At 60.9% G+C, this 44034-nt stretch carries 42 protein-coding genes; 26 read left to right on the top strand and 16 right to left on the bottom strand.

Features of this window, described 5'->3' with window-relative positions; translation table 11 throughout:
* Window positions 1-26 precede the first annotated feature (26 nt).
* The 3 genes from ACP7B3_RS05750 to ACP7B3_RS05760 all read right to left on the bottom strand — a co-directional run bounded on the left by ACP7B3_RS05750 (window position 27) and on the right by ACP7B3_RS05760 (window position 3052).
* Window positions 27-557, bottom strand: coding sequence for a hypothetical protein (locus ACP7B3_RS05750; RefSeq protein ID WP_426178387.1), 531 nt, complete (start codon window positions 555-557; stop codon window positions 27-29).
* Between the two features lie 41 nt (window positions 558-598).
* On the bottom strand, window positions 599-1114 hold the full coding sequence (locus ACP7B3_RS05755) for an ankyrin repeat domain-containing protein (protein WP_124418126.1): 516 nt from the start codon (window positions 1112-1114) through the stop codon (window positions 599-601).
* Window positions 1115-1225: 111 nt separating this feature from the next.
* Entirely contained in the window at window positions 1226-3052 is a 1827-nt protein-coding gene (locus ACP7B3_RS05760) for a long-chain-acyl-CoA synthetase (RefSeq protein ID WP_426178390.1), read from the bottom strand.
* A gap of 393 nt (window positions 3053-3445) precedes the next feature.
* On the opposite strand from ACP7B3_RS05760, the gene ACP7B3_RS05765 reads away from it, so the two are divergent.
* Complete coding sequence (locus tag ACP7B3_RS05765) at window positions 3446-3724, top strand: DUF3509 domain-containing protein (protein WP_016970113.1); 279 nt, start codon at window positions 3446-3448, stop codon at window positions 3722-3724.
* Between the two features lie 56 nt (window positions 3725-3780).
* Here the strand turns inward: ACP7B3_RS05765 and ACP7B3_RS05770 are convergent, their stop codons facing one another.
* The 4 genes from ACP7B3_RS05770 to aroC form a co-directional block, all read right to left on the bottom strand.
* The gene (locus ACP7B3_RS05770; RefSeq protein ID WP_262207943.1) at window positions 3781-4047 is read right to left on the bottom strand and encodes a response regulator transcription factor; all 267 of its coding nucleotides are present in this window, start codon (window positions 4045-4047) and stop codon (window positions 3781-3783) included.
* A 206-nt stretch (window positions 4048-4253) separates the two neighbouring features.
* Complete coding sequence (locus ACP7B3_RS05775) at window positions 4254-4784, bottom strand: acireductone dioxygenase (protein ID WP_426178392.1); 531 nt, start codon at window positions 4782-4784, stop codon at window positions 4254-4256.
* Window positions 4781-5947 (bottom strand): MFS transporter, encoded by a 1167-nt coding sequence (locus tag ACP7B3_RS05780; protein ID WP_426178394.1) that lies wholly within the window; start codon window positions 5945-5947, stop codon window positions 4781-4783. Before ACP7B3_RS05780 ends, ACP7B3_RS05775 begins: the two co-directional genes overlap by 4 nt.
* A 52-nt stretch (window positions 5948-5999) precedes the next feature.
* Window positions 6000-7091, bottom strand: coding sequence for a chorismate synthase (aroC, locus tag ACP7B3_RS05785; RefSeq protein WP_145158765.1), 1092 nt, complete (start codon window positions 7089-7091; stop codon window positions 6000-6002).
* 143 nt (window positions 7092-7234) lie between these two features.
* Between aroC and ACP7B3_RS05790 the strand changes: the two genes are divergently transcribed.
* Together ACP7B3_RS05790 and ACP7B3_RS05795 are read left to right on the top strand one after the other, a co-directional pair.
* Entirely contained in the window at window positions 7235-8197 is a 963-nt protein-coding gene (locus ACP7B3_RS05790; protein ID WP_426178396.1) for an alpha/beta hydrolase, read from the top strand.
* Window positions 8198-8296: 99 nt separating this feature from the next.
* Window positions 8297-9103, top strand: a complete 807-nt coding sequence (locus tag ACP7B3_RS05795) for a hypothetical protein (protein WP_242195510.1) — start codon at window positions 8297-8299, stop codon at window positions 9101-9103.
* A gap of 139 nt (window positions 9104-9242) precedes the next feature.
* On the opposite strand, the gene prmB is transcribed toward ACP7B3_RS05795, so the two are convergent.
* Window positions 9243-10151 (bottom strand): 50S ribosomal protein L3 N(5)-glutamine methyltransferase, encoded by a 909-nt coding sequence (prmB, locus tag ACP7B3_RS05800; RefSeq protein ID WP_106576533.1) that lies wholly within the window; start codon window positions 10149-10151, stop codon window positions 9243-9245.
* A 239-nt stretch (window positions 10152-10390) separates the two neighbouring features.
* Between prmB and ACP7B3_RS05805 the strand changes: the two genes are divergently transcribed.
* The 5 genes from ACP7B3_RS05805 (at window position 10391) to ACP7B3_RS05825 (ending at window position 13174) form a co-directional block, all read left to right on the top strand.
* A complete protein-coding gene (locus ACP7B3_RS05805) occupies window positions 10391-10981 on the top strand; it encodes a cysteine hydrolase family protein (protein ID WP_106576532.1) in 591 nt (196 codons plus the stop codon).
* 141 nt (window positions 10982-11122) lie between these two features.
* Complete coding sequence (locus tag ACP7B3_RS05810) at window positions 11123-11443, top strand: hypothetical protein (RefSeq protein WP_053257227.1); 321 nt, start codon at window positions 11123-11125, stop codon at window positions 11441-11443.
* 75 nt (window positions 11444-11518) lie between these two features.
* Entirely contained in the window at window positions 11519-12076 is a 558-nt protein-coding gene (locus ACP7B3_RS05815) for a Smr/MutS family protein (protein ID WP_064453382.1), read from the top strand.
* 78 nt (window positions 12077-12154) lie between these two features.
* Complete coding sequence (folE, locus tag ACP7B3_RS05820; RefSeq protein ID WP_003442011.1) at window positions 12155-12700, top strand: GTP cyclohydrolase I FolE; 546 nt, start codon at window positions 12155-12157, stop codon at window positions 12698-12700.
* Window positions 12701-12802: 102 nt separating this feature from the next.
* Window positions 12803-13174, top strand: a complete 372-nt coding sequence (locus tag ACP7B3_RS05825; protein ID WP_200625014.1) for a glutathione S-transferase N-terminal domain-containing protein — start codon at window positions 12803-12805, stop codon at window positions 13172-13174.
* 115 nt (window positions 13175-13289) lie between these two features.
* On the opposite strand, the gene ACP7B3_RS05830 is transcribed toward ACP7B3_RS05825, so the two are convergent.
* Together ACP7B3_RS05830 and ACP7B3_RS05835 are read right to left on the bottom strand one after the other, a co-directional pair.
* Window positions 13290-13892, bottom strand: a complete 603-nt coding sequence (locus tag ACP7B3_RS05830; RefSeq protein WP_145158772.1) for a glutathione S-transferase family protein — start codon at window positions 13890-13892, stop codon at window positions 13290-13292.
* Window positions 13893-13902: 10 nt separating this feature from the next.
* A complete protein-coding gene (locus ACP7B3_RS05835; protein ID WP_426178401.1) occupies window positions 13903-15069 on the bottom strand; it encodes a PLP-dependent aminotransferase family protein in 1167 nt (388 codons plus the stop codon).
* 81 nt (window positions 15070-15150) lie between these two features.
* Between ACP7B3_RS05835 and ACP7B3_RS05840 the strand changes: the two genes are divergently transcribed.
* The 3 genes from ACP7B3_RS05840 (at window position 15151) to ACP7B3_RS05850 (ending at window position 17829) form a co-directional block, all read left to right on the top strand.
* On the top strand, window positions 15151-15585 hold the full coding sequence (locus ACP7B3_RS05840) for a MarR family winged helix-turn-helix transcriptional regulator (protein WP_145158776.1): 435 nt from the start codon (window positions 15151-15153) through the stop codon (window positions 15583-15585).
* Between the two features lie 188 nt (window positions 15586-15773).
* Window positions 15774-17120 carry an NCS2 family permease gene (locus ACP7B3_RS05845; RefSeq protein WP_426178403.1) on the top strand — a complete coding sequence of 449 codons (1347 nt, stop codon included), beginning with the start codon at window positions 15774-15776 and terminating at the stop codon, window positions 17118-17120.
* A 67-nt stretch (window positions 17121-17187) separates the two neighbouring features.
* Window positions 17188-17829 (top strand): LysE family translocator, encoded by a 642-nt coding sequence (locus ACP7B3_RS05850; protein WP_426178405.1) that lies wholly within the window; start codon window positions 17188-17190, stop codon window positions 17827-17829.
* Here ACP7B3_RS05850 and ACP7B3_RS05855 read toward each other — a convergent pair.
* Window positions 17804-23077 (bottom strand): dermonecrotic toxin domain-containing protein, encoded by a 5274-nt coding sequence (locus ACP7B3_RS05855; protein ID WP_426178407.1) that lies wholly within the window; start codon window positions 23075-23077, stop codon window positions 17804-17806. The two genes, ACP7B3_RS05850 and ACP7B3_RS05855, sit on opposite strands and share 26 nt — an antisense overlap.
* A gap of 153 nt (window positions 23078-23230) precedes the next feature.
* Window positions 23231-23584, bottom strand: a complete 354-nt coding sequence (gene uraH, locus ACP7B3_RS05860; RefSeq protein WP_106576519.1) for a hydroxyisourate hydrolase — start codon at window positions 23582-23584, stop codon at window positions 23231-23233.
* Between the two features lie 388 nt (window positions 23585-23972).
* On the opposite strand from uraH, the gene puuE reads away from it, so the two are divergent.
* The 7 genes from puuE (at window position 23973) to ACP7B3_RS05895 (ending at window position 31235) form a co-directional block, all read left to right on the top strand.
* Window positions 23973-24899, top strand: a complete 927-nt coding sequence (gene puuE, locus ACP7B3_RS05865) for an allantoinase PuuE (protein ID WP_145158784.1) — start codon at window positions 23973-23975, stop codon at window positions 24897-24899.
* Entirely contained in the window at window positions 24896-25411 is a 516-nt protein-coding gene (gene uraD, locus ACP7B3_RS05870) for a 2-oxo-4-hydroxy-4-carboxy-5-ureidoimidazoline decarboxylase (protein WP_145158786.1), read from the top strand. Before puuE ends, uraD begins: the two co-directional genes overlap by 4 nt.
* Before the next feature lie 78 nt (window positions 25412-25489).
* Window positions 25490-26485 (top strand): allantoicase, encoded by a 996-nt coding sequence (alc, locus tag ACP7B3_RS05875; protein WP_145158788.1) that lies wholly within the window; start codon window positions 25490-25492, stop codon window positions 26483-26485.
* Between the two features lie 126 nt (window positions 26486-26611).
* Window positions 26612-27115, top strand: coding sequence for an ureidoglycolate lyase (locus tag ACP7B3_RS05880; protein WP_106576515.1), 504 nt, complete (start codon window positions 26612-26614; stop codon window positions 27113-27115).
* Between the two features lie 50 nt (window positions 27116-27165).
* The gene (locus ACP7B3_RS05885; protein WP_145158789.1) at window positions 27166-28467 is read left to right on the top strand and encodes a urate hydroxylase PuuD; all 1302 of its coding nucleotides are present in this window, start codon (window positions 27166-27168) and stop codon (window positions 28465-28467) included.
* A 194-nt stretch (window positions 28468-28661) separates the two neighbouring features.
* On the top strand, window positions 28662-30005 hold the full coding sequence (locus ACP7B3_RS05890; protein ID WP_262207080.1) for a nucleobase:cation symporter-2 family protein: 1344 nt from the start codon (window positions 28662-28664) through the stop codon (window positions 30003-30005).
* Between the two features lie 444 nt (window positions 30006-30449).
* Window positions 30450-31235 carry an outer membrane protein OmpK gene (locus tag ACP7B3_RS05895; protein WP_262207082.1) on the top strand — a complete coding sequence of 262 codons (786 nt, stop codon included), beginning with the start codon at window positions 30450-30452 and terminating at the stop codon, window positions 31233-31235.
* A 109-nt stretch (window positions 31236-31344) separates the two neighbouring features.
* Here ACP7B3_RS05895 and ACP7B3_RS05900 read toward each other — a convergent pair whose 3' ends face one another.
* Together ACP7B3_RS05900 and ACP7B3_RS05905 are read right to left on the bottom strand one after the other, a co-directional pair.
* On the bottom strand, window positions 31345-32493 hold the full coding sequence (locus ACP7B3_RS05900; RefSeq protein ID WP_426178412.1) for a patatin-like phospholipase family protein: 1149 nt from the start codon (window positions 32491-32493) through the stop codon (window positions 31345-31347).
* Between the two features lie 27 nt (window positions 32494-32520).
* Window positions 32521-33456, bottom strand: a complete 936-nt coding sequence (locus ACP7B3_RS05905) for a lipid A biosynthesis lauroyl acyltransferase (protein WP_426178414.1) — start codon at window positions 33454-33456, stop codon at window positions 32521-32523.
* Between the two features lie 117 nt (window positions 33457-33573).
* Here ACP7B3_RS05905 and minC point away from each other — a divergent pair, with 117 nt between their 5' ends.
* The 8 genes from minC (at window position 33574) to ACP7B3_RS05945 (ending at window position 41798) form a co-directional block, all read left to right on the top strand.
* Window positions 33574-34311, top strand: coding sequence for a septum site-determining protein MinC (gene minC, locus ACP7B3_RS05910; protein ID WP_106576509.1), 738 nt, complete (start codon window positions 33574-33576; stop codon window positions 34309-34311).
* A 199-nt stretch (window positions 34312-34510) separates the two neighbouring features.
* Window positions 34511-35323: a septum site-determining protein MinD gene (gene minD, locus ACP7B3_RS05915; RefSeq protein WP_003175251.1), complete on the top strand. Its 813-nt coding sequence runs from the start codon at window positions 34511-34513 to the stop codon at window positions 35321-35323.
* Between the two features lie 3 nt (window positions 35324-35326).
* Window positions 35327-35581 (top strand): cell division topological specificity factor MinE, encoded by a 255-nt coding sequence (gene minE / locus ACP7B3_RS05920; protein ID WP_003175252.1) that lies wholly within the window; start codon window positions 35327-35329, stop codon window positions 35579-35581.
* Between the two features lie 96 nt (window positions 35582-35677).
* A complete protein-coding gene (locus ACP7B3_RS05925; RefSeq protein ID WP_106576508.1) occupies window positions 35678-36313 on the top strand; it encodes an RluA family pseudouridine synthase in 636 nt (211 codons plus the stop codon).
* Between the two features lie 172 nt (window positions 36314-36485).
* Window positions 36486-37775, top strand: coding sequence for a M18 family aminopeptidase (locus ACP7B3_RS05930; protein WP_094951467.1), 1290 nt, complete (start codon window positions 36486-36488; stop codon window positions 37773-37775).
* Window positions 37776-38020: 245 nt separating this feature from the next.
* Complete coding sequence (locus tag ACP7B3_RS05935) at window positions 38021-38197, top strand: hypothetical protein (RefSeq protein WP_178119653.1); 177 nt, start codon at window positions 38021-38023, stop codon at window positions 38195-38197.
* Window positions 38198-38269: 72 nt separating this feature from the next.
* Window positions 38270-40435, top strand: coding sequence for a mechanosensitive ion channel domain-containing protein (locus ACP7B3_RS05940; protein ID WP_426178418.1), 2166 nt, complete (start codon window positions 38270-38272; stop codon window positions 40433-40435).
* 16 nt (window positions 40436-40451) lie between these two features.
* Window positions 40452-41798, top strand: a complete 1347-nt coding sequence (locus ACP7B3_RS05945; RefSeq protein WP_426178420.1) for an amidohydrolase — start codon at window positions 40452-40454, stop codon at window positions 41796-41798.
* Between the two features lie 50 nt (window positions 41799-41848).
* On the opposite strand, the gene ACP7B3_RS05950 is transcribed toward ACP7B3_RS05945, so the two are convergent.
* On the bottom strand, window positions 41849-42073 hold the full coding sequence (locus ACP7B3_RS05950) for an MbtH family protein (RefSeq protein WP_028617283.1): 225 nt from the start codon (window positions 42071-42073) through the stop codon (window positions 41849-41851).
* An 83-nt stretch (window positions 42074-42156) separates the two neighbouring features.
* Window positions 42157-43569: an aspartate aminotransferase family protein gene (locus ACP7B3_RS05955; protein WP_145158805.1), complete on the bottom strand. Its 1413-nt coding sequence runs from the start codon at window positions 43567-43569 to the stop codon at window positions 42157-42159.
* Window positions 43570-44034: the final 465 nt, after the last annotated feature.

A 44034-nucleotide genomic window follows, 5' to 3' on the forward strand; every position in this document is an offset into this window, starting at 1 on the left:
AGCCCTGGCAGGGGTTCCGTTTTATTTCAGACGTGAACGGCAACGCGCAGAGCTTCCAGGGACGGCTCGGCCTTGATGCCGACTTCAGCGCACAGTTCCAGCACGCGCGGCAGGTCGTTGCCGTAGACCAGCACCGCCTGAATCTCGTCATCCAGCAACTGACTGAAGTTGAGCAGCACATAGCCACCGTCCTCCGGGCTCAGGGCGCTCATCTGGATCTGGATGCGGTTCAGCGCCGTCAGGTCTTCGGTCTTGGCTAACTGCTTGGGCTTGAGATTAAACGCCACGCCCAGGCCGAACGACGCGACGATCTGTGCAAACAAGTCGCCATAGGTGTCGGCTTGAAACAGCACCGTGTCCGGCAAGCTACCGACCACGACCCACTCACCCAGCGGAATCGGGAAAGTGTCGTCGTAGTTGATATCCGGGTTGGCCGCCAGAAAAGCGGCAGGGTCCGCGTAGGCCTGGGCCGCTTCCTCGGCAATGCGTGCCACTTCGTCCTCGCCCATGACGCCGGCGCTGATTTTGCTGATGAGTTCGACGAGGGCGGTTTGCATGGGAAGGTCCTGTGGCGAGCTGGTTTTTGAGGGCGCGTAGCCTACACCAGTTTTTGCAACTGCGCCGCCGTATCCGCCGCGCCCATGGTGTGCGCCGCCGCCAGTGCGGTCGCACCCTGAGCATCGGTGGCCTTGGGGTTGGCACCCTGGCCGAGCAGGTAGTCGAGCATTTCGACACGGTTGAACATCGCGGCCATCATCAACGCCGTGCGGCCGTCCGAGGAGGCGCCGTCCACCGGCGCGCCGCCGTCGATCAGCGCCTTGACCACGGGCAGGTTGCCCTTGAACGCCGCACCGGCCATCGGCAGTTGGTTCTTGTCGTTGGCGATCAGCGGGTCGGCCTTGAACTCCAGCAGCACTTTCACCGCGTCGGCGTGACCGTGATAGGCCGCGAGCATGAGCAGGGTGTCGCCATTGTGATTGCGCAGGTTAGGCGGCAAGCCTTTGGCCAGCAGTGCGGCGAGCATGGCGGCATCGCCTTTGCGGGCCACGTCGAAGACCTGCTCGGCAAATTCAGCGGCTTCGTCTTCGGTCATTTGTTTAGGCTGGTCTGACATGTGGGGCTCCTTGTCTGGTTGCTTTATAGGCGCCCAGTGTCGCGATGGAGTTCCCCACTGTCATGGCTTTTTTGCCAAAAGCGCTCATAGGCAGAATCAATAGCGCTGCTTTCAATAACGGAAATGCCCGCCCTGAATCTGCGTCAACAAGTCGCCGGTGACCGGCACATAGCAATCCGAGCCCGGCAGCCAGGCATACACCGGGTCATTACCGGCCTTGCCCGGGTCGAAGGCCTCCTCCTTGAGACGCACTTTCTGATACTTGAAGGTGCCGGTGGTTTCCATCTTCACCTTGATCCGCAGGAACAACGGCACCGCGTAATGCGGCAACTGGCCGTGGGCGAATTGCAGCAATTCACGCATGTCCAGCGAGGCCAGGGATTCACTTGGGGTGATGGCGACCATGCCGGCGCGGCCATTGGTGTTTTCGATCTCGACGCCGTAAGCGACCACTTCGGCGATCTGCGGATGTTGCAGCAGCACGTTCTCCACTTCGGTGGTCGAGACGTTTTCGCCCTTCCAGCGATAGGTATCGCCCAGGCGATCGACAAATTGCGCATGACCGAAGCCGATGCTGCGCAACAAGTCGCCGGTATTGAAATAGCGGTCGCCCTTCTCGAACACGTCGGTCAACACCACCTTGCGGTTCTTTTCCGGGTCGGTGTAGCCGTCGAACGGTGACTTTTCATCGATCCTGGCCAGTAACAACCCCTGCCCGCCCGTTTGCACCTTGCGCATGAAGCCGTCGCCGCCACGCACCGGTTCACCGCTGTCGTTGCTGTAGTCCACCAGTGCCCAGTGCTGCAGGCAAAAGCCGATGGTGTTGTCAAAATTCAGCACGTTGGTGAATCCGATGTTGCCGTCACTGGCGGCATACAGTTCGCAAACATGCTCAACGCCATAACGTTGCTTGAACTGCGCCCACACGCCGGGACGCAGGCCATTGCCGACCATCTTGGTCACGCGGTTATCGAGATCCTGAGCGCTGGCGGGCTGATCGAGCAGGTAGCGGCACAACTCACCGACATAGCCCAGGGTGGTTGCGTTGAATTTGCGCGCATCGTCCCAGAACTGGCTGGCACTGAATTTACGCCGGATGGCAAAGCCCGAGGCCCCGACAATCGCCGAGCCCCAGCACACGCACAGGCCGGTGGCGTGGTACAGCGGCAAGGTGCAATAGAGGACGTCATCCGGGCCCATGTCCAGCGCGATACTGCCGAAGCTGACCGCGGTTTTGGTCCAGCGCCCGTGCTTCATGATGCCGGCCTTGGGCAAGCCCGTGGTGCCGGATGTGTAGATATAGAAGCAGGGGTCGTTGAAGAACACTTGTCCGGTACTGGCGGGGTTTTCCACCAAGCCGTCGGCACTGGCGGCCATCAGGTCGGTATAGCCTTCAGGAGGCGTGCTTGAATGCTGATCGGCGACAAACCAGGTCCTGTGCGCGGCGATTGCCACGTGCTCACGCACGGTCGTGTAGGCCGCCACCAACTCTGCGCCCACCACGATTGCCACCGGACTCACCAGATTCAGGCTGTGCACCAGCGTTGCCTGGGTTTGCGACGTATTGAGCATTGCGCAAATGCCACCCAGCTTGGCTACGGCCAACACGCTCAACAGCAGTTCAGGGCGGTTTTCGATGAACAACGCGACCACATCCCCCTTGCCGATGCCCTGCTCGTGCAGGTGATGGGCAATGCGGTTGGCACGCTGGTTGGCTTGGACGTAGCTGAGCACACTGTCGCCATATAACAGCGCCGCGCCATCAGGGTTACGAGAGGTGGCCTGTTCGAATTGCCATCCCAGGCCGCAGGGCTGGCTGGGATCGGTGACGTTCGCGGCGCGCATGCCGCGTACCACGCGTGGCAGGGCCCGAACTATCGCCGGCACCTTACGCAGTAGCTTGCCCCAGGTGATCATGTCGTCGTGCGGGTGGCTCATTGCGGAACGTCCTTTTTCTTATTCTTCGTATGATCCAGACACAGCCTCGGCCCTGTAGGAAGAGGTCGAATGCCTTGCAAGAAAATACGCCTGCCATTCTTCGGCTGTACATGTGGGATTTGAAAAGTTTTGTATCCCGTACCGCCCAGCATGAAATAGGGAATTGCGCGGCGCCGATGCGGTCATTAACTGTAACGGGGAGCGAAATGCCCGGCCCCGATAACGCAAAATGCAGGATGCACGATGGCCTTTCATGCAAATTGCACGAAAGTGAAAAACCTATAAAATTTTAACCTGTTGATTTATAACGATTTTTTAGACAACCCAATACTGGCACAATCACTGCACCTATCACTCCATGCTTGCCAACTTGAGCCAACGGAGCTGATAGACATGAGCCTGATCCAAGATAAATTCGCTTCTGTATTCTCCCAATACGACGTCACCACTCAGCCACGCCCAGACGGCGGGATCCTGTTGACCCTGCGCAACAGCGAAGGCAAACAGGTCAAGCGTTCGATTTCGTATCAACAACTGCACACTGCTGACCAGTTGACCTGGGTCATCAGCGCCATTCGCCGCGACCTGGCCGAACAAGCCAGCGAGCTGCCACAGATCTCGATGCTGCAAAGCCAGAATCGCTTTGCCCTGCCGACCTACCATTCGGCCTGAGTAATCTGAGCAAAAAAGGCCGCGACGCCGTTGAGCGTGGCGGCCTTTTTTTGCCTTCAGCAAAGCCCCTGGCGGGCCGCTGCGTTCATCGCCTGCACGCGGTTGGTGACTTGCAGCTTGAGGTAGATGTTACGCAGATGGAATTTAACCGTGGCTTGGGAGGTGGCGCGAATCTGGCTGATTTCCCAGACGGTCTTGCCTTCGGAGGCCCAGCGCAGGATTTCCAGCTCTGTCGGCGTCAGGGGTTTGCCGGCCAGGCTCAGGCGTTTTCCAACGGCGCTCGGCACGGCAAGCGCACGACACGGCTGCTCTGGGCCACTCATCACTCTCTCTCCTGTATCAGTGGATGCCATACCACCTTTCGGATTCCTGCGATTGACAGGCGGTATAAACATTGAGTCGGGAGAGTTACATAACGAATAGATTGAAAGCATAAGGCGCCGCATAAACAGCTACGTCTTACATTTATATAAGTTCTTTCCCACAACAACTTCCAACCTGCCGGGGTTGAACATTCAACTATTCGCGCTTAATCGTCCAAGCCTGGAAAACCAGCGGCACTGTGCTCGCCGGTGAACTGAGGCACACACCCTTCGGTTGTATGGAATAAACGTAGCGCCACACAGTGCGGATTTTCACCCACGTCGAGCCAATGCGGCATTCCGGCCGGAACCACCAGCACGTCATTCTTCTCACAACGCACGGCGTAGACGTACTCGCCCACGAGCAGGCAGAACAAGCCTTGGCCCGCGATGAAAAAATGCACGTTGTCTGCACTGTAGCGACGCGCCTTGAGGCCTTCAGCGCGCAATTCGGCGCGCTGCGGATGGTCGCCCGTCACGCTCAATACCTGAGCAGAGCGGTAGCCGAGGGCATCGATCTGCGACTGGTACGCCGCGATCATTTCAGCGTCACTGGCGCCCTTTTCGAGGGGGCTGGGCTGCCAGCGGTCAAAACCCACGCCGTGCTCAACCAGGGTCGAGACGATATCGTCGAAGTGGGTCAACACCTTGTTCGGGGTATCGGGTGTGGCGAGCGGATAAACAGCGACATAACTCATTGCACGGTTCCTTTATTCGGCTCTTGCAATCGAAAGCCAATGATTAGGGCGGCGGCCAGGGCCGCGACACTGGCGATGCTGAAGGTCAGGGTCGGCCCCAACAGGTTCCAGCTATAACCGGCATACAGCGCGCCCAATGCGCCGCCAGTGCCGGCCAGTGCGGCATACAGCGCCTGGCCCTGGCCTTGCTGGCGAGCGCCGAAGCTGCGTTGCACAAAGGCAATCGCCGCCGCGTGGAAACTGCCAAAGGTGGCCGCGTGCATCACTTGCGCCAGCAGCAGCACCCAGAAAAATTCGGCGAATGAGCCCAGCAACAACCAGCGCACGGCCGCCAACAGGAAACTTGCCAGCAGCACCCGTCGCACCGAAAAGCGCGTGAGGATGCGGCTCATGGCCAGAAACATCAGCACTTCGGCGACCACGCCCAAGGCCCAGAGCATGCCGATCACGCCACGGCTGTAGCCCAGATGTTCGAGGTGCAGGGTGAGAAAGGTGTAATACGGGCCGTGGCTCATTTGCATCAGCGCCACGCAGGCATAAAACGCCAGCACCCCAGGGCTGCGCAGTTGCTTGAGAAAACCGTCACCGGCCAGGCGATTGTCCTGGGTCGCGGGTTGCGCATTCGGTACCCACAGGCTGGCACCGATGATGCCGGCCATGATCACCACGACCACCACCGGGTAAATGTCCAGGCTCAGCCAGTCGAACAGGCGGCCCATGATCACCACGGTGAGGATGAAACCAATCGAGCCCCACAGGCGGATCTGGCTGTAGCGCGAGGTCTGCTTTTGCAGGTGGGCCAGGGTGATCACTTCAAACTGCGGCAACACGGCGTGCCAGAAGAACGCATGCAGGGCCATCACCAGCGCGAGCCAGGCGTAGGTCTTGCTGAAGAAAATCAATGAAAAGCTGGCCAGCGTACACACCGCGCCAAACCGGACGATGGCCAGGCGCCGCCCGGTGTAATCGCCGAGCCAGCCCCACAGGTTGGGCGCCACGCAGCGCATCAGCATGGGGATAGCCACCAACTCACCAATGCGTGCGCTGGAGAACCCAAGATGATCGAAGTACAGGGCCAGGAACGGCGCCGTCGCCCCGAGCAGGGCGAAGTAGAACAGGTAGAAGCTGGACAGGCGCCAGTACGGGAGGGTCGGGCTCACCATGCACGGGGCCGCTTCGCGGCCCTGCCTGAGCAAGCCCGCCCGCCACCGGCTGTCACAGCTGGCCCAGCACCGGCGTATTCACGTGCACATCGGCATTTTGCCCGCGGTTGCGCAGCAGGTGGTCCATCAACACGATGGCCATCATGGCTTCGGCTATCGGGGTGGCACGGATGCCGACGCACGGGTCATGGCGGCCCTTGGTGATCACATCCACCGGGTTGCCGTGCACATCAATCGAGCGGCCTGGCGTGGTGATGCTCGACGTGGCCTTGAGGGCCAGGTGCGCAACGATCGGTTGGCCCGAGGAAATACCGCCGAGGATGCCGCCCGCGTTGTTGCTGAGAAAACCCTGCGGGGTCAGCTCATCGCGGTGCTCGGTGCCGCGCTGGGACACACAGGCGAAACCGGCGCCGATTTCCACACCCTTCACCGCGTTGATGCTCATCAGCGCATGGGCCAGCTCGGCGTCGAGGCGGTCGAAGATCGGCTCGCCCAAGCCAGGTTTAACGCCTTCGGCAACCACGGTGATCTTCGCGCCGACGGAGTCCTGGTCGCGGCGCAACTGGTCCATGTAGGCTTCCAGTTCCGGCACTTTGTCCGGGTCGGGGCTGAAGAAAGCGTTGTCGTCGACGCTGTCCCAGGTCTTGAACGGGATCTCGATCGGACCCAGCTGGCTCATGTAGCCGCGGATCACAATGCCCTGAGTGGCCAGGTATTTCTTGGCGATGGCACCGGCAGCCACGCGCATCGCGGTTTCGCGCGCCGAGCTGCGGCCACCGCCACGGTAGTCGCGTTCGCCGTATTTGTGATGGTAGGTGTAGTCGGCGTGGGCCGGGCGGAACAGGTCCTTGATCGCCGAATAGTCCTTGGACTTCTGGTCGGTGTTGCGAATCAGCAGGCCGATGGCGCAACCGGTGGTGCGGCCTTCGAACACGCCGGAGAGGATTTCGACTTCGTCGGGCTCCTGGCGCTGGGTGGTGTGGCGGCTGGTGCCGGGCTTGCGGCGGTCGAGCTCGCGCTGCAGGTCGTCCAGAGACAGCTCGAGGCCTGGCGGGCAGCCATCGACAATGGCGACCAATGCCGGGCCATGGCTTTCGCCCGCGGTGGTGACAGTGAACAGCTTGCCGAAGGTATTGCCGGACATGCAGGGCGCTCCGTGAAATCAGTTGAATCAAGTCAACCGTAATAACTTAAGGCGGCCAGTATACGCAGGCTAACCGACTAGTTCATCCTCGAAACCTTACCGGTAGACGTTGGTCCAACCGGCACCTTCCTGATGATGGCGCGATGATGCTGCGAGTTCTACTTTTAACCCTCACCCTGTTTTCCAGCCTGGGCTTCGCCGCCTCCCCTGTCGTGCTGCAACGGCCGATCAGCCTGGACACCGGCAACGGCGAGCTGTTTGGCTCGTTTTTACTGCCCCAATCCGACAAACCAGTGCCGGTGGTGTTGATCATTGCCGGCTCCGGGCCTACCGACCGTAACGGCAACAGTGCCGACGGCGCACGCAACGACAGCCTCAAGCGCCTGGCCTGGGTGCTTGCCCGACACAACATTGCCAGCGTGCGCTACGACAAGCGCGGCGTGGCCGCCAGCCTGGCGGCCACCCCGGATGAACGCAACCTGACCCTGGATGCCTACGTATCCGATGCCGTGGCCTGGGGCAAGCTGCTCAAGGCCGACAGCCGCATGGGCCCGCTGATCGTCCTGGGCCACAGCGAAGGCGCATTGGTTGCCGCGCTCGCCGCACCGCAACTGAATCCGGCCGGCGTTATTTCTCTGTCTGGCAGTGCGCGGCCGGTGGATCAGGTGATCCGCCAGCAGTTGGCCGATCACCTGCCCCCTGCCCTGTTGCTGCGCAGCAATGAGATCCTCGACCACCTCAAGGCCGGCCAAGTGGATGCCGATGTGCCCGGCCCGCTGGAAGGTATTTTCCGACCCAGCGTGCAGCCTTATCTGATCAGCCTGTTTCGCGCCGACCCGTCAGCCGCGTTCGCCAAGTTGAACATGCCGGCCTTGATCATCCAGGGTACCAACGATATTCAGGTGGGCGTCGCAGATGCCCAGCAACTGAAAAACGCCAAGCCCGACGCGCACTTGACGGTGATCGAAGGCATGAACCATGTCATGCGCATTGTGCCCAAGGACGTGAAAGAGCAACTGGCCTCCTACAACGACCCGAAACTGCCGCTTGCCGCCGAGCTGGGTGAGCGCATCGTGCGCTTTATCGACGGACTTCAACCCCGATAAGCGACTATTTACCTCCAGTCCTGAGAAAAACGGCCGATAAGCCCAGGGTCGACAGTAAAAAGACTGTCGACCTGCAGGGCTTGGACAGGATCGCGCCGCATGACAACCACAGAAGCTACACCAGAACCTATTGCCGACACCGCGGCTGAAAAAACCGAGGCCGTCGAGGCAGCGGCCCTGCCGTGGGCGGACGTGCAGGCCGAACATTTCAAGATGCTGCGCCTGGCCCCCCTGGCCACCGACCGTGCCACCGGCGCGCGGCCGTTGCGGTTCGTGCAGTTCGGCTATGCCGAACGCAATGACAAACACCACAGCCTGTTGCGCATGGTCATCCAGTTGCCAGGCCAGCGAGTGCGCCGCGAGCAGAACCACTTGGATATCTGGGTCGATCACGATAAGCACCGCGTGCACTTCGGCCCGGGCAACAGCCTGGAAATCGAACCGGCCAACCGCGGGATCGGTCGCTTCCTCGTCGCTCAAGGCGCGGCGTGGGCAAAAAAGAAGTGGTCACACTACCGCGTCGATGGCGTGGACCTGGCCAATAAAGACGCGCTGAACGAAGCCACGCGCTTGCGCCGCGATCACTTCCTGCGCATCCAGGGCTTTGATGTAGCCTACGCCGATGTGCAACACCTCAAAGGCAACGTGCAGCCGGGCAAAGTCAGCGACGTGCTGGACAGCTGGAACACCGAGAAGGTGCAGTTCGTGGAAATCCTCGAAGCCGCGCAGATGCTGCAACAGGCCGAGCAGAACCTGGCCGAGCAGGAAGTGAAACTGCGCAAGGAAGAGGAAAAGGTCACCAAGTTCAAGCGTGAGGACAGCGGGCTGCGCTTTACCATCACCTGTTTAGTGGCGTTTACGGTATTTCAGGCGGGGTTGCTGATCTGGATTGCCACGCACCGCTAGCACGTTGGAAAGCAATAAAATGTGGGAGCGGGCTTGCTCGCGAAAGCGGTGTATCAGTCACTGATAAGTTGACTGTCATACCGCCTTCGCGGGCAAGCCCGCTCCCACATTCAGGGTCGGTTTCTACAGCTGGGTGGGTTTAAACCCGAGCAGCAAATACCGCTTGATGCGCGCGACACTGCTCGGCCGTCAGCATGAACACACCATGCCCGCCGCGCTGGAACTCCAGCCAGGCAAAGTCGACTTCCGGGTACAACGCCTCAACGTGTACCTGGCTGTTGCCAACCTCGACAATCAACAAGCCTTTCTCGGTGAGGTGGTCTGCGGCCTCAGCCAACATCCGGCGCACCAGGTTCAAGCCATCATCGCCGCAGGCCAGGCCCAACTCCGGCTCGTGCTGGTATTCGTCGGGCATGTCGGCGAAGTCTTCGGCATCCACGTACGGCGGGTTGGACACGATCAGATCAAACCGCTGACCCGGCAAACCGTCGAAGCCGTCACCCTGCACGGTGTAGACGCGCTCGTCGACGCCATGGCGCTCGATGTTCTGGTTGGCCACCTCCAGCGCTTCGAAGGACAGGTCGCCCAGCACCACTTCGGCGTCCTGGAACTCGTAGGCGCACGCGATACCAATGCAACCGGAGCCGGTGCACAGGTCGAGGATGCGCGCCGGTGGCTGGGCCAGCCAGGGTTCGAAGCGGTTTTCGATCAGTTCGCCAATCGGTGAACGCGGGATCAGCACACGCTCGTCGACGATAAACGACATGCCGCAGAACCAGGCTTCCTTCAACAGGTAAGCGGTGGGTACACGCTCATGGATACGGCGGTGCAGCAAGCGCTGAACGTGGGAAATTTCCTCTTCTTCCAGGTTGCAGTCCAGGTAGCTGTCGGCAATTTCCCAAGGCAGGTGCAAGGCACCGAGCACCAATTGCCGGGCTTCGTCCCAGGCATTGTCGGTACCATGGCCGAAAAACAGGTCTTCCCCATGGAAACGGCTGACAGCCCAACGGATATGGTCGCGCAGTGTGCGCAGGCGGGATGTGATCACGGGGACAAGCTCCTGGAAAAAACGACTGGCGATTCTAACAGCCTTCGCCTGTACCGACGATGTACGAAACCCCTTCGCCATCCGTCGGATTTCATCCAATTTGCCATCGCGGGCTTAAACAAGCCGCCCCCTTGACATGGCTGCACGTCAACAACGGCGTACCTTACGATGGTAGCGATTCACAGAACCGCTCAGCCAGTGGACAATGTCGCAAAAGCCCCCCTCACAGGAGCCCCAGAATGTCCGTTCCAAAGACGATGTTTCAACTCAGCGGTCGCGGTTACGCAGCAGCCAACCTGAACCATGCGACCCTCGTGATCATCGACGCCCAAAAGGAATACCTCAGCGGTCCACTCGCCCTCTCGGGCATGGACGCGGCGGTCGAAAACATCAAGCAGTTGGTTGCCGCCGCGCGCAATGCCGGGCGTCCGATCGTGCATGTACGTCACCTTGGCACCGTCGGTGGCCTGTTCGACCCACAGGGCGAGCGCGGCGAATTCATTCCCGGCCTGGAACCACTCGGTGACGAAACCATCATCGGCAAACTGCTGCCGAGCGCGTTTCACGGCACCGGGCTGGAAAAACACCTGCAAGACCTCGGCTCCCTGGACCTTATCGTCTGCGGCTTCATGAGCCATTCCAGCGTCAGCACAACCGTGCGCGCCGCCAAGAACCTGGGCTTTCGCTGCACTCTGGTGGAAGACGCCTGCGCCACGCGCGACCTGCCTTACAAAGGCGGCATCCTGAGCGCTGAACATGTGCAACAGACCGAAATGGCCATCATGGCCGACAACTTCGCGACCCTCGCGTTGACCAAAGATCTGATCTGATTGACCTTCTGATGAGCGGCGCGGCGTGTTTATTGCCCCGCTCATCCGCAAAACCTTTTCATTTTCTGCAATTGCCTCTGGTACAGGAACAACCTGTGTATCTTCCGGTCGAAGGGCCGATACCCTGGAGGAAAGGTCGGAATGAAGATATCCGATGGTTTTGACGCTCGTCGCTTGCGCCCCAAGGGCCCGAGCAATTGGCGTCTGCGCCTGGTGGCCGGCTTTGCCGCGCTGCTGGCCATTGTAGGTTTGCTGCTGGCTGGTGCCGGTGGCGCCGGTTTGTTTGGTCATTCGCCGGCACTCGGCGAACTGAATGCCAGCCCGGGCGGCTCGGCAATTTTGTTGGTGATCGGCCTGTTGGTGCTCTGGCTGGGCGTCTGGTTATGGCGTCGCAGCCGTCGGCGGATGCGCCAGCCGTTGTCGCTGAACATTGCCTCACACCTGATGAAAAAGCACGACTGATGGCGCTTGGATAGCGTTTCCTGCGCCCCGGCCGCCGCGATTTAGGTAAACTGCCCGCCCTTCGCGGAGGCTGACATGCAAGACGACGATTTTTCCCTGTTCAAAAACGAGCTGCGCGGCGTCAAGCCGATCAAGCACGACCGCGCCGACACCGGTAAACCCAAGACCGACCGGGCGCAGATCGCCAAGCTGCGCCAGGCCGCGACCGTGCGCACCGATGCCACCACCGTGGATGGCCTGTCGGACCAGTTCGTAATCGACGTAGGCCCCGAAGACGAGTTGATGTGGGCCCGCGACGGCGTGCAGGAAAGCCAGATGCGCAAGCTCAAGATCGGCCAGATCCCGTTCGAGGGCAGCCTTGACCTGCACGGCATGAACGTCGAAAAAGCCCGCGAAACCCTCTGGGCCTTCCTGGCCGAAGCGACCAAATTCGAAATCCGCTGCGTGCGCGTCACCCACGGCAAGGCCGTGCGGTTGGATGGCAAGCGGCCGATGATCAAGAGCCACGTCAACACTTGGCTGCGCCAGCATGCCCAAGTGCTCGGTTTTACCTCTTGCCAGGCCCGCCACGGCGGCGCGGGCGCGGTGTATGTGATGCTCAAGCGCACCATGATGGAGGGGCGCGACGAGTAACAAGTGCCATCGTCAGGCTTGCAGCGATGTGTCCGCCACCGTAACCTTGCGCTTTGCGAAAATCCCACAGGTAGTTTCATGTCCCTGGAACAGAATTACACCGCGATCCTCGGCCAACTCGGCGAGGACGTTTCCCGCGAGGGCCTGCTCGACACGCCAAAGCGTGCCGCCAAGGCGATGCAGTACCTTTGCCGCGGCTATGAACAGACACTCGAAGAAGTCACCAACGGTGCCTTGTTCAGCTCCGACAACAGCGAAATGGTACTGGTCAAGGACATCGAGCTGTACTCGCTGTGCGAACACCACCTGCTGCCGTTTATCGGTAAGGCTCACGTCGCGTATATCCCGAGCGGCAAAGTGCTGGGCCTGTCGAAAGTGGCGCGGATTGTCGACATGTATGCGCGCCGCCTGCAGATCCAGGAAAACCTCAGCCGCCAGATCGCCGATGCCGTGATGCAAGTCACCGGCGCGCTGGGCGTGGCCGTGGTGATCGAAGCCAAGCACATGTGCATGATGATGCGCGGTGTAGAGAAACAGAATTCTTCGATGATCACCTCGGTGATGCTGGGTGAGTTCCGCGAAAACGCGGCCACGCGCAGCGAGTTTCTCAGCCTGATCAAGTAACAGGCTGTGCAGGAAAAGACCGGCGTTCATCGCCGGTTTTTTTTCGCCTGCAAATTTCAGGTAAGCTGCGGCCCCTTCTTCATGGGCAAGAGGTTTTCAGCCATGTTCGTCAAAGCACTTCGAGTGGGCCTCGGCCACGTCATCATCGCGGGCGACTTCATTACCCGCCCACGCAAAAAGCAGCGCCCCGCCGAACAACAGGCGCAGGTGAACGCTGCAGCCAAGAACCTGACCCTGTATCAGTTCCACGCCTGCCCGTTCTGCGTGAAGACCCGTCGTACGTTGCACCGTCTGAATGTGCCGGTGGCGTTGAAGGATGCGAAGAATAATGCGCAAGATCGCCAGACCCTGCTGGAGCAAGGCGGCAAGATCAAAGTGCCGTGCCTGCGCATTGAAGAAAATGGCCAGACCACTTGGATGTATGACTCCAAGGTGATCATTGATTACCTCGACAAGCGGTTCGCCGCAGTCTGATAAACACCGCGGTCAGTGTGGGAGTGGGCGTGCTCGCGAAAGCGGTGGATCAGTCGAATCATCAGTGACTGCCCACCCTTGGCGAGCAAGCCCGCTCCCACATTTGGACCTGTGTTCAGTCCAGCATCGCCACATGTTTGGGATGGCTGGCCACACGCTTGAGCCACGCCTGCACCGCCGGGTACGGCGTCAGGTCAAAACCCCCTTCATGGGCCACGTGGGTGTAGGCATACAGCGCGATATCGGCAATCGAATATTGCTCGCCTACCAGGTAGGGCGTGGCTTGCAACTGACGCTCCATCACCCTCAAGGCCTTGTAGCCGCCCTTATGGGTGTTTTTGTATTCCTCCAGTCGGTCTTGCGGCATGTTCAGGTAAAACTGGATAAACCGCGCCACCGCGATATAGGGCTCATGGCTGTATTGCTCGAAAAACTGCCATTGCAGCACTTGGGTACGCAGGCGTGGCTCAGCCGGCAGAAACTCGCTGCCGTCCGCCAGGAAGTTCAGGATCGCGTTGGACTCCCACAGGCAGGTGCCATCTTCCAGTTCCAGCACCGGGATCTTGCCGTTGGGGTTCTTGGCCAGGAATTCGGCGGTCTGGGTGTCGCCCTTGAGAATATCGACATCGATCCATTGGTACTCGATGCCCAACAGATTGAGCATCAATTTGACCTTGTAGCAGTTGCCCGACTTGTAATCGCCATAAACCTTGTACATGGGGCTCCCCTTATGCCGCTTGCGCGTGCTGTGCTTGACGGACCACCGCGGCCAGGCGCTTGAGACCTTCGTCCAGACGGGCCGGGTCGATATGGCTGAAATTGAGGCGCAACGAGCCGAGGTGTTGATCGGGCTCGGAAAAGAACGGTTCACCGGGCATGAACGCGACGTCCTGATCCAACGCTTGCGCCAACAAGGTGCGGGTGTCGAGCGGTTGTTTCAAGGTCAGCCAGAAGAATAATCCGCCCTGAGGCGTCTGCCAGTCAGCCAGATCGCCAAAATGACGCTCCAGCGCGGCCTGAAATGCATCGCGACGCTCGCGGTAAAAGCGGCGCAGTTGCGCCAGGTGCTGCTGGTATTTCTGGGTGCCGATCCACTGCATGGCCTGCCACTGGCCGACGCGGTTGGTGTGCAGGTCCGCCGATTGCTTGAGCTTGAGCAAATGCGGGAACAGATCCGGGCTGGCGATCAGGTAGCCGACGCGCAGGCCCGGTAGCAGGGTCTTGGAGACGGTGCCGGTGTAGATCCAGCTGGCTTTTTTCAGGCGGCCGGCGATGGGCTGCGCACTGGCGCCGTCGAAGCTCAGTTCACGGTAGGGTTCGTCTTCGATCAGGGTGACGCCGAACTCATCGAGCAAAGCGGCGACGGCCGCGCGCTTGGCCTCGCTGTAGCGTACGGCCGAAGGGTTCTGGAACGTCGGGATCAGGTAGGTGAACGCCGGGCGATGGTGTTCAAGGAGGCTGCGCAAAGTGGCGAGGTTCGGACCGTCGGCCTCCAGTTGCACAGTCAGGCAATCGGCACCGAACAGTTGGAAGATCTGCAAAGCCGCCAGGTAAGTCGGGCCTTCCAGCAGAACCTTGGTGCCCTTGTCGATATACAGTTTGGCGGCCAGGTCCAGGGTTTGCTGGGACCCGCTGACCACCAGCACCTGGCTCGCCTGGCACGGTACGCCCAACGCGCGGGCCTGGGCGGCGAGCAGTTCACGCAACTGCGGTTCGCCTTCGCTCATGCCATATTGGCCGAGGGTGAGCGGCATGCCGTCCCAGTTCAGTGCCGGCAGCATGGCTTCGGCCGGCAGCCCGCCGGCGAACGACATCACTTCCGGGCGCTGGGCCGCGGCAAGGATTTCACGGATCAAGGAGCTTTTGAGGCGCGTAACACGTTCAGAGAAGGCCATAAGGTCACCGGTGGCAAAGCGCATGGAAAATACGTCAAACTGCTTGACCGAAATTACGCCGACTTGAGTAGATACGTCAATATGCTTGACCTTAAAACCCAGAGCAGCCAGCAACAAGCCATGGAAGCATTCTTTTTCGGCTACCAGGCCTTTACCGCCAAGGCCGACGAGATGCTCGAACGCCGAGGCCTGAGCCGTGTGCACCAGCGCATCGTGTTTTTTATCGCGCGCTACCCCGCCTTGAGCGTGAAGCAACTGCTGGAGTTGCTCGGCGTGAGCAAGCAAGCGTTGAACATACCGTTGCGACAGCTGCAGGAAATGCACTTGGTAAACAGCGTGGCGTCCGAGACCGACAAGCGTAAGCGCCTGCTGGAATTGAGCGACGAGGGCCAGCGCTTCGAGCAGTCCCTGCGCCGCGAACAGGTGAAGCTGTTGCAGCGCGCCTTCAGCGAAGCCGGCGAAGACGCGGTGGCGGGATGGCTGGCGGTGAATCAGGCGCTGAGTGCCGTGAATTAGCCTTTCATCTTGTTTCGAACACATAATCGAAAACATTATTTGCTTTATTTGTATACAAAAGCATAATTCGCTTCGTGCGAGTTCCTGACCTATTGGTCAACAAAAACCCGCCAGTACCTCAAAGCGCTGTTGCCCACACCTGTGACCGGCGCTGGAAATAACAATAAAACTCTTGAGGAGTACTCGCTGTGGAAAGCCGCAAATCCGAAGCCCCAACGCTGGACCTCTCCGCGCCGCAAGGCGGTTGGCTGGAACGCCTGTTCAAACTGCGTTTGCATGGCACCACAGTGAAGACCGAACTGATCGCCGGCCTCACTACGTTCATCACCATGGCCTACATCATCTTCGTCAACCCGAACATCATGGCCGACGCCGGCATCGACCACGGTGCGGCGTTTGTCGCCACGTGCATCGCCGCGGCGCTCGGTTGCCTGCTGATGGGCCTTTACGCTAATTGGCCCGTGGGCCTGGCGCCCGGCATGGGCTTGAACGCGTTTTTCACCTACACCGTGGTCGGCACCATGGGCTATCACTGGGAAACGGCGCTGGGCGCGGTGTTTGTTTCCGGGGTGTTGTTCATGGGCCTGACCCTGTCCCGCGTACGTGAATGGCTGCTCAACAGTATTCCCGTCAGCCTGCGCCACGCCATGGGCGCCGGTGTCGGCCTGTTTCTGGGGGTGATCGGCCTGAAAACCGCCGGCATCATCGTCGACAGCCCGGCCACGCTGATCAAGCTGGGGTCGCTGCACGAGCCTGCGCCCCTGCTGGCGGCGGTGTGCTTTTTGCTGATCGCGATCCTCAGCTATCACCGCGTGTTCGGCGCAATCCTCATCAGCATCATCGCCGTCACCCTGGCCGGTTGGAGCCTGGACCTGGTGCACTACAACGGCATTCTCTCCACCCCACCCAGCCTGGCGCCGACCTGGATGGCCATGGACGTGAAGGGTGTATTCAATGTCAGCATGATCAGCGTTGTATTTGCGTTTCTTTTTGTACACATGTTCGACACTGCCGGTACACTGATGGGCGTTGCGCAACGCGCCGGGCTGGTGGGCGCCGATGGCAAGATTCATAACCTGTCCCGCGCGCTGAAAGCCGACAGTGCCTCCAGCGTGTTTGGCGCCATGGTCGGTGTGCCGCCGGTGACCAGTTATGTAGAAAGTGCTGCCGGTGTCGCCGCGGGCGGTCGCACCGGGTTGACCGCCGTGACCGTGGGCGTGCTGTTTGTGGCGGCAATGTTTTTCGCGCCCTTGGCGGGCATGATTCCTGCCTATGCCACCGCCGGTGCGCTGATTTACGTAGCGATGCTGATGATGGCGAGCATGGCCCATATCAATTGGAATGAAGCCACCGACAGCATCCCGGCCATCGTGACCGCGATCATGATGCCGCTGACGTTCTCGGTTGCCGACGGTATCGCCCTGGGCTTCATCACGTATGTGGCGCTCAAGGCCGGCACCGGCAAGTACCGCGAGATTTCCATCAGCCTGTGGGTGCTGTGCGCGATTTTCATCGCGAAGTTCATCTTCCTGTAGTTCGCAGGAAACGGCCGAAAACCGCCTCACCTTCGGGTGGGGCTTTTGTACGAATGGAGGACTGTAAATGACCCTGGAAACCTGGCTGCTGTTCAGTGGCGCTGCATTGATCGTGATCCTGATCCCCGGCCCGCTGTCGCTGTTGATGATCAGCAACAGCCTGAACTACGGCCTGCGCCGTTCCTACCCGGCGTTTCTGGGCGGCGTGTTCGCCTCGATCTGCCTGTTGAGTGCCTCGGCATTGGGGCTGGGTGCATTGCTGCTGGCCTCGGAGCAGTTGTTCAGCGCCCTGAAGGTCGTCGGTGCGCTGTACCTGTTTTACCTCGCCTGGCAGAGCTGGCAGCAATCGCGCCAACCGGCCCTGGGCGCCGTGGTGCCCCAGGCCGTGGCCACACCGCGTTTTCGCGCCTTGTTCGGTCGCGCGTTTGTGCTGGGCGCCAGCAACCCCAAGGACATCCTGTTCTTTGCCGCCTTCTTGCCGCAGTTTCTCAGCAGCGAGCACGCGTTCCTGCCGCAATTGCTGATCATGATTGCCACCTGGACCGTACTCGACTTGCTGTGCAAGCTGGCCTACGGCCTGGGCGCCCATGGGGCAGCACGCTACCTGCGCAGCGGCAGTGGCCAGAGCTGGTTCAACCGCGTCAGCGCCGCACTGTTCGGCGCCGCGGGCATGGTGTCGCTGATCAAGGCGAGGACGGGCTCACTTTGACAAAGTAGACGCTCGGGCGGGCCGCCTGCGTCGTAGGCCATTGAATGCCGGCGACGATCCGAGCCAGGCGATTTTCGTTCATGGCGCTCTTGACGCCCATCAACGCAACCGACCGGGGATGGGTATTGATTGCGGCGTCAAACCACCGGTCCGTCAGCCGGGTTTCCAGCCTCACCGTGCCTCTCTCGATCCAATGGATGGACACGTAGTACAGCGTGTTTGAAGGGGAAGAAGGATGGGTCGCGATCAACTCATGCGTGGGCTTGCGCCCGTGCCTGAGCTGCAGTTCCTGCACGTTGAACCCTTGCTGCTCCAGCGCGCGCTTGACTGCGGCGCGCAGCGCGATGATCCGCTGAGGCTTGACCTCACCACCGCCGGATTGCAACGCAGGGTCTAACCCGACGGCCCGGAAGTCGACACGCGTGAAACCGGGGGCCTTGCCCTCGTAACCGATGTGCAGCGCCCTGCCCGCCCTTTGAATGGGCCGTAACATTCTCAGCAAATCATCCGTCTGACCCGGCCCGTTGGGAGTCGACGTCAGCCAGTTGTCCAGCGTCGAACGAATATTGAGCAGGTGCGTGGCCGTCGCCGAGCGCGAAGAGTCGGCCAGTTCAATCAGCCTTGCGGCTGCCAATGCCTGGCTGCGGCGGGTCATGCTGGGGAACGCCTGCCCCACGGACTGCTCCAGCGGCCGGTCAAACAACGGGGCATGCACCTGCCACTCACCGGATACGCCGCGTGATATCGCAATGGGCTGTTCAACCATCGCAGTGCTCGTCCAACGTTCAATATCAACACGGGCAAGCGAGACCAGCGGCTCATTGCGGGTGATAAACGCGATGCCATTCCAGGGCGCATTGTCGCCCTGATGAAGCACCCTGTAATAACCCGCCCCCGAAGCGGCGAGGCTGTCATACCGGGGCCCGATGTAGACGGCATCGTAGGGAAATCCCGGCGGCTCCATGTGCACATGAAACGTGCCGAACGCCGAGAGGCCGGACACCTGCCCCGTCGCATCCGGAACACGCCATTCGAACCAATAGGGGTCCGGTGCCGGTGACCGATAGATGCGGTTGTGCGTGGCTGCGCGCACCGTCGGTGGCTGCCAGTCCGGGGGCGCCTGCACTGGCGCACGCCACGGGCTGAGCAGCGTCGAACTGGTCCCCGCCATCGGCTGAGGCGCATCCGCGCCCAGTAACCACTCCCCGGGCTGGTGCACGTTCACTATCAGTTCGTCTTGCCCAGGCGCCTGCCGGTTTTTCAGGCGCAACGCGTGTTCGTTGCCGCGCCGATAAAGCGGGTAATGGTGTGAGTCATCCGCCACGAACAGCTCGCCATCTTTGACATACACGCCTTTTTCACCGACACCTTTCAACGCCACAGCCCCTTGAGGCACCCCCTTGATTTTGAAACGCTCCAGGTCCTTGAGTTGAGCCACCGGTGGCGGCGCCAGGCGGTCAAGCCCGCTGCCCCTCATGCGCAGGCGATGGATACGCCCCAGCACAGCCCGCGCGGCGGGCCGCGCCATACGAGCCGCCGCAAACGGCACCCTGGCGGGGCCGGGAATAAAGTTAAGTAACAAATCGATTGCCAGAAACGCGCTCATAAAACCCACATCGACCGCCGTGTGAGCGTCGCCAAAGCGGTGATAACGCCGCGCCATAAGCAGCAATTCATGGAATTGATTAAAAATCCCGTACATCGGGCAGAAAAACCCCACCAGCGCCCGCGTACGTGCCTCGCTTTGCTCACCAAGGCGGCGCGCGCGGTAGGCCTGCAGCGCCTTGCCAGAATGGCTGGCGGCTTGAGTGCGGCGCTGCAGCTCAAGCACGCTGGCGTGGTAGAGCAATGCCCTGGCGTCGCTGTGAGAGGTGGCGACAATCGCCAGCCAGCCCTGCGGATCACTGGCAATCTGCTCAAGGGTGTGGGCCTGGATCTCATCGAGCAACGCCGTCGGCTCCAGGTGCTTGATGTTAAAGGAGCGAATAAAGCCAAGCCCCCGCCAAATCCCCTTCACCATAAAAAATGCAGGCGGCAGATCAAGCGTGCTGAACAGGTGACCTGGGCTATCGGCGCGGTCCGGATGGTGGGTGATTGCCTCAAATGCCCAGCCAGGTGCGACCTGTCGCGCGAGCGCTCTGGCGTTATCGGCCGATGCGCCGATACGGTTCAATGCAGCAAGGGCCTGTTGCAGGTCGCTGTACTCGGTGAGAACCCAGGCTTGCGGGGCATCGGGCCAGTAGACCACGCAACACCCGGAGCGCTTGTCCTGCACCACCACAATGCCTGCGACATAGCGGTCGTGCTGCATCGTATGGCCCACCAGGTGCACCACATGCAGTTGCAACTCATGCGGGTTGTTCAGCAAGTCTGGCGGCATGCGGGCCGCCATGGCGGTGCTAAACACACTTTGCGCGTTCGCCGACAGCCCGCTTTGCCGCGCCAGAAACAGGTGGTGGTCAACGCCTGCGTGCAACGCGCGATTCAATAAGGGCGAAATGCGTCCTTCGCTGAGGGCGCGATCGGTGCCGGCAGGCGGATAAAAAGCGCGGTTGATCAATGCGTCGTACTGCCCGCCGATATCCAGCGAAGCGACCATCTGGATCAAATACCCGGCATTGAGCCGGTGTCGCCATTCAGGTTGCAGAAAGCGGGCGCGGTTCAATCGCCATTGCGTCCATGGCGCCAGCGGGTCGAGGTTGTGCAGCGCCAGTTGCAGCAGACTGAAGGAGGTACGCGTAGCGGTCGGGGTGAGGACGATGGTGCGATCACCGACAGTGCAGCCGCTCGCCCACCCACAAAACTGGCCATGAACATCATCAGGCATTTCAATAAAGGGCTGGTCGATCAGCCACGACGCAGGGACGCCGTCCTGCTGCAAACGGGCCGTCAAGGCACGGCGGGCAAACGTGTCCAAATCGGGCAAGTGCTGCTCAAGCCGCGTCTGGAAGGCGAAGGCGCTGCTGAGGTAAAAACGCTGCGAACGTTTGAAGCGTTTACGCTGGGCACGCGTGGCGCCCACCCAGCCCGCCGGCAATTTTTGCGCTTCAGACGCGGCCTTGCGCAGTAACTCGATGTTCGCCTGAGCCTGGCTCAGGGCGCTATTGGCCGGGACCTTGAGCTGTTGCGCCAGCCCCGCCAGCAGCAGCGCGCGGCTGAGCCCGACCTGCGTCACTTCGCTGAATATACGCGTGATGTCTTCAGTGCTTTTGTGCAGGCGATCGTAGCAACCGAGCATTTTTTTCAACGCGGCCAATGCAGGCTTGCCGTCGATGGGGACGTAGCGCACAGCCAAGGTTTCACGCAGCGCATGTGCGCGCAAATCGCTGCGCTTGTCATGCTCGATACCGCCCCACAGCACCGAGCCGTCCCGGCTGCCGAGGCTCGCCTTGACGCTTCGGGTCAAGGCATCCAGCCCGGCAAAACCCAGCACCCCGCCCTCTTCCCCAAAGGCGTAGAGCACCACCGGAAGCTGGCGGGCCGGCACCCTCAGCGCGGCCGCGGTGGTCACCAGCCACACATTATGCAGGGGATAAAAAGCATCGGGCTCACTGCCCACGGCGATTGAAAGCACCTGGGTTTGGCTGCCCGGGCGTGCCGCGGGCGAAGGCGGGTCCAGCACGTCGATAATCAGGTCGCGGTGAGCCGTGCCCAGCAGTTTGAGACGGTGTTGCAGTTGAACCTCGCAGCGCAGTGCCTCGGCTTGGGCATGCATGAACAACGAAGCACGCCTGGGCGTTTGCGCGCCACCGGGGCGCTCGGTCCAGAACTTCAGATCGAGCAGCCGGTGCTCTGCACCCTGCAGCAACGAACTCAGCGCCTGGGCATGGGCCGCGAGCTGCACCTTCAGCGCTGTGAATTGCTGATAAGCGAGGGTCTCGATGCCGGGCTCATACGGATCCAGCAAGGCCAGCAGACCTTTTTCGTAACGCTTGACCTGCTGCTGCGCAGTGCGCAAGGCCAAGCCGGGTGAGGTACTGGCAAAGATTATTTCTGCGCTGCGTCGTTGCTGGTCCCATTTGAGCAGCGGGTCAGCAAGAGCGCCAAGCCGAGCGCTGCCGACCCACTGCTTTCGCGCCCCTTCCACCTGCGCGAGTAACGCGGCGACAGCCACCGGCCGAGGCGGTTGTGCAGAAACAAAGGGAGGATCGACCCTCACGGCACACGCCAATTCGGTGTTCCATTGCCCGCGCAACAACGCTTGCGCGCTCAGCGCCAACGCATCGTCGAGCACCTCCAGGCCGCGCACAAAACCGCCCGCCGCAGACAACTGCGCGGGCTGGCATAACCCAGTGAGACGACTTGCCGCCACCCCCTGCCAGAGCGTGTACAACTGCGCTCGGTCCAGCGGCAACAGGCCTTCCTGCAGGGCGGCAAAAGACGGGTACTCGTAGAACGTGCGGGCCACACCCGGCAGGTACACCACCTGCGGCGCCTGCGCGGGATCACCCTCACGATAAAAGTGCAATACGCCTGGCATCACCACCGCGGGTGTTCCGGGCCACATCAGCAGGCCCACCCGTACGCTGGCCCAATCCCCGCCTGCACGTTGGCGTGCCGTCGCGGTCGTGGCATCGATCACGGCCTGCACCAGGCTCATGCCCGCCGGTGACAGCTCATCCAGTTGCCGTGCCATGAAGGCCCGGTCAGCGAACAGTTCAGCGTGCAGCTCAACCCAGCGCTCGCGGCGTGTGAGCCATGAGCCCCGCGCCAAGGTGTCCCAATAGTGGTCTGCCGCCTGCACCAGCCGCTCAAAAAGTCGCATCGCAATGACGCGCTGCAAGACTTGCAAAGGGGTATAGGGCAACCGACGGCTTGGCTGCCCTTTTATGCTGAGCGTGGTGAATTGATTGACATTGATAGGCACCGAGGGCCGTGCCAGCAGCGACAGGGCCCGCTCGGTCAAGCTGTTGATGATCTGCGGTGCGCCTGGGCGCTTGGTCTCGGTAAACAGCAGAGTGTCCGGTTCCATCTCAAATGCTTTGCGCAGTTGAGCACGGATCACTCGCAGGATTTTGGGCGAGCGCCCTATCAGCTGTGCCAGTGCGCGTACCGATTCGCCGCAGCGCCAATCGGCAAGAGCGAGCTGATTGATCAGGCGGCTGGGATGGGTAAACCGGTTGATCCGCTGGGTCAGTTGATCTCGAATGGCCTGCAAATCGGCTCGGGCAGCAACGACAGCGTCAACGTCTTCGGGCAGGGAACTGAAAGAGGGCAAAACGCCTGGGTGATCTGGGGACGAAGCCATTGGTGTTTTCTTCTGAGGAAAACACCCAGCCTAGGCATCACCGACACTCAAGAGGTGCTAGATAGTTGAACGCGCAACAGGCAAAAAAAAGCCCGCAGTGTGGGCGGGCGAAAAACCAACGAAGAGCTTTGGGGGTGTGAAGCGAGGTGACGCTCAGCTACCGCGATAAGTGGAGTAGCTGTAAGGCGAAATCAGCAGGGGTACATGGTAATGGTCCTGTTCTGCGCTGATGCCAAAACGCAGCACCACCACATCCAGGAAAGCCGGTTCGGGAAGCTGCACACCGCGGGCCCGGTAATAATCGCCGGCACTGAATTGCACCTGGTACACACCGCTGCGGTAATCGTCACCTTGCAGCAACGGCGCGTCGCAACGGCCGTCGCTGTTGGTCACGGCGGTGGCGACCAGTTCCAGTTGCGCGCCTTCGACGCGGTACAGTTCAACCTTGATCGCGCTGCCGGGGCAGCCATGTGCGGCGTCCAAAACGTGTGTGGTCAAGCGTCCCATGGCGTCTTTGCGCCTCCCGTAGGAAGTAGAAAAGTGATCCGCACTCTTTCAGGGCAGTGAAAAAGCCGGCGATGGCTGATTAAGACACTTTCTAAAAAAATTGTACACAATAAATTCAACAAATATCCCGCACCTCGCAGCCACCGGTTCGCCGACCACCGCGTTGCACCTGATAAAACCCACTGAGGCGATCGCCGGCGAGCCAGCGCCTACCGCTGGACATCCGCGAAAAACTTTTTAGCGTTTAGCTGACCAGTCAGGCAGGTTTCTTGCAGTAGCTTGAGTGCGCGCCGTTGAGAAAAAATGCAGAAATGCGGGCTTACAAAGTCGGCGATAAGTTGTATACAATCACTCATCGCTACTACGACGAACAAGAAGGAAGACTGCAGTGAGCGCTGACTACCCACGCGACCTGATCGGTTACGGCAGTAACCCTCCTCACCCCCACTGGCCGGGCAAGGCACGCATCGCGCTGTCTTTTGTACTCAACTACGAAGAAGGCGGCGAGCGCAACATATTGCACGGCGACAAAGAGTCCGAGGCATTCCTTTCGGAGATGGTCTCGGCCCAGCCGCTGCAAGGCGAGCGCAACATGAGCATGGAGTCGCTGTATGAATACGGCAGCCGTGCCGGCGTGTGGCGCATCCTCAAATTGTTCAAAGAATTCGATATCCCGCTGACCATCTTCGCCGTGGCGATGGCCGCCCAGCGCCACCCGGATGTGATCCGCGCGATGGTCGCCGCCGGCCATGAGATCTGCAGCCACGGCTATCGCTGGATCGACTACCAGTACATGGACGAGGCCCAGGAGCGCGAGCACATGCTCGAAGCCATCCGCATCCTCACCGAGCTGACCGGCGAGCGCCCATTGGGCTGGTACACCGGTCGCACCGGCCCCAACACCCGGCGGCTGGTGATGGAGGAAGGCGGCTTTCTGTACGACTGCGACACCTATGACGACGACCTGCCCTACTGGGAACCCAACAACCCCACCGGCAAGCCGCACCTGGTGATCCCCTACACCCTGGACACCAACGACATGCGCTTTACCCAGGTGCAGGGTTTCAACAAGGGCGATGACTTTTTCGAGTACCTCAAGGATGCCTTCGACGTGCTGTATGCCGAAGGCGCTGACGCACCGAAGATGCTTTCCATCGGCCTGCATTGCCGCCTGATCGGCCGCCCGGCGCGCCTCGCCGCCCTCAAGCGTTTTATCGAATACGCCAAGGGCCATGAACACGTCTGGTTCACCCGCCGCGTCGACATTGCCCGCCACTGGCACGAAACCCACCCGTACACGGGAGCGGCGAAATGACTGCGTTCCAAACCTTGAAACCGTCGAGCCTGAGCCGCGATGCATTCGTGACAGCCTTCGCCGACATCTACGAACATTCGCCATGGGTGGCCGAAAAGGCCTTCGACCTGGGCCAGGACGCGTCGATCGACCAGATCGAAACCCTGCACCAGCGCATGAGCGACATCCTGTTGAGCGCCGATCATGCCAGCCAGCTGGCGCTGATCAACGCTCACCCGGACCTGGCGGGCAAAGCTGCCGTCCAGGGCCAGTTGACCGAAGCCAGCACGAATGAACAGGCTGGCGCCGGTATTCACCAATGCTCGAGCGAGGAATTTTCTCGCTTCACCGAGCTGAACGATGCCTACAAGGCCAAGTTCAAGTTTCCCTTCATCATGGCGGTAAAAGGCAGCAACCGGCACCAAATCCTCGCCGCGTTCGAAACGCGCATTCACAATTCGGTGGAAGCCGAGTTCAAATGCGCCCTGGCCGAGATCAACAAAATCGCGTTGTTCCGATTACTGACCCTTTAGCAGACCTGGCCCGAGCGCTCATGACGCCCAGGGCCTGGCGAGCATCCCAAGCCACTTTATTTAAGGCAGACAAGAAGAATGAAAGCTTACGCCGTACCTTTCGAGAAGTTCGTCAACTTGGCCGACGCCCGTCTGGGCACCAAGATCCTTTCGGTGACCGATGACTGGTTCGCTGACGCCAACCGCCTGTTCCAGCCGACACCGGCCGTGTGGAAGGAGGGCGTTTTCGATGACAACGGCAAGTGGATGGACGGCTGGGAGTCGCGCCGCAAGCGCTTCGAAGGCTACGACAGTGCGGTGATCCGCCTGGGCGTGCCCGGCTCGATCAAGGGCGTGGACATCGACACTTCATTCTTCACCGGCAACTACCCGCCGTCGGCGTCCCTGGAGGCGTGCTTCCTGGCCTCGGGCGATCCTGATGAAAACACCCAGTGGGTGGAAGTGCTGTCGGCCGTCGAGCTGCAAGGCAACAGCCACCACTACCACGAAATCAGCAACGACCAGGCGTTCAGCCACCTGCGTTTCAACATCTACCCGGATGGCGGCGTAGCCCGTCTGCGCGTGTATGGCGTGCCGTTCCGCGACTGGTCGTCGGTGGGCGACAACGAACAAGTCGACCTGGCCGCAGCCTTGAACGGTGGGCGCGCGCTGGCCTGCTCCGATGAACACTTCGGCCGCATGAGCAACATCCTCAACCCGGGCCGTGGCATCAACATGGGCGACGGCTGGGAAACCGCACGTCGTCGTACGCCAGGCAATGACTGGGTCATCGTCGCGCTGGGGCACCCGGGCGAAATCGAGAAAATCATCGTCGACACCCTGCACTTCAAGGGCAACTACCCGGACACGTGCTCGATCCAGGGCGCGTTCGTCAAAGGCGGCACCGACAGCCAGATCGAAACCCAATCGCTGTTCTGGCGCGAACTGCTGCCGGCGCAGAAGCTGGAAATGCACGCCGAACACACCTTCGCCGAGCAGATCAAGGCGCTGGGCCCGATCACTCACATCCGCCTGAATGTGTTCCCCGATGGTGGCGTGAGCCGCCTGCGGGTCTTGGGCAAAGTAGCTAAATAAGCGGTGAGCCCATCGCAGGCAAGCCAGCCCCCACATTTGAATGTATTTGCGAATCAAAATGTGGGAGCCGGGCTTGCCCGCGATAGTAATAGAACAAACAACACAGACCTCGGATAAGAGACAGCCATGCGCACACTAGTGATCGAACCCCTGACCAAAGAAGCCTTCGCCCCTTTCGGAGACGTTATCGAAACCGATGGCAGCGATCACTTCATGATCAACAACGGGTCGACCATGCGCTTTCACAAGCTGGCAACGGTAGAAACCGCCCAGCCTGAAGACAACGCGATCATCAGCATCTTCCGCGCCGACGCGCAGGACATGCCGCTGACCGTGTGCATGCTGGAGAGACACCCGCTGGGCAGCCAGGCTTTCATTCCGCTGCTCGGCAACCCCTTTCTGATCGTGGTCGCGCCACTTGGCGATGCACCTGTATCGGGCTTGGTCCGCGCCTTCGTCACCAACGGCAGGCAGGGCATTAATTACCATCGCGGCGTCTGGCACCACCCGGTGCTGACGATCGAAAAGCGGGATGACTTCCTGGTGGTTGATCGCAGTGGCACCGGCAATAACTGCGATGAGCATTTTTTCAAAGAGGATGAGCGGTTGATCCTCGCCCCCCACCAATAAGAGAAGGTCTGATCACTCGACAACAGAGTGACAGGCGAGAGGTAAAGACTGTGGAAGCACATTTGATGGAATGGCTGAACCTTAGCGTGCGCTGGGTTCACATGATCACCGGCGTCGCCTGGATCGGCGCTTCGTTCTACTTCGTCTGGCTGGAAAACAACCTCAATCGCGTCAACCCCAAGGACGGCCTGGCCGGTGACTTGTGGGCGATTCACGGTGGCGGTATCTACCACCTGGAAAAATACAAACTGGCCCCGCCGACCATGCCGGACAACCTGCACTGGTTCAAATGGGAAGCCTATTTCACCTGGATGTCCGGCATCGCGCTGCTGTGCGTGGTGTTCTACGCCAACCCGACCTTGTACCTGCTGGCCCCGGGCAGCAGCCTCAGTGGCCCCGAAGGCGTACTGCTAGGCATCGGCTCACTGTTCGTCGGCTGGTTCATCTACTCCTTCCTCTGCGACTCGGCCCTGGGCAAACGCCCTGCCCTGCTCGGTTTGATCCTGTTCGTGCTGTTGATTGCTGCCGCGTACGGCTTCAGCAAGGTGTTCAGCGGGCGTGGTGCCTACCTGCACGTGGGTGCGGTGATCGGCACCATCATGGTCGGCAACGTGTTCCGCATCATCATGCCCGCCCAGCGTGCGCTGGTAGCGGCCATTGCCGAGAACCGCACGCCGGACCCGGCGCTGCCCGCCAAAGGCTTGCTGCGCTCACGGCACAACAACTACTTCACCCTGCCGGTGCTGTTCATCATGATCAGCAACCACTTCCCGAGCACCTACGGCAGCCAATACAACTGGCTGATCCTGGCCGGTATTGCGGTGGCAGCCGTGTTGGTACGGCACTACTTCAACACCCGTCATAACAGCCAGAAGTACGCGTGGACCTTGCCGGCTGGCGCACTGGCGATGATTTGCCTGGCGTACGTGACCGGTCCGAAACCGGTGTCGACGGCTCCGGATGTGGCCAAGGCTCCGGCTGCCATCGAGTACCAGCCGCTGCCGGAAACGGCACTGGGTGGCGGGCTCAAACCGGCTGCGCCAGCGGCACCCGCACCGGCCCCCGCCGAAGCAGCACCGGCGCAGGCATCGATTGATTTTGACAAGGTGCATGGGGTGATTCAGGAACGCTGCGCCGTGTGCCATTCGGCCAAGCCGACCAGCCCGCTGTTCAGTACCGCGCCGGCGGGCGTGATGTTTGATACGCCGCAGCAGATTCAGCAATTGGCTCCGCGCATTCAGGCCCAAGCCGTGGCCAGCCAGATCATGCCGCTGGGCAACATCACCCAGATGACTCAGCAGGAGCGCGACCTGATCGGCACCTGGATCAATCAAGGAGCCCGCACAAACTGACAGCCTGATACAGATCCAAATGTGGGAGCGGGCTTGCTCGCGAATGCGATCGTTCAGTCACTGATGAGTTGAATGACACACCGCTTTCGCGAGCAAGCCCGCTCCCACAGGGGATTTGCGCCGGTTTACCGATCGCGTTTCAAATGGCAATTGAATGCCAAACAACACAAAAATAAAAAGATTCGAGGTGTTGCATGTCCCAATTAGAACCGCAGACTCCTGCCGCGCCCGCCATGGTGCGGCTGCCCCTCTTGCAACTGATTCTGGTAGGCCTGCAACACGTCTTGCTGATGTACGGCGGCGCCGTCGCCGTGCCCCTGATCATTGGCCAAGCCGCCGGTTTGAGCCGTGAAGAAATCGCCTTTCTGATCAACGCCGACCTGCTGGTAGCCGGTATCGCCACCATGGTGCAGTCGTTCGGCATCGGCCCGGTGGGCATCCGCATGCCGGTGATGATGGGCGCCAGTTTTGCCGCCGTCGGCAGCATGGTGGCGATGGCCGGCATGCCCGGTATCGGCTTGCAGGGGATCTTCGGCGCAACCATTGCCGCCGGGTTCTTCGGCCTGCTGATCGCGCCGTTCATGTCCAAGGTGGTGCGTTTTTTCCCGCCGTTGGTGACCGGCACCGTGATCACCGCCATCGGCCTGTCGCTGTTTCCGGTGGCCGTGAACTGGGCCGGTGGAGGCAGCGCCGCCGCCACGTTCGGCTCGCCGGTCTACCTGGCGATTGCCGCACTGGTACTGGGCACCATCCTGCTGATCAACCGCTTCATGCGTGGCTTCTGGGTGAACATCTCGGTGCTGATCGGCATGGCGCTCGGCTATGGCCTGTGCGGCATGCTCGGCATGGTTGACCTCAGCGGCCTGGCGCAGGCGCCGTGGGTGCAGGTGGTGACGCCATTGCATTTCGGCATGCCCAGGTTCGAGTTGGCGCCGATCCTGTCGATGTGCCTGGTGGTGGTCATCATCTTTGTCGAGTCCACCGGCATGTTCCTCGCCCTGGGCAAAATCACCGGCCAGGATGTCACCCCAAAAATGCTGCGCCGTGGCCTGCTGTGTGATGCCGGCGCATCGTTTTTTGCCGGCTTCTTCAATACGTTTACCCATTCCTCGTTCGCGCAGAACATTGGCCTGGTGCAGATGACGGGCGTGCGTTGCCGCTCGGTGACGATCATGGCCGGCGCGTTTTTGATTGTGCTCAGCCTGTTGCCCAAAGCCGCCTTTCTGGTGGCCTCGATTCCACCCGCGGTACTCGGCGGCGCGGCAATTGCCATGTTCGGCATGGTCGCGGCGACCGGGATCAAGATCCTGCAGGAAGCCGATATCGCCGACCGGCGCAACCAGTTGCTGGTGGCGGTGAGCATCGGCATGGGCCTGATCCCGGTGGTGCGTCCGGAGTTCTTCGCGCAATTGCCCTTATGGATGAGCCCGATTACCCACAGCGGAATTGCCATGGCCACCCTCAGCGCGTTGTCGCTGAATGTACTGTTCAACATTCTGGGAGGTGCTGAACGCCCCGTTGTCGCCCACACGCATTGATTCCACCTGTTTTTAAAAACAACAAAAATAATAAACAACAGGAAACACGCACATGCACGCCATCCACCTAGGGCCGGCCACCCGCCGCGCCCTATTCTTGCCCCTCGCGCTCTCTAACAGCGCACTTGAGCCAAGGCCTGGGAGCCAGTATTCTCCGCGCCCGCTCGAATCGACTCAAAAAAAAACAGCGAATGTAAAAGCTGACTGCAGGGCCAACTTATCCCGGCCCCGCAGTGGCTGCCAAAGTGCGCAAAAGCCCCCTGAATTCGACTGCAGTTTGTGCAGCCGACGGGGATTTTTTGGCTTTTTGAACACCTTGGCGCAGCTCTTGCTAAAAGCATTAAAGCTGACCAGACAGACGATTTTTTCAGCGAACCAAAAGGCGCCACACCAGAGCGCCTGCGTAGAAAAACAACCATAAAACTTTGACTCGGGAGCAACCGAATGAAACCTATGTTGAAAGGCCTGATGCTGGCAGGATCCCTGCTGGCCGGTGGCCAAGCCGTCGCGGGCGATCTGTTGCAGTGGCAAAACAACAGCCTGACGTATCTATGGGGCAAGAACTTCACCGTCAACCCGCAGATTCAGCAGACCGTCACGTTTGAACATGCCGATGCCTGGAAGTACGGCGACAACTTCTTTTTCGTCGACCGCATCTTTTACAACGGCAAGGAAGACGGCAACGTCGGCCCAAGTACCTACTACGGCGAGTTCAGCCCGCGTTTGTCGTTCGGCAAGATTTTCGACAAAGACTTGTCATTCGGCCCGATCAAAGATGTATTGCTGGCCTTCACTTACGAGTTCGGCGAAGGCGATAACGAGTCGTACCTGTTGGGCCCGGGTTTTGACTTGAACATCCCGGGTTTCGACTACTTCCAGCTGAACTTCTATCAGCGCCAGACCGAAGGCAATCGGCCGGGTGACGGCGTATGGCAAATCACGCCGGTCTGGTCTTACACCATCCCCGTGGGCAACTCCAACGTGTTGATCGACGGCTTCATGGACTGGGTCGTGGACAACGACAAGAACGCCCGTGGTACTTACCACGCCAACCTGCACTTCAACCCGCAGGTTAAATACGACCTGGGCAAGGCGCTGCACTGGGGCGAGAAGCAGCTGTATGTGGGTTTTGAATACGACTACTGGAAGAACAAGTACGGGATTGAAGATTCCGGCGCGTTCAAGACCAACCAGGACACCGCGAGCTTCCTGGTCAAGTACCATTTCTAAATAACACTGCAAAACAAATGTGGGAGCGGGCTTGCTCGCGAATGCGGTGTGTCAGTCACTGAATCTGCTGACTGATCCACCGCCTTCGCGAGCAAGCCCGCTCCCACATTTAGTTCACCGTCAGCCCAAGGAATTTGGACAATTCCTCGCGCTTGGCCAACGCGTCTTTCCTGCCCAGTTCAATCAACTCGCTGCAATACCCCGCCTCGAACAGCAAGTAACTCAGCACCCCTGCCCCGCTGGTTTTGGTCGCGCCCGGCCCGCGCAAGAACAGGCGCAACGCTGCGGGCAACTCCTGGCGATGCCGCGCGGCGATCTCGTCGATCGGCTGGCTCGGCGCGATCACCAACACCTCCACCGGGGCCAGGCCCTGAATCGCCGCATCCGCCGGCAACACGTGGCTGAACTGGTTCAGACGCTCGAGCAATTCGATATCGCTCTCCAGGCTGTCAATGAACGTGCTGTTGAGCATGTGCCCACCGATCTGCGCCAGGGTGGGTTCCTGGCCGGTGTAGGTGCGTTGCGTGGAAGGCTCATTGCCGCGCGGATTGCCACTCACGCCCACCACCAGCACCCGACTGGCGCCCAGGTGCAAGGCCGGGCTGATCGGCGCGGATTGGCGCACCGCGCCATCGCCGAAATACTCCTGATCGAGTTTGACCGGAGCAAACAGCAAGGGGATCGCCGAACTGGCCAGCAAGTGTTCAACCGTGAGTTGGGTGGGCATGCCGATACGCCGATGGCGCAGCCACGCATCGATAGTGCCGCCGCCCTGATAAAACGTCACTGCCTGCCCGGACTCATAGCCGAAAGCGGTGACCGCGACCGCGTGCAGGTGGTTGTTACGGATGGCCGCATCGATGCCGTCCAGGTGCAGTTTGTCGTTGAGCAATGCGCGCAGCGGTGTGCTGTCGAGCAACGCGACCGGCACCTGAGCCCCCAGGCCGAGCAAGCTGTGGATCAAGAAACGACTGGCCTGGCGGATAACGCCAGGCCAGTCGCTGCGCAGCACCCGATGGCTGCGAAAGCCCTGCCAGAACGCCGTGAGGCGCTCGATGGCAGCAGTGAAATCAGTCGCGCCGCTGGCAAGACTCACCGCATTGATCGCCCCCGCTGACGTGCCGACGATCACCGGAAAAGGATTGGGCGCCCCTGGCGGCAGCAATTCGGCAATCGCTGCCAAGACCCCCACCTGATACGCCGCTCGCGCCCCGCCGCCGGAAAGAATCAAGCCTGTGACCGGTTCAGTTGGGCGCATTGCATCACTCCATGTGGGGCAGAAACGTTATCGACGGCGTTTTTCGTACAGCTTGGGCTCACCCGGTGGCCGGCTCTTGAAACGCCGATGGGTCCACAGGTATTGCTCCGGGCATTCGCGAACCGACGCCTCGACCCACTGGTTGATGCGCAGGCAGTCGAGCTCATCGGTTTCGCCCGGGAAGTCGGTCAACGGCGGGTGGATCACCAGGCGGTAACCACTGCCATCGGCCAGGCGTTCCTGGGTGAACGGCACCACCAGCGCCTTGCCCAGGCGGGCAAATTTGCTGGTGGCGGTGACGGTGGCGGCCTGAATGCCGAACAGCGGCACAAAGATACTTTGCTTGGCGCCGTAGTCCTGGTCCGGTGCGTACCAGATGGCGCGGCCGGCGCGCAGCAACTTGAGCATGCCGCGCACGTCTTCGCGCTCTACCGCCAGGGAATCGAGGTTATGCCGCTCGCGACCACGGCGCTGAACGAAGTCGAACAGCGGGTTGCCGTGCTCGCGGTACATGCCATCGATGGTGTGTTTCTGGCCGAGCAGCGCCGCGCCGATTTCCAACGTGGTGAAGTGCAGGGCCATAAGAATCACACCCTTGCCATCGAGCTGCGCCTGCTTGAGGTGCTCCAGCCCTTCGACATGGGCCAGGCGCGCCAGGCGCTGACGCGACCACCACCAGCTCATGGCCATCTCGAAAAACGCGATGCCGGTGGAAGCGAAATTTTCCTTGAGCAGCTTCTTGCGCTCTTTGGCGGATTTTTCCGGGAAGCACAGTTCCAGGTTGCGCGCGGCGATGCGGCGGCGCTCGCCAGCCACGCGGTACATGCCCGCGCCTAATAAACGACCAATGGTCAACAACGCGCGGTATGGCAACTGGGTGATCAGCCACAGCAGGCCGAGCCCCAGCCATAGCAGCCAAAAACGCGGGTGAAAAAATACAGCTCGAAAACGCGGGCGATCCATTACAGATTCCGGTAAAGACAGGGCCGCGCATTCTACAACGTTCGACTCGGCTTGCGGCCCGTGGATGTTCTCGTTATAAGTCTCGACACTTTTCGTGACAAGCCGCTTTTGCCGACCATGAGCCAAACCGAACCGCTAGACCAAGATCCCGTGTTCCAGCTGAAAGGCAGCATGCTCGCCATCACCGTGCTGGAACTGGCCCGCAATGACCTCGATGCCCTGGACCGCCAACTGGCCGCCAAGGTTGCCCTGGCGCCGAACTTCTTCAACAATGCCCCGCTGGTGTTGGCCCTGGACAAACTCCCGGCCGGCCAGGGCGCGATTGATTTGCCCGGGCTGATGCGCGTTTGCCGCTCGCATGGTTTGCGCACTCTGGCGATTCGCGCCAGCCGTATTGAAGACATCGCTGCGGCAATCGCTATTGAACTGCCAGTACTGCCGCCGTCGGGTGCCCGCGAGCGACCGCTGGACCCGAGCGAAGGTGAAGTGAAGAAAAAACCGGAGAAACCGCCGGAGCCCACCGTCAAGCCTACAAAGATCATCACCTCTCCCGTACGCGGCGGGCAGCAGATTTACGCCCAGGGCGGCGACCTGGTGGTGATCGCTCCCGTCAGTCCGGGTGCGGAACTTCTTGCCGATGGCAACATCCATGTATACGGCCCGATGCGCGGACGTGCCCTCGCCGGCATCAAGGGTGATACCAAGGCCCGTATTTTTTGCCAGCAGTTGACCGCTGAGCTAGTGTCCATCGCAGGCCAGTACAAGGTTTCAGAAGATTTGCGCCGTGATCCGCTGTGGGGGGCCGGGGTACAAGTCAGCCTGTCGGGCGATGTGTTGAACATCATCCGTCTTTAACGGATACTGCCGCATTTTCCAAGCATCTCTAGACTCTGATAGCACAGCGAAACCGGCAAGATTTACGTAGGAATATTCGAAGTTGGCGTTTCCCCTTGGGAAACCACATCTTTTCCTACAAAGGCTGTCCGCCTGCAGCGAGTTCCAAGAGATGTTTTTCAGGGGCTGAAAAGTCCTTTTTCCTTAGGGGTGAAACACCTTGGCCAAGATTCTCGTGGTTACATCCGGCAAGGGTGGTGTGGGTAAGACCACCACCAGCGCCGCTATCGGTACCGGCCTCGCTTTGCGCGGCCACAAGACAGTCATCGTCGACTTCGACGTCGGTTTGCGTAACCTCGACCTGATCATGGGCTGCGAACGCCGCGTGGTGTACGACTTCGTCAACGTGGTGAACGGCGAAGCCAACCTGCAACAGGCCCTGATCAAGGACAAGCGCCTTGAGAACCTGTACGTACTGGCCGCCAGCCAGACCCGCGACAAAGACGCGCTGACCAAAGAAGGCGTAGGCAAAGTCCTCGCCGAACTGAAAGAAACCTTCGAATACGTGGTGTGTGACTCGCCGGCCGGTATCGAAACCGGTGCTCACCTGGCGATGTACTTCGCCGATGAAGCCATTGTGGTGACCAACCCGGAAGTGTCCTCGGTACGTGACTCGGACCGCATGCTCGGCCTGTTGGCCAGCAAGTCCAAGCGCGCCGAAGAAGGCCAGGACCCGATCAAGGAGCACTTGCTGCTCACCCGCTACAACCCTGAGCGCGTCAGTAACGGCGAAATGCTTGGCGTTGAAGACGTGAAGGAAATCCTCGCAGTGACCCTGCTGGGCGTGATCCCGGAATCCCAGGCCGTCCTCAAGGCTTCCAACCAGGGCGTACCGGTGATTCTTGACGACCAGAGCGACGCCGGCCAGGCGTACAGCGATGCCGTTGATCGCTTGCTGGGCAAGACCGTGGAACATCGCTTCCTCGATGTTAAGAAGAAGGGATTCTTCGAGCGTATCTTTGGAGGCAACTAAACAATGAAATTTCTCGACTTCTTTCGCGCCAACAAAAAGCCAAGTACCGCGTCGGTAGCGAAAGAGCGTCTACAGATCATCGTGGCGCACGAACGCGGCCAACGCAGTACCCCGGACTACCTGCCAGCCTTGCAGAAGGAACTGGTCGAGGTGATCCGCAAGTACGTCAATATCGGCAACGATGACGTGCATGTCGCCCTGGAAAACGACGGCAGCTGCTCGATTCTGGAACTCAATATCACCCTGCCTGATCGTTAATCGAAAAGGCGGCCGCCACGGCGGCTCGGTCACCTTGATCCCTGTTGGGGAACCGGGTGGGCGAGCCGCCGTTGGCGTTTGTTACGAGGCTGTTTAATGCCGCTGTCCACTATCCATATCCTGCACCAGGACGACGCTGTCCTGGTGGTGAACAAGCCGACCCTGCTGCTCTCGGTGCCCGGCCGCGCCGACGACAACAAGGACTGCCTGATCACCCGCCTGCAGGAAAACGGCTACCCCGAAGCCCGCATTGTCCATCGTCTGGACTGGGAAACCTCAGGGATCATCCTGCTTGCGCGGGACGCCGATAGCCACCGCGAGCTGTCGCGCCAGTTTCACGACCGCGAAACCGAAAAAGCCTACACCGCCCTGGCGTGGGGCCAGCCGGCACTGGACAGCGGCAGCATCGACCTGCCCCTGCGCTACGACCCGCCGACCAAGCCACGCCACGTGGTCGACCACGAGTTCGGCAAACACGCGCTGACCTTCTGGAAGGTATTGGAGCGTTGCGGCGACTGGTGCCGCGTCGAGCTGACACCGATCACCGGGCGTTCGCATCAATTGCGCGTGCACATGCTGTCGATCGGGCATCCACTGTTGGGTGACGGCCTGTACGCCCACGAACAAGCCCTGGCCGCCTGGCCACGCCTGTGCCTGCACGCGAGCATGCTGAGCTTCACCCACCCGCAAAGCGGCGAGCGGCTGCGCTTCGAGTGCCCTGCGCCGTTCTGAGTGGGCAATGAGATCAAAAATGTGGGAGCGGGCTTGCTCGCGAATGCGGTGTGTCAGTCATAGATAGGCTGGCTGATCCACCGCCTTCGCGAGCAAGCCCGCTCCCACATTTGTTCTGTGCACTTCTTGCCATCGAACGGTAAACTCCGCGCATTGCTGTCTGGAGCTATTTATGCGCGAAGCGTTGAATCAAGGCCTGATCGACTTCCTCAAGGCCTCCCCTACTCCTTTTCATGCCACTGCCGCCCTCGCCCAGCGCCTGGAAGCGGCCGGTTATCAGCGTCTCGACGAGCGCGAAACCTGGACCACCGAGGCCAACGGTCGTTACTACGTGACCCGTAACGATTCGTCGATCATCGCCTTCAAGCTCGGCCGCCACTCGCCGCTGCAAGGCGGGATTCGCCTGGTCGGCGCCCACACCGACAGCCCGTGCCTGCGCGTCAAGCCCCAGCCGGAGTTGCAACGCCAGGGCTTCTGGCAGCTGGGCGTGGAAGTCTACGGCGGCGCGCTGCTGGCGCCGTGGTTCGACCGCGACCTGTCGCTGGCCGGCCGCGTGACCTTCCGCCGTGACGGCAAAGTCGAAAGCCAACTGATCGACTTCAAGCTGCCCATCGCGATCATCCCCAACCTGGCCATTCACCTGAACCGTGAAGCCAACCAGGGCTGGGCGATCAATGCGCAGACCGAGCTGCCGCCGATCCTCGCGCAATTTGCCGGTGACGAACGCGTGGACTTTCGCGCCGTGCTCACCGAGCAACTGGCGCGTGAACATGGTTTGAACGCCGACGTGGTGCTCGACTACGAGCTGAGCTTCTACGACACCCAAAGCGCCGCGGTGATTGGCCTCAATGGTGACTTCATCGCCGGTGCGCGCCTGGACAACCTGCTGTCGTGCTACGCCGGCCTGCAAGCCTTGCTCACCAGCGAAACCGACGAAACCTGTGTGCTGGTGTGCAACGACCACGAAGAAGTCGGCTCCTGCTCGGCGTGCGGTGCCGATGGCCCGATGCTGGAACAGACATTGCGCCGCCTGTTGCCTGAGGGTGATGAATTCGTACGCACCATTCAGAAATCACTCTTGGTGTCGGCGGACAATGCTCACGGCGTGCACCCAAACTATGCCGAGAAACACGACGCCAACCACGGCCCGAAACTCAACGCGGGCCCGGTGATCAAGGTCAACAGCAACCAGCGCTACGCCACCAACAGCGAAACCGCCGGCTTCTTCCGCCACCTGTGCATGGCCCAGGAAGTGCCGGTGCAGAGCTTCGTGGTGCGCAGCGACATGGGCTGCGGCTCGACCATCGGCCCGATCACCGCCAGCCACCTGGGCGTGCGCACGGTGGACATCGGCCTGCCGACGTTTGCCATGCACTCGATCCGTGAGCTGTGTGGCAGCCATGACCTGGCGCATTTGGTGAAGGTGCTCGGTGCGTTCTACGCGAGCCGCGATCTGCCCTGATGTCAGGGCGCGACCATCGCAGGCAACCTGCGCCCCCACTTGATCTGTGAATACAGTCAAATGTGGGAGCGGGCTTGCCCGCGAAGGCGGTCCATCAGTGGGCAGATTCAGTCACTGACACCGCATATTCGGGGGCAAGCCCCCTCCCACATTCAGTTGTGGGTACACATGACCTGCATCATCTGCACTTTCCATAATCCGACCTAGACTTGTCAGTATTCCCACTCCGACAAGGCCGTCGCCCCATGATCTCCATGTCCTCCTTCCACGCCATGCTCATCCCGATCCTCATCGGCATGATCCTGCTGGCCGTCGGCTTCAACTTTCGCGACAAGCCGGTCGGCGTGTTTGGCATGTGGATTGGCATGCTGCTGATCCTCGGCACCGTGGTTTACAAGATCCTCGCCAAACTGGCGGAATGACAAATGCACTCGCATTGGGCATAACGGCCTCGTACACTCGGTCAATTCGTCGTTTTCAAGGTTGACCGCCTCGTGCTCTCGCGTCTTTTTGCTCTGCCCTGCTACTGCCTGATTGCCCTGCTGATGTTGCTGCCGATAGCGCCTGCCCAAGCCGTGAGCTTGCCCGGCCTGCTCGGCAGCGCCAACAAGACTCAACCCCAGGCCGATGTGCCGCTGGGGCAGTCGCTGGACGAGGTGATCAAGACCCTCGAAAACGACCAGCAGCGCACCCAGCTGTTGAGCGACCTGAAGAAACTGCGCGAAGCCACGCAAAAAGCCCAACCCGCTGCCGAACAAGGCGTGCTCGGGTTGATCGGCAGCACGCTGTCCGACCTCGAACAGCAGTTCTCCGGCGCCGACAGCCCGGTGCAACGCTGGTCCAACGAAGTCGAACTGGCCAAGGATGAACTCGGCGCCCTGATGCTGCCCGCCAGTGAATGGCTGCCGATCATCTTCGGTTTTGCCGTGATCCTGGCCGTGTGGAGCCTGCTGGCCGCCGCGCTGATCTGGCTCAGCCACCGTCTACGCGAACGTTTCGGCCTGCCCGAAGAACTGCCGCAACACCCGCGCACCTGGGACATGCTGCGCTTCGCCCTGCGCAAGTTGGGGCCGTGGCTGATCGCCTTGGTGATCACCGTTTACCTGAGCTACGCCCTGCCTTCGTCCCTGGGTAAATCCCTGGCGATGGTGCTGGCTTACGCGCTGGTGGTCGGCACCTGCTTCTCGGCCATCTGCGTGATTGCCTTCTCCGTACTCGACGGCCCGCACCGCCACCGGGCGCTGTATATCCTGCGTCACCAAGCGTTCCGTCCATTGTGGTGGATCGGCAGTTTCGCCGCCTTTGGCGAAGCCCTGAGCGACCCACGGCTGGTAACGGCCCTGGGCCAGCATCTGGCCCACACGGCGGCGACGGTCGCCAATGTGATGGCGGCGCTGTCCACCGGCGTGTTTATCCTGCGTTTTCGCCGGCCGATCGCGCACCTGATCCGCAACCAGCCGCTGTCGCGGCGCCTTACGCGCCGTGCCCTCACCGATACCCTGTCGATCATCGGCACCTTCTGGTACTTGCCGGCATTGTTGCTGGTGGGCATTTCATTGTTCGCCACCTTCCTGTCCGCCGGCGACACCAGCACCGCCTTGCGCCAGTCATTGTTGTGCACGGTGTTGCTGGTGTTGTGCATGGTCATCAACGGCCTGGTGCGCCGCCATGCGCTCAAGCCACAACGCGGGCACAAGCGCCACGCGCTGTACTCCGATCGCCTGAAAAGCTTCGTGTATACCCTGGCTCACTTAGTGGTGTGGCTGGTGTTTATCGAACTCGGCCTGCGCGTATGGGGCCTGTCGATGATTCGCTTTACCGAAGGCGACGGCCATGAAATCAGCGTCAAGCTGTTTGGCCTTGGCGGCACGCTGTTGTTTGCCTGGCTGATCTGGATCCTCAGCGACACCGCCATCCACCACGCCCTGACCCGCTCGCGCAAAGGCCTCGCGAACGCGCGTGCGCAGACGATGATGCCGTTGATCCGCAACGTGCTGTTTGTGACCATTTTCATCATCGCCGCCATCGTGGCGCTGGCGAACATGGGCATGAACGTTACGCCGCTGCTGGCCGGTGCCGGTGTGATCGGTATTGCCATCGGTTTTGGTGCACAGTCGCTGGTGGCGGACTTGATCACCGGCCTGTTCATCATCATCGAAGACTCGCTGGCCATCGACGACTACGTGGACGTCGGCGGCCACCTCGGCACGGTCGAAGGCCTGACCATCCGCACCGTGCGCCTGCGCGACATCGACGGCATCGTGCACACCATTCCGTTCAGCGAAATCAAGAGCATCAAAAACTACTCACGGGAATTTGGCTACGCGATCTTCCGCGTGGCGATCCCCTACAACATGGAAATCGATGACGCGATCAAACTGATGCGCGATGTCGGCCAGAAAATGCGCAACGACCCACTGCAACGCCGCAACATCTGGTCGCCGCTGGAGATTCAGGGCGTGGAAAGCTTTGAGTCCGGCAGCGCGATCCTGCGGGCGCGGTTCAAGACCGCGCCGATCAAGCAGTGGGAAGTGTCGCGGGCGTTCAACCTGGCGCTCAAGCGTCAGCTGGATGAAGCCGGGCTCGACCTGGCGACGCCGCGCTTGAGTGTGCAGGTGGTCACTGCCGGCACCGTGCAGGAGAGAGAACCACAACAATAAAGAGGGAGAGGTACTTATGCGTTTGAACGGTCTGACACACCCATGGGTTTTCGGAATGCTCTGCGGGCTAGCCAGCAGTGCAGTGATTGCCGCCAGCAGCGGCCAGGAGAGCGCCCGGGAGGAAATCGCCGCGCAGGCAAAAATCCTTGAACCGGCGTTACTGGAAACCCGCCGCGATATCCACGCCCACCCCGAACTGGGCAACACCGAAACGCGCACGGCCGAACTGGTTGCCAGGCAACTGCGCGACCTGGGCCTTGAGGTGAAAACCGGCGTGGCCCGCACCGGCGTCGTCGCCGTCCTCAAAGGTGCACTGCCCGGCCCCACCGTGGCCCTGCGCGCGGACATGGATGCGTTACCGGTCAAGGAAGTCTCGGACTTGCCCTTCGCCTCCAAAGCCAAGGGCACCTACCTGGGCAAGGAAGTCGACGTGATGCACGCCTGCGGCCACGACGCCCACACCGCGATCCTGCTGAGCACGGCGAAGATTCTCACCGGCATGCGCGACCGTCTGCCGGGCACGGTGGTGTTTTACTTCCAGCCGGCCGAAGAAGGCCCAAGCGACTTTATCCCCGACGGCAAAAACACCTGGGGCGCGAAGATGATGGTGCAGGAAGGCGTGATGCAAGCGCCCAAGCCCGACGCGGTATTCGGCCTGCACGTGTGGGCCGGCGTGCCTGCCGGGCAAATCGCCTACCGCCCGGGCCCGACCCTGGCCAGCTCCGATGACCTGCGCATCAAGATCCTTGGCAAACAGACCCACGCCGGCCGCCCTTGGGACGGCATCGACCCGATCACCGTCGGCGCGCAGACCATTGTCGGCCTGCAAACCGTGGTCAGCCGTCGCACCGACATCTCGTCATTTCCATCGGTGGTGAGCATTGGCACCATCAACGGCGGCACGCGCTACAACATCATTCCCGAGTCGGTGGACATGAGCGGCACCATTCGCTCCTACGACTACGGCATTCGTCAGAAGCTGCACGCCGACGTGCGCCAGACGGTAGAGAAAATCGCCGAGAGTGGCGGCGCCAAGGCCGAAGTCACGATCATCGAGAAGTACGACCCGACCATCAATAACCCGGCGCTGACCGAGAGCATGCTGCCAAGCCTGCGCTGGGCGGCCAAGGATGATGTGGTACAGGCCCCATTGGTGGGCGGCGCGGAGGACTTTTCGTTCTATGCCAAGCAAGCGCCGGGGCTGTTTGTGTTTCTGGGGGTGACGCCAAGGGATCAGGACATGAGCAAATCGGCGCCGAATCATAATCCGGGCTTCTTTGTGGATGAGTCGGCGCTGGTGGTGGGGGTACGGACGTTGGCTTCGTTGGCGACGGATTACCTGTACACCAACCCACCGCAATAACGCCTTATGTGGGAGCGGGCTTGCCCGCTCCCACATTGGATTGCAGCGTGTCAGCCCGCCAGCGCAGCGCCATCCATCTTCTGGCGCAGGCTCAGCGGGCGCATGTCGGTCCAGACTTCCTCGATGTAAGCCAGGCACTCTTTTTTCATGCCGCTCTTGCCAACGGTGCGCCAGCCTTCCGGCACGGCCTTGTAGTCGGGCCAGATGGAATACTGCTCTTCGTGGTTGACCACTACCTGAAACAGGATGTCGTCGCGGTCAAATACTGAGGTCATTGCTGTTCTCCATCGCTCATAGAACTGGCTGCGCACCACGCGCAGCGCCGATATCTGTAGAAACGTACCAAGCGTGCGAAAAATTAGAGGTTGGCGACCGCTGCCGCCAGGGCGCGGCCGAAGATCTCGGCAACGCGGTCGATTTCGGCGGCGGTGATCACCAGCGGCGGCAGGAAGCGCACCACACTGCCGTGCCGGCCGCCCAGCTCCAGAATCAGCCCACGCTTGAGGCATTCGCGCTGCACCAGCGGCGCCAGTTGGCGATGCACAGGCGGATGGCCCTGGATATCGACGGCGCCGCTCGGGTCGACCAGTTCCACGCCGAGCATCAGCCCACGTCCCCGAATATCCCCCAACTGCGGGAAGTCGCGCTGCAGAATGCGCAGGTGCTCGCCAAGGCGTTCGCCCATGGCGGCGGCGTGGCCGGCCAGGTCGTGTTGCTTGAGGTAGCGCATCACCGCCGAGCCCGCCGCCATCGCCATCTGGTTGCCACGGAATGTTCCGGCGTGTGCGCCTGGCAACCAAGTGTCGAGCCAGTCGCGATACACCACCACCGCCAGCGGCAAGCTGCCGCCGATGGCTTTGGACATCACCACCACGTCCGGGATGATGCCGGCGTGCTCGAAGGCAAACATCTTGCCGGTGCGCCCGAAGCCGCTCTGGATTTCATCGACGATCAGCGCCACACCGGCTTGCTCGGTGATGCGGCGCAGGCCGCGCAGCCAGTCGAGATCGGCCGGGATCACGCCACCTTCACCCTGCACCACTTCGACAATCACTGCCGCCGGCAACAACACGCCGGCTTCCGGGTCATTGAGCAGGTTTTCCAGGTAATGCAGGTTGACCCGCACGCCTTCGGCGCCGCCCAGGCCGAAGGGGCAACGGTAGTCGTAAGGGTAAGGCAGAAATTGCACGCCATTGCCGAGCAAAGCGCCCAAGGGCTTTTTCGGCCCCAGGCTGCCCATCAGGCTCAGCGCGCCTTGGCTCATGCCATGATAACCGCCCTGGAAAGACAACACGGTGCTGCGCCCGGTGGCGGTGCGCACCAGCTTCAGTGCGGCTTCGACGGCATCGGTGCCGGTGGGGCCGCAGAACTGAATTTTCGCTTCACGTGCCAGTTCGGTCGGCAGCAGGCCGAACAGGTCCTGCACGAACTGGTCTTTCACCGGAGTGGTCAGGTCGAGGGTGTGCAGCGGCAGTTCGTCGCTCAGAACCTGCTGAATGGCTTCGATCACCACCGGGTGGTTGTGGCCCAACGCCAGGGTGCCAGCGCCGGCCAGGCAGTCGATGAAACGACGGCCTTCAACGTCTTCCACATAGATGCCCTTGGCACGCTTGAGCGCCAGGGGGATACGCCGAGGATAGCTGCGGGCGTTGGATTCCTGCTGGCGTTGGCGGGCCAGTATCGGGGTTTCTTCGAATTGGTAGAGTGTTTCTGCGCACGCCGGGCTGGCGTGCACCGGGGCGTCTTCGATACGGCTGGTAGCGACTGACATCTCTCGATCCCTCAATACGCGGGTGGGGTGACCAAACTGGCGATCCGCGCGCGCGCGGATTTCATGTTCTGGAGACGCACCAGGCGGTGGGGGATTTAGGCTTGTTGTGGTTTTTTGAGGTGGGGGCATATCCGGTTTTTTGGTGATGGCGGGCGGGGGGTTCGCCCGTACGGCGGCCTAGTGGTTAGATCAAAAGCGAAAGCAAGGCGGCCTGACAGCCGACCTGATTCTGGAAGCTGGGACTCAATCAAAGGTGGGAGCTGGCTTGCCTGCGATGGCATCAACCCGGTGTACCTGATGGACCGAGGTGTCTGCATCGCAGGCAAGCCAGCTCCCACAGAAAAGCAAAGCAGTGCGGTGGTGGCGGGCTGCACTCGGTCGACTTGTGGGAGCGGGCTTGCTCGCGAAGGTGGTGGGTCAGTCAACTCATGTGTAGCTGACACACCGCATTCGCGAGCAAGCCCG

Source organism: Pseudomonas sp. TWRC1-2 (genome assembly GCF_049896685.1).
Lineage (GTDB): Bacteria > Pseudomonadota > Gammaproteobacteria > Pseudomonadales > Pseudomonadaceae > Aquipseudomonas.

Bases quoted from the DNA above. Each gene is read 5' to 3' on its own strand.
- ACP7B3_RS05750 (WP_426178387.1), bottom strand. From the start codon at position 557: ATGCAAACCGCCCTCGTCGAACTCATCAGCAAAATCAGCGCCGGCGTC.
- ACP7B3_RS05755 (WP_124418126.1), bottom strand. From the start codon at position 1,114: ATGTCAGACCAGCCTAAACAAATGACCGAAGACGAAGCCGCTGAATTT.
- ACP7B3_RS05760 (WP_426178390.1), bottom strand. From the start codon at position 3,052: ATGAGCCACCCGCACGACGACATGATCACCTGGGGCAAGCTACTGCGT.
- ACP7B3_RS05765 (WP_016970113.1), top strand. From the start codon at position 3,446: ATGAGCCTGATCCAAGATAAATTCGCTTCTGTATTCTCCCAATACGAC.
- ACP7B3_RS05770 (WP_262207943.1), bottom strand. From the start codon at position 4,047: ATGAGTGGCCCAGAGCAGCCGTGTCGTGCGCTTGCCGTGCCGAGCGCC.
- ACP7B3_RS05775 (WP_426178392.1), bottom strand. From the start codon at position 4,784: ATGAGTTATGTCGCTGTTTATCCGCTCGCCACACCCGATACCCCGAAC.
- ACP7B3_RS05780 (WP_426178394.1), bottom strand. From the start codon at position 5,947: ATGGTGAGCCCGACCCTCCCGTACTGGCGCCTGTCCAGCTTCTACCTG.
- aroC (WP_145158765.1), bottom strand. From the start codon at position 7,091: ATGTCCGGCAATACCTTCGGCAAGCTGTTCACTGTCACCACCGCGGGC.
- ACP7B3_RS05790 (WP_426178396.1), top strand. From the start codon at position 7,235: ATGATGCTGCGAGTTCTACTTTTAACCCTCACCCTGTTTTCCAGCCTG.
- ACP7B3_RS05795 (WP_242195510.1), top strand. From the start codon at position 8,297: ATGACAACCACAGAAGCTACACCAGAACCTATTGCCGACACCGCGGCT.
- ACP7B3_RS05805 (WP_106576532.1), top strand. From the start codon at position 10,391: ATGTCCGTTCCAAAGACGATGTTTCAACTCAGCGGTCGCGGTTACGCA.
- ACP7B3_RS05810 (WP_053257227.1), top strand. From the start codon at position 11,123: ATGAAGATATCCGATGGTTTTGACGCTCGTCGCTTGCGCCCCAAGGGC.
- ACP7B3_RS05815 (WP_064453382.1), top strand. From the start codon at position 11,519: ATGCAAGACGACGATTTTTCCCTGTTCAAAAACGAGCTGCGCGGCGTC.
- folE (WP_003442011.1), top strand. From the start codon at position 12,155: ATGTCCCTGGAACAGAATTACACCGCGATCCTCGGCCAACTCGGCGAG.
- ACP7B3_RS05825 (WP_200625014.1), top strand. From the start codon at position 12,803: ATGTTCGTCAAAGCACTTCGAGTGGGCCTCGGCCACGTCATCATCGCG.
- ACP7B3_RS05830 (WP_145158772.1), bottom strand. From the start codon at position 13,892: ATGTACAAGGTTTATGGCGATTACAAGTCGGGCAACTGCTACAAGGTC.
- ACP7B3_RS05835 (WP_426178401.1), bottom strand. From the start codon at position 15,069: ATGGCCTTCTCTGAACGTGTTACGCGCCTCAAAAGCTCCTTGATCCGT.
- ACP7B3_RS05840 (WP_145158776.1), top strand. From the start codon at position 15,151: ATGCTTGACCTTAAAACCCAGAGCAGCCAGCAACAAGCCATGGAAGCA.
- ACP7B3_RS05850 (WP_426178405.1), top strand. From the start codon at position 17,188: ATGACCCTGGAAACCTGGCTGCTGTTCAGTGGCGCTGCATTGATCGTG.
- ACP7B3_RS05855 (WP_426178407.1), bottom strand. From the start codon at position 23,077: ATGGCTTCGTCCCCAGATCACCCAGGCGTTTTGCCCTCTTTCAGTTCC.
- uraH (WP_106576519.1), bottom strand. From the start codon at position 23,584: ATGGGACGCTTGACCACACACGTTTTGGACGCCGCACATGGCTGCCCC.
- uraD (WP_145158786.1), top strand. From the start codon at position 24,896: ATGACTGCGTTCCAAACCTTGAAACCGTCGAGCCTGAGCCGCGATGCA.
- alc (WP_145158788.1), top strand. From the start codon at position 25,490: ATGAAAGCTTACGCCGTACCTTTCGAGAAGTTCGTCAACTTGGCCGAC.
- ACP7B3_RS05880 (WP_106576515.1), top strand. From the start codon at position 26,612: ATGCGCACACTAGTGATCGAACCCCTGACCAAAGAAGCCTTCGCCCCT.
- ACP7B3_RS05890 (WP_262207080.1), top strand. From the start codon at position 28,662: ATGTCCCAATTAGAACCGCAGACTCCTGCCGCGCCCGCCATGGTGCGG.
- ACP7B3_RS05895 (WP_262207082.1), top strand. From the start codon at position 30,450: ATGAAACCTATGTTGAAAGGCCTGATGCTGGCAGGATCCCTGCTGGCC.
- ACP7B3_RS05900 (WP_426178412.1), bottom strand. From the start codon at position 32,493: ATGCGCCCAACTGAACCGGTCACAGGCTTGATTCTTTCCGGCGGCGGG.
- ACP7B3_RS05905 (WP_426178414.1), bottom strand. From the start codon at position 33,456: ATGGATCGCCCGCGTTTTCGAGCTGTATTTTTTCACCCGCGTTTTTGG.
- minC (WP_106576509.1), top strand. From the start codon at position 33,574: ATGAGCCAAACCGAACCGCTAGACCAAGATCCCGTGTTCCAGCTGAAA.
- minE (WP_003175252.1), top strand. From the start codon at position 35,327: ATGAAATTTCTCGACTTCTTTCGCGCCAACAAAAAGCCAAGTACCGCG.
- ACP7B3_RS05925 (WP_106576508.1), top strand. From the start codon at position 35,678: ATGCCGCTGTCCACTATCCATATCCTGCACCAGGACGACGCTGTCCTG.
- ACP7B3_RS05930 (WP_094951467.1), top strand. From the start codon at position 36,486: ATGCGCGAAGCGTTGAATCAAGGCCTGATCGACTTCCTCAAGGCCTCC.
- ACP7B3_RS05935 (WP_178119653.1), top strand. From the start codon at position 38,021: ATGATCTCCATGTCCTCCTTCCACGCCATGCTCATCCCGATCCTCATC.
- ACP7B3_RS05945 (WP_426178420.1), top strand. From the start codon at position 40,452: ATGCGTTTGAACGGTCTGACACACCCATGGGTTTTCGGAATGCTCTGC.
- ACP7B3_RS05950 (WP_028617283.1), bottom strand. From the start codon at position 42,073: ATGACCTCAGTATTTGACCGCGACGACATCCTGTTTCAGGTAGTGGTC.
- ACP7B3_RS05955 (WP_145158805.1), bottom strand. From the start codon at position 43,569: ATGTCAGTCGCTACCAGCCGTATCGAAGACGCCCCGGTGCACGCCAGC.